The sequence below is a fragment of the Paraburkholderia sp. GAS32 genome, from assembly GCF_050434225.1.
GTDB classification, from domain to species: Bacteria; Pseudomonadota; Gammaproteobacteria; order Burkholderiales; family Burkholderiaceae; genus Paraburkholderia; species Paraburkholderia madseniana.
Window position 1 is genome coordinate 230,686 of sequence record NZ_JBNPVS010000007.1, and the last position, 56,749, is coordinate 287,434.

Sequence of the window (56,749 nt, forward strand, 5' to 3'; positions counted from 1 at the left end):
GCACGCCGTCGGCGATCTTGCTGGAATCGATCTTCAGCGAGCCGTCCTTGATGGCTGCCTTGATCGACTCGACGTGCGCCGTGTCGATATCGGCCGAGCCGGACGCCGCGAGGCTGCGCAGATGCTGCGACAGACCCGACAGGCTGACGCTGGCGTCGCCCGAACCGCTGCTGGTGGTGGTCTGCGAGGTCGTGCCCGCACTCTGCGCGTTGCTGTTCGCGCTCGTCGCGTCGCTTTGCTGCGAGCGCGACAGGGCGTCTTTCAACGACGGCAGATTCGAATTGGTTGTGGAATCGACTTTCACGATTGGCTTCCTGAACGATTTGATCTTGATAACGGCAACCGCTGATCAAAACTTTAGCGCAATCGCTCCAGGTTTTGCCTCGCCTTTCAAGGCGATCCGGCCCCACGACGGGTTCGACATCCACTGCGTCAGCCGTACCGGCCGTCGCATGTGAATCCACGCCGGCGGACGGGCTGCCGGACTTGCCGCCGGGCCGCGTCACAACTGAATCTCCACCGTCGAACCATCCTTGACGATGCCGGAGATGATCTGGCCGTTAGCCGTCTTCACCCGCACCTGCTGGCCCGGCGACGCGTTGTTCATCGCGCTGCCTTCGGCCGAAATCGCGAAACCGTTGCCCGCCGCGACAACCCGCACCGTTTGTCCGATCGACACCGCCGACGCGCTTTTCAGCATGTCGCGGCGCAGTGGCATGCCGCCGGCGATGCGCACGAGCGACACGGAGCCGACTGCCTGTGACGGGTCCGTGACGATCGCCTGCGGCAAACCGGTCAGGTCGCCGTCACGCGCGACGAGGTCGGCGGCGGTGAACACTTCGCCCGGCGCCATTGCGCGGGCGGCCAGATAGTAAGTGGCGCGCAGCGAAACGCGCGCTTGCAGATAAATGGTCCACGGCCGTTCGCCGGCGCAGCGCACCCCGACGGTCATGCGGCCCCACAGGCGCGCGCCGCTGGGCATGAAGGGTTCGAGCATCGTGCAGGCCGCGAGCCCGCGCGGAAATGCCGGCGCGACGGTGATTTCGACCTTGCCGGGCAAGCCTGCCGACTGCTGTTGCAGGAAGGCGAGCGCGGCACTTCGGATCGCCTCGGCGTCTTGCTGGCCTGCCTGCGGGACGGGTTGCGCCACCGCTGCGGGTCGCAGATTCTGTTGCGCGACAGCCGGCGCCACCTGGCGCATCGACGGCGTGCTGGCGATGGTGGCAGGCGGTGGCGGCATCGGCGCGGGTGTCGGCGCGGCCACCGCCGTGGTCACGACGGGTTTGCCGTTCGCGCCCAGTTGCGGCGGCTCGCCGCGCGAAGCAAGACTGTCGAAGCCACCGGCTGCCGGCGCGCTGGCGGCTACGCCGTTAGGCGCATTGGCGACGACCGACTGCACGCCGGCGGCTTGCCGCCCGGCATTGAGCGACGGCGCCGGCGTCATCACGACCGGCACGATCTGACGCGAGGCCGGCGCCCCATTGACGCGCGCCATCCCGGCCGGCGGAGTCGTTGCGGCCGTAGCCACATTGGCGCTTCCCGGCGCGGGAATCGTCACGACTCCGTTTGCGTCGGGCTTAAAACTGGTACGGATCATCTGCGGCGCGGCAGGCGGCTCGCCCGCGCCCGGAATGACGATCGAGCCGCTCGCGTTGGCGGCGCGCGTGAATTGATCGGCGTCGCGCGCGACCGGCCCCGGCGTCAGCGACTGCGCGGTAGCGGCGGCGAGCGTCGCCGCGGACCCCGTGCGTTTCGCGGGCGCTGCCTGCATCTGCGCGGCCAGATCGCTGAGCGCGGCCGGATTCTTTTCTCCCGGGCCGGGAATCACGATCGGACCACCGGCGTCCTGAGCCTGCTGAGCCTGAGTCGTGGCCGGCAGCAGCACGATGCCGCCGGCGACCCATACCGCCAGATTCACGACGAGACGCGTCAGGAGACGGGATGCACCGCGCGAAACACGCCGCACGGCGCCAGCACCCACGCGATGCGCCGCCGCGCAGCTTGCGCGGTGCGTCGGGTCGAAGGTGGGCTGGTCCATCGTGTTTCTCCATCGAATGCATCGGTACGCTTTGCATTCTAGTGAGCGCCCCCATTGTGCAAACGTTGAATAGAAGCCCCCTTTCCCGGTTATTCGTCCGATTGCCACTTGCGTTCGGCCCATAAGATGCACTTCATGCAAAAAGGTCTTCCCGGCCGACGCAATCCTCACGCGAGGCACAAAACGGGAAGCCTCGGGAACGTTCTCCGGAGATTTCTATGCTGGACAAACTCGATGCCGAATTCGCCTTTGGCCGCCAGGCGCTCGATGTGCGCGCTTACCGGCAGGAACTGCTGTCGTCGAATATCGCCAACGCCGATACCCCCGGGTACAAGGCGCGCGACGTCGACTTCGCTTCGTCGCTGGCCGGCGCGCTGAAGAAGACCGGCAGCGGTGCGGGCACGGGCGCCTCGAACAACTCGACGCTCGCCATGACGCAGCCCGCAGGGGTGACGAGCGGCATGTCGATGGTGTCGACCGCGCCGGGTCACATGTCCGGCAAGACGACGCTGACGCCGACCGGTGGCACACCGGACGACTACGGCAATCTGCAGTACCGCATTCCGACGCAACCCGCGCTCGACGGCAACACGGTCGACATCGATACGGAACGCGTGCAGTTCGCGGACAACACGTTGCACTTCGAATCGGGCATGACGGTGCTGTCGGGCCAGATCAAGACGATGCTCGCGGCGATCCAGTCGGGATCGTAAATAGCCGGCACAACGATCGGCGCAATACCAGATACGCAGTACGCAGGAACAAATCGCTACGGGATTTAACAGGAAGCCGGCTCGACCCGGCAGGAGAGGTCAGGAAACATGCCATCCCTGATGAACATTTTTGGTGTTGCAGGCTCCGCGATGTCAGCGCAGTCGCAGCGGCTCAACGTGACGGCGTCGAATCTCGCCAACGCGGACAGCACGACCGGCCCGGACGGTCAGCCGTACAAGGCCAAGCAGGTCGTGTTCGCGGTCAGCCCGATCGGTGGCGCGCGCACGGGCTCCGGTCAGCAGATCGGCGGCGTGCAGGTCACCGGCGTGGTCGACGACCCGACGCCGATGAAGACCGCCTACGACCCCGGCAACCCGGCGGCCAACCCGGACGGTTACGTCACGCTGCCCAACGTCGACCCGGTGCAGGAAATGGTCAACATGATCTCGGCCTCGCGCTCTTACCAGGCCAACGTCGAGACCCTGAACACCGCCAAGACACTGATGTTGAAAACGCTCACGATCGGAACCTGAGGAGAATTCCTTGACCACCAACACCACCATCGGCAGCAATGGCACGAACGTGTCGCAAACGCTGCTCGATACGATGAACGGCACGAGCAGCACCAAGAGCGCGACCAGCTCCACCAGCTCGACCGGCAGCACGTCGGGCACCTCGGCGACCGATCTGCAGAATACTTTCCTGCAACTGCTCGTCGCGCAGTTGAAGAATCAGGATCCGACCAATCCGATGGACAGCTCGCAGATGACCTCGCAGCTGGCGCAGATCAACACGGTGTCGGGCATCAGCCAGTTGAACACGACGCTCACCTCGCTCGCCACGCAGATGTCGGCAGGCCAGCAGTCGCAAGCCGCGCTGCTGATCGGCTCGACCGTGCTCGCGCCGGGCAGCTCGGTGTCGGTTGCAAGCGGCAAGGCCGGCGCGTTCGGCGTGCAGCTCGCCAATTCGGTGAGCGATCTGCAGGTGGTGGTGAAGAACTCGGCGGGCACGATCGTCAACACGATCGACCTCGGCAAGCAGTCGGCGGGCACGATTCCGGTGGGCTGGACGCCGACGGATTCGGCCGGCAACACGCTGCCCGACGGCAGCTACACGATCAGCGCGGTCGGCACGATCAACGGTCAGCAGGCAACGGCCACGACGCTCACGGGCGCGACGGTGCAAAGCGTCGTCATGCAGAGCAGCGGTACGCCGGGCCTCGTGCTGTCGAACGGCACGACCGTGGGGCTGACCAGCGTCGCCGCCATCCTCTGATTCAGATTCTGTCAGTTACGACTTTCCAGATACGGAGACCGTCATGGGTTACCAACAAGGTTTGAGTGGTTTGTCCGCGTCGTCGAGCGACCTCGACGTGATCGGCAACAACATTGCCAACGCGAACACGGTTGGCTTCAAGAGCGGCGCGGCGCAATTCGCCGACATGTACGCCAATTCAGTGGCGACCGCGGTGGGCAATCAGGTCGGCATCGGCACCAAGCTCTCTGAAGTGCAGCAGCAGTTCTCGCAAGGCACGATCACCAGCACCAACCAGGCGCTCGACGTCGCGATCAACGGCAACGGCTTCTTCCAGTTGTCGAACAACGGCTCGCTGGTGTACTCGCGCAACGGCGTGTTCCAGCTCGACAAGAACGGCAACATCGTCAACGCGCAAGGCCTGCAACTGATGGGCTACGCCGCGAACGGCGCGGGGATCATCAACACCGCGCAGACTGTGCCGCTCAGCGTGCCGACCGCGAATATCGCGCCGCAAGCGACCACCAAGATCGTCGCCGGTTTGAACCTGAACGCGCAGGATCCGCTGATGCTCGGCACGCCGGCCGTGACGCCGACCCTTGTCGGGGGCAGCACGCTCACGACGCCCGGCGCGACCATCACGAACACCGCCTCGGGCACGAATAACGACAGCTACACCGTCAACTTCACGAGCCCGACGACCTACACGGTGACCGACACCACGCTCGGCACGACGACCGCCGCCGCTACGTACACGGCCGGCACGGCGGTCTCGCTCGGCAACGGCCAGACCATCACGTTCAACGGCGTGCCGGCAACTGGCGACAGCGTTGCGATCGCGCCGACCCCGGTCGCGTTCAACCAGAACAGCTCGTCGACGTATAACTACTCGACCAGCACGACGGTTTATGACTCGCTTGGCGGCTCGCAGACGGTCAACATGTACTTCGCGAAGACCTCGGCCGGCACGTGGAACGTGTACGCGGGCACCTCGACCGGTACCGCAAGCCTGGTTGGACACGCGAACTTCAACTCGTCGGGCACGCTGCTCGGCACGACCAACGCGGCCGGCGTTGCTACCACCACGCCGTTCGTCTTCAACTTCAGCGTTCCGACCACCGACGGTTCGTCGACGCCGCAGAACCTGACGCTGAATATCGGCGGCACGACGCAGTACGGCGGCAAGGACGGCGTGAACTCGCTGCAGCCCGACGGCTTCGCAGCCGGCACGCTGACGAGCTTCACGATCGGCGCCGACGGCACGCTGACCGGCAACTACTCGAACCAGCAAACCGCGGCGCTCGGCCAGGTCGTGCTCGCGAACTTCTCGAACCAGAACGGTCTCGTGAACCTCGGCAACAACGAGTTCCAGCAGACGTCCCAATCGGGCGTCGCGCAGATCTCAGCGCCTGGCTCGACCAACCACGGCGTGCTGCAAGGCGGCGCGGTGGAAAACTCGAACGTCGACCTGACGAGCGAACTGGTGAACCTGATCACCGCGCAACGCAACTATCAGGCGAACGCGCAGACGATCAAGACCCAGCAGACCGTCGACCAGACCCTGATCAACCTGTAAGCGACCGGGACTTCCCATCATGGATCGGCTGATCTACACCGCGATGTCGGGCAGCACGCAAGCGCTCGAACAGCAGGCTATCGTTGCCAACAATCTGGCGAACGCCTCGACCACCGGCTTTCGCGCGCAGCTTGCAACTTTCCGCGCCGTGCCGATGGCGTTCGGCGACGGCAGTTCGATCAACGACACCACCACGCGCACCTTCGTGCTGTCGTCGACGCCGGGTGCCGACTATACGCCGGGGCCGATCCAGCAGACGGGCAACCCGCTCGACGTGGCGATCCAGGGTCCGGGCTGGCTGGCGGTGCAAACCGCCGACGGCAACGAGGCCTATACGCGCGCCGGCAATCTGCACGTCGACGAGAACGGTCAACTGGTGAACGCCATGAACCAGACGGTGCTCGGCAACGGCGGCCCGGTATCGGTGCCGCCGGGTGCGGAAATCACCATCGGCAAGGACGGCACGGTGTCCGCGCTGACGCCGGGCGATCCGCCGACGGCGGTGGTGACGGTCGATCAGTTGAAGCTGGTGAATCCGGATCCGCAAACCATGACGCGCGGCGACGACGGCCTCTTTCGCACCGCCGACGGCAATGCCGCCGACGCCGATCCGGCCGTCACGCTGGCGCCGGCATCGCTTGAAGGCAGCAACGTGAATCCGGTCAGCGCGATGGTCGCGATGATCACCAACGCTCGCCAGTTCCAGATGCAGACCAAGCTGCTGGAAAACGCGGACAAGAACGACCAGTCCGCCAACCAGATGCTCAGCTTTAGCTAACGGGATGGGCCCGGAGTAAGCGCTAAAGCGCTAACTCCGAACGACAGCTTTGCATGGGACCGGACTAAGCGCTAAAGCGCTAACTCCGGTCGACATAGGAGAAGAATAGTGAATCGCTCGCTCTACATCGCCGCCACCGGCATGAATGCGCAACAGTCGCAGATGGACGTGATTTCGAACAACCTCGCGAACGTCAGCACCAACGGCTTCAAGGGCTCGCGCGCGGTGTTCGAGGATCTGCTGTATCAGACCATCCGTCAGCCGGGTGCAAACTCGACGCAAAACACCGAACTGCCGTCCGGCATCCAGCTCGGCACAGGTGTGCAACAGGTCGCGACCGAACGTCTCTACACGCAGGGCAACCTGCAGCAGACCGGCAACTCGAAAGACGTCGCCATCAACGGTCAGGGCTTTTTCCAGGTGCAGATGCCCGATGGCACCACCGCCTACACGCGTGACGGTTCGTTCCAGACCAACGCGCAGGGTCAGCTCGTCACGTCGAGCGGCTACCAGGTGATTCCGGCGATCACGATTCCGAACAACGCAACCTCGCTGACCATCGGCAGCGACGGCGTGGTGTCGATCACCGTCGCCGGCTCGACCAACAGCCAGCAGCTCGGCTCGATGCAGGTCGCTACCTTCATCAACCCGGCCGGTCTGGATGCAAAGGGTGAAAACCTGTTCTCGGAAACGGCTTCGTCGGGTGCGCCGAACGTCGCGCAACCGGGCCTGAACGGCGCCGGCACGCTGAATCAGGGTTACGTGGAAGCATCGAACGTGAACGTGGTGCAGGAACTGGTGAACATGATCCAGACGCAGCGCGCTTACGAAATCAACAGCAAGGCCGTGACGACCTCCGACCAGATGCTGCAGACCCTCAGCCAGATGCAGGTTTAAGGCGTAAGGGACTGGGGAATTAACAGGCGGTAATAATCAAGATGTCGCACTTCACTCGTAACCCGGTTCATTCGCGCACCGCTCAGGCGCTCGTGCAGCTCACACTGCTCGCGGTGCTGGGTGGCTGCGGCCTCGTGCCGAAGCAGCCGATCGTCCAGCAACCGATGACGGCACAGCCGCCGATGCCGCCGCAGGCGCAATCGCCGGGCTCGATCTACAACCCGGGTTACGCGGGCCGGCCGCTGTTCGAAGATCAGCGGCCGCGCAATGTGGGCGACATCCTGACGATCGTGATTCAGGAAAACGTCAACGCAACGAAGTCGTCGGGCGCAGGGGTCAACCGTAACGGCAACACCAACTTCGACGTGCCGACCGCCGGTTTTCTCGGCGGCCTGTTCGGCAAGACCAACCTGAGCGCGAACGGCGCCAACAAGTTTTCGGCAACCGGCGGTGCGAATGCGTCGAATACGTTCAGCGGCACGATCACGGTGACGGTGACCGGCGTGCTGCCGAACGGCAACCTGATGGTCAGCGGCGAGAAGCAGATGCTGATCAACCAGGGCAACGAATTCGTGCGCTTTTCCGGTGTGGTGAATCCCAACACGATCTCCAACCTGAACGCCGTGTACTCGACCCAGGTGGCCGACGCGAAAATCGAATACTCCGCGAAGGGCTATATCGACGAATCCGAGAACATGGGCTTCCTGCAGCGCTTCTTCCTCAACGTGTCGCCGTGGTGATCATGTGTACCGCCTTCTCCCGCTCCCGCTGCGCCGCATTCGCCGCACCTCTCGCGCGATTGGCTCGCGTGGGCCGTGCACTGGCCTTCATCGCGCTTGCTTGCGCCGCGCTGCCGGCCGCTACGCCCGCTTATGCCGAACGTCTGAAAGACCTCGTGCAGATCCAGGGCGTGCGTGACAACCCGCTGATCGGCTACGGCCTCGTCGTCGGTCTCGACGGCACGGGCGACCAGACCACGCAGACGCCGTTCACCACGCAGACACTCGCCAACATGCTGGCGAACCTCGGCATCTCGATCAACAACCAGGCGGCGGGCTCGACCAACCAGCAATCGTCGCTGTCGAACATCCAGTTGAAGAACGTCGCCGCGGTGATGGTGACGGCGGTGTTGCCGCCGTTCGCGCGTCCCGGCGAAGCGATCGACGTGACGGTGTCGTCGCTCGGCAATTCGAAGAGCCTGCGCGGCGGCACGCTGCTGCTTACGCCGCTCAAGGGCGCGGACGGCCAGGTGTATGCGCTTGGCCAGGGCAATGTGGCGGTCGGCGGCGCCGGCGCGAGCGCGAACGGCAGCAAGGTGCAGGTGAATACACTCAATGCGGGCCGCATCGCCGGCGGCGCGATCGTCGAACGCGCGGTGCCGACCTCGGTATCGCAAGCGGGCACGATGCAGCTCGACCTGAACGACATGGACTACGACACCACGCAGCGCGTGGTGGCCGCGGTGAACAACGCGTTCGGCAGCGGCACGGCCACGGCGCTCGACGGCCGCACGATTCAACTGCGCGCGCCCTCCGATCCGGAGCAGCAGGTCGCCTTCATGGCGCAATTGCAGAACCTCGACGTCAAGCCGGCGCAAGCGGCCGCGAAGGTAATCCTGAACGCGCGTACCGGCTCGATCGTGATGAACCAGATGGTCACGCTGCAAAGCTGCGCGGTGGCGCACGGCAATCTGTCCGTGGTGATCAATACGCAGCCGGTGGTGAGTCAGCCAGGCGCGTTCTCGAACGGCCAGACGGTGACCGCGCAACAATCGCAGATTCAGATGAAGCAGGACAACGGCGCACTGAAGCTGGTGACCGCCGGCGCGAACCTTGCCGAAGTGGTGAAGGCGCTCAACGCACTGGGTGCGACGCCCGCGGATCTGATGTCGATCCTGCAGGCCATGAAAGCGGCGGGCGCTTTGCGCGCCGACCTGGAAATCATCTAAGGAAGACAACAGATGAATTCGGATACGACCAATTCCGCCAATGCGGCGAACGACCTGACCCAGCGCTTCGCGCTCGACGTGCAGGGCTTCGGCAAGTTGAGCGCACAGGCCAAGGCCTCGCCGCAAGCCGGCATGAAGATGGCGGCGCAACAGTTCGACGCGGTGTTCACGCAGATGATGCTGAAGAGCATGCGCGATGCGACGCCACAGGATGGTCCGTTCGATTCGCACGACAGCGCCACCTTCACGTCGATGATGGATCAGCAGTTGTCGCAACAACTGTCGCAGAAGGGCATTGGTGTCGCCGACGCGATGCTCAAGCAGATGATGCGCAATCAGGGCATGCAGGTGGGCGGCGCGAGCGGCGCAGGCGGCGGCCTCGCCGGCATGGCCAATGCGCTCGGTGGCGGCAGCGGCGGCGACGAAGGCCAGACCGCGGCGCTGAATGCGCTCGCGAAGGCTTACGGCAACGCGCAGGCCAACGGCCAACTGGCGATGGGCAAGGGCTACTCGGCCAACAGCGCGCTGACTCCGCCGATCAAAGGCGACGGCAGCTCGCCGAAGGTCGACGCCTTCGTCGACAAGCTCGCCGAGCCGGCGCAAGCCGCCAGCGCGGCAACCGGCATTCCGGCGCGCTTCATCATCGGCCAGGCCGCGCTCGAATCGGGTTGGGGCAAGAGCGAGATCAGGAAGTCGGACGGTTCGACCAGCCACAACGTGTTCGGCATCAAGGCGACCAAGGACTGGACCGGCAAGACCGTCTCGACGGTCACGACCGAATATGTGAACGGTAAGCCGCAGCGCACCGTCGAAAAATTCCGCGCGTACGACTCGTACCAGGAAGCGATGACCGACTACGCGAGCATGCTCAAGGGCAACCCGCGTTATGCGCAGGTGATCAACTCCTCGCATGACGTGAATGGCTTTGCCAACGGCATGCAGCGCGCGGGTTACGCGACCGATCCGCATTACGCGAAAAAGCTGATGTCCATCATGCAGAAAATGGGCTGACCTGCCGTTAATGCAGGTGCACAGTCGCACTCGACTGCGCAGCCGATCGGTTTATGCAGTCTGATTTTCTCGAATAAAGTATGCACGCGACGGGGCCAGGTGCATAACAAGACGGACGAGGCCGGCCGCCTACAGGCGGCCGGTCCACCCGCATAACCGGCGTGATTGTTGCCGGGATTCGATGCACGCGGATTCCACTGCTGGAATATCGGCGTTTAACGTTTGCGGCAAATATTTCATTACACGCCCCTAAATTTTGGCTGAATGCTGCCGCTAATTAGTTAGACCCGATACCGGAAAGCGTTTAATGTCCGGTTGAATGCGCGTGCTGCGGCTTCGATGAAGGCCGCGCGAAAGCCCCGGCAGGAGCCCTGGCACGCGCCCGCAAGAACATGCATACCGGCAAGCCTATGGATACTACCCAGTCGCACGGCCAGACCGACGCACCCGGCCAGTCGCACGCCACGCTAGACGAAAGCGCACCCGATTTCGGCCGTCGCAATCCGCTGGAGATTGGCGTTCAGTTACGCAACCTCGTCAATCGCGGCGATTTCCTCACCGTTGAATATGCGGGCGGTCAGCTCGTGACGCGCCTGCTCGATGTCGACGTGCGCGGGCGCACCTTCACGTTCGATTGGGGCGCACTCTCCGAACAGAACAAAGGCTTATTGGGCGCGCCGCGCTGTCAGTTCCACGCGTCGCCTGACGGCGTGCGCGTCGAGTTCGCCACCGGCACCCCGCGCGAAACCCGTTACGAAGGACTGCCCGCATTCGAGTCCGACTTCCCCGAAGTGCTGTACCACGTGCAGCGCCGCGAGTATTTTCGCGTCGATGCGCCGATTCTCGATCCGTATATGTGCAGCGGCCGTTTGCCCGAAGGCGATACGTTCCGCTTCGAAGTGCACGATCTGTCGCTCGGCGGCGTCGGCATGCGCACCTCGGATGAACGCGTGGCCGAATTGCCGATGGGCACGCGGCTGCAGGATTGCGAACTGTCGCTCGGCTCGCTTGGCCGCCTTTCGCTCGATCTGCAACTGGTGTCGCACCGTTCCACCGCATTGCCGAACGGCACGCAGCGCTATCAACTCGGCTTCCGTTTTCTGACGCTGCCGGGCAGCGCCGAAAACACGCTGCAGCGTCTGATTACGCAACTCGAAATGAAGCGCCGCTCGCTGGTGCGCTGAACGGCGAAAGAGCCTTGCTGCACGCGCCTCGCAAACGTTGAAACAAACGTCGAACAAGCATCGGAATGGCCCTCAATTTTTCCTCGTGGGGGCCGTTAAACAGGATGTTCAAGTAACGCGGCGGCAAGTGGTCGGTGTCGCCCTTCAGGATGACGCATGTCGAGCAACCTCATCAATCTCGGACTCAGTGGACTGAACGCAGCCCAGTGGGGACTCACGACGACCGGCCAGAACATCAGCAATGCGTCGACGCCGGGCTACACGATCGAAACGCCGGTCTACGCCGAAACCGGTGGCCAGTACACGGGTTCCGGCTTTTTGCCGCAGGGCGTCTCGACCGTCACCGTGACACGCCAGTACAGCCAGTATCTGACCACTGAGTTGAACAATGCGCAGAGCTCGGGCGGATCGCTGTCGACGTACAACACGATGATCTCGCAGTTGAACAATCTTGTCGGTAGCCCGACAGCCGGCATTGCAAGCGCGATCACCAGCTACTTCACCGGTTTGCAGAACGTCTCGAACAACGCCTCCAGCCTGTCCACCCGCCAGGGCGCGATAAGCGGCGCGCAGACGCTCGTGAATCAGATCAATGCCGCGGGTCAGCAATACGACGCGATGCGCCAGAGCGTCAACACGCAGCTCAGCAACACCGTTTCGCAAATCAATAGCTACACGCAGCAGATCGCCCAATTGAACGGGCAGATCTCCCAGGCCAGCACGCAAGGTCAGCCGCCGAACCAGCTGATGGATCAGCGCGATCAAGCCGTGTCGAACCTGTCGCAACTGATCGGCGTGAACGTCGTGAACAGCAACGGCAGCTATAGCGTGTTCATGGGCAACGGCCAGCCGCTCGTATCGTCCACCAATAGCTACAACCTGGGTACGGCGCCTTCGACAGGCGACACCAGCGAACTGTCGGTGCAGTATCTCGGCCAGGCAGGTGCAAACCCGGCCGCTGCGCCGCAAAACCTGCCCGACAGCAAGATCACGGGTGGCACGCTTGGCGGCCTGCTGGCGTTCCGCAGCCAGACGCTCGATCCGTCCGAAGCGCAACTCGGCGCGATTGCGGTGAGCTTTTCCGCGCAGGTCAACGCGCAGAACGGCCTCGGCATCACGCTCGCTGGCGCCCAGGGCGGCGCGCTGTTTTCGGTGGGCGGCCCGACCGTCTACGCGAATACGAAGAACACCGGCAACGCGTCGCTGAACGTCTCGTTCGCGAATCCTGCGCAGCCGACCACCGGCGACTACACGCTGGCTTATACCGGCACCAGCTACACGCTGACCGACAATTCGACCGGCAGCGTGGTGGGCTCGGCGACCACGCTGGCCCTGCCGATCAACGGCCTGAATTTCTCGACCACCGGCACGATGAACGCCGGCGATTCGTTTACGGTAGAACCGACCCGCGGCGCGCTGAACAGCTTCAACACCGCGACCACGGACCCATCGGCGATTGCCGCCGCGGCACCGGTACTCGGGGCGGCAACGGCGAGCAATACCGGCACCGGTACGATCTCGCAAGGCTCGGTGACGGCCGGTTACACGATGCCGAATGCGACCACCACGCTGTCTTACAACGGCGCGGGTCTCTCAGGCTTCCCGGCCGGTTCGACGGTGACAGTAGCGGGCTCGCCCCCCACCTCTTACCCGATCGCCACTGCGGCGACCGTGGTGCCGTATTCGTCGGCTACGGGGGCAGCGCTGACGATCACCAACCCGACCGCCGGCCAGATGAACAACGTCTCGGTGACGATCAGCGGCGCACCGGCTGCCGGCGACACGTTCACCATCGGCCCGAACACCGGCGCGAGCAACGACGGCCGCAATGCACTGGCGCTGTCGAACCTCTCCGCGGCGAAGGTATTGGCGGGCGGCACGGTCACGCTGACGGGCGCGTATGCGAACTACGTCAACCAGATCGGCAACCAGACCAATCAGATTCAGACCTCGAGCACGGCGCAGACCGCGCTGGTGACGCAGATCACCACCGCGCAGCAGTCGGTCTCGGGCGTGAACATCAACGAAGAAGCAGCCAACCTGCTTCAGTATCAGCAGCTCTATCAGGCGAACAGCAAGGTCATCCAGACTGCGCAGACCCTGTTCCAGACGATACTCGGCATCTTCCAGTGAGGCGTTGAACATGCGCATCTCCAGTACGCAGTACTTCAATATGAACGTGGCGACGATGAGCGATCAGCAAGCTCAGTTGTCGCAGTTGTATCAAGAGATCTCGAGCGGCGTGAGCCTCTCCACGCCGTCGGACAATCCGCTCGGCGCGGCGCAGGCGGTGCTGCTGAGTTCGACGGCGACGAGCCTGTCGCAGTACACGACCAACCAGGGCGCTGCACTCTCTTCGCTGCAACAGGAAGATTCGACGCTCGGCAGTGTCAATACCGTGCTGCAGAGCATTCACACGCTGGTGCTGAGCGCCGGCGACGGTTCGCTGAACAACGGCGACCGCGGTTCGATCGCGACGCAATTGCAGAGCTTGCGCAGCCAGTTGATGACGCTCGCCAATGCGACCGACCCGCAGGGCAATGCCTTGTTCGGTGGTTATCAAACCACTGCGACGCCGTACACCACCAACGCGGCCGGTGTCGTGAGCTATTCGGGCGATACCGGTACGCCTTCCATGCAGATCACGTCCTCGCACACGATTCAGACCGGCGACAACGGTCTCGCGATCTTCGGGAGCGTGGCAGCGATCGGCACCAGCTCGGTGCCGGCCGCGACGGCCGGCAACACGGGCACGGGCGTGATCAGCACCGTGAGCCTGACGAACCCGACCAATCCGGCCAATGCGGATACGTACGCGATCAACTTCACGTCGGCGACCACCTACACGGTGACCCAGACCCCGCCGAGCGGGGCGCCGACCACGAGCGCGCCGCAACCGTTTACGGCCGGCTCGGCGATCACGCTTGGCGGCCAGACGGTGAACATCACTGGCGCACCGAACGCGGGCGACAGCTTTTCCGTAACGCCGGCCACGCAAGGCAGCATGGATGTGTTCGCCAATCTGAGCCAGTTGATCACCACGTTGCAATCGCCGCTGTCCGGCGGCGCCTCGACGGCCAGCTACCAGAGCGCACTGACCACCAGCATGACCCAGCTCGAAAACACGATGAACAACGTCGTGACCGCGCAGGCGGCGGTGGGTGGCCGCGAGCAGCAAGTGCAGGCGTTGCAGACCGTCACCCAGACCAACACGTTGCAGACGTCGAGCAACCTCGCGGATCTGACGCAGACGGACATGGCCAAGACGATCGGCCAGTACACGATGACGCAAAACGCGCTGCAAGCGGCGCAGCAGGCGTTCGTGAAGATCCAGAGCGTTTCGCTGTTCCAGTACCTGAATTAAGCGAGCAGTCTGAAACGAGGAAGGGCGGAAGCCGGTGTGAGCCGGTTCCGCCCTTCTTTGTTTTGGGTGGGGCCGCGCTACTTCAACCCCGCCGCTACACGCCCCATCTGATCGAGGCCGACGTCGAACAGGCGCATGAAGAACGGAATCATGTTCGGGATCATCAGTTGCAGGAGCAGCATGCCGATCAGCATGGTCAGCGGAAAGCCGATCTGGAATACACCGATTTGCGGCGCGGCGCGGTTCAGGATGCCGAGCGAAATATTGGTGATCAGGAGCGCGACGACCACCGGCAGCGACAGCAACAGGCCAGCCGAAAACACCGTGCTGCCGAAATTCGCCAGCGTGCGCCAGCCGGGCGCGCCCAGAATGTTCGCCGACACCGGCACGGACTGGAACGTGGTCAAGAGCGCGCTGATCATCTGCAAATGGCCGTCGATCACCAGAAACACCAGCATTGCGATGATGTTCATGTAGCTCGACAGCACCTGGCTCGAACTGCTTGCCTGTGCGTCGAAGAATGTCGCGAAACCGAGACCCATGCCGAGGCCGACGAAATCGCCAGTGGCGCTGATTGCCTGGAACACGATCTGCATTGTCATGCCGAGCGCGATGCCGATCAGGAACTGGTTGACGATAATCCACACGCCTTCGGCGGAAAACACCGTGACCTGCGGCAGCGCGCCGAGCGTGGGCGCGACGATGATCGTGATGAAAGCCGCGAGGCCGATCTTCACGCGCGTCGGCAGCGAGCGGTTGCCGAGCACCGGCGCGGTCGCCACCAGCGCGAGAATCCGCACGAACGGCCACAGGAACGCTGTGAGCCAGACGTTCAGTTGGGCGTAGGTGACGGAAAACATGGCGGTGGGGAAGGGGGCAAGCGCCGAGCTGAAGCCGGGGCCGCGCTCAGTTGACTAGCGACGGGATATTGGTGAGCGTCTGGCGCAGATAGTCGAGCATGGTCGTCAACATCCACGGACCGGCGATCACCATCGTGATGGCGATCGCGAGCAGCTTCGGAATGAACGACAGCGTGGTTTCGTTGATCTGCGTCGCGGCCTGGAACAGGCTCACCACCAGACCGACCACCAGCGCGACCAGCAACAACGGCGCGGCAAGCAGCAGGCCGACATACATGGCCTGGTGCGCGAGCGTCATGACGGATTCCTGATTCATGGCGTAGTACCGGAAGCGTGAAGGATTGAGTGACGCAACTGAGTGAACCGGTTAAATGAGCCGGTTAAACAAAGCTCTGCGCGAGCGAGCCGAGCAGCAGTTGCCAACCGTCGACCAGCACGAACAGCATCAGCTTGAACGGCAGCGAGATCGTGGCGGGCGACACCATCATCATCCCCATCGACATCAGCACGCTCGCCACCACCATGTCGATGATGAGGAACGGGATGAAAATCGTAAAGCCGATCTGGAAGCCCGTTTTCAGTTCGCTCGTCACGAACGACGGCACCAGCAGCGACAGCGGCACGTCTTCCGGACCTTGCATCGGCGCGGCGTGCGAGATGCGGGCGAACAGTGCGAGATCGCTTTCGCGGGTCTGGCGCAGCATAAAGGTCTTGAACGGCGCGAGGCCGCGGCTCACCGCCGTCTCCATCGGCATCGAGCCTTCGGAGAACGGTTTGTAGCCCTCGTTATAGGCTTTGTCGAGCACTGGCGACATCACGAACAGCGTGAGGAACAGCGCGAGACCGACCAGCACCTGGTTCGGCGGCGTGGTGGTCGTGCCGAGCGCCTGACGCAGCAGCGACAACACGATGATGATGCGCGTGAAGCTCGTCATCATCAGCACCATCGCCGGCAGGAACGACAGCATCGTGAGCAGCAGCATCGTCTGCACGCTCAGCGAATACGTCGTACCGCCGTTCGGACCCGGGCTCGTATTGAAGGCCGGCAAGCCGGCGGTTTGCGCGAACGACAGCGTCGGCAGCGCGAGCATCAGCGCCGGCAACACGACTGGCGCGACGCGGTGCAGGACGGGAATGACTTTCGAGGCGGCGCAGGACATGCGCGCGGCATGCGTTTGATGTGCTGATTGCACGGGGTGCACTGAAAGAAGACTGAACTGCATTACCGATCCCCGCTGCCTTGCCCATTGAAACGTTTGCCCACTTCGCCTTTTAAAGCATCGCGAAAGCGTTGGCCGAAGGTGCCGGGCAACGCGGCGCCTTTACTCGATGTATCCGATGCGCCGGGTGTGGCCAATTGCGTGCCTGCGACCGGATCGATTGCGGCCGAACCGGCGGGCATCGTGTGCAGCAGACGCACATTGCCGGGCGCCGTGCCAAGCACGAGCCACGTATCGCCGATCTCCACCACCGCAACTCGTTCCTTGCCGCCGAGCGAGGCGCCGCCGATCGTCTTCACGAGGCCGCCGCGATTGGCCGGCTGCAAGCCGAAGCGGCGCGCGAGCCATGCACAGGCGAACACCAGACCGATCACCACCAGCAGGCCGACGATGGTTTGCAACACCGCGCCGACGCCGAGCGCCGGAACGGCCGTGCCCGCACCCACACCCGACGCGATTTTCGCGGCGTTGTTGACCGCGTTCATGTCGGCCGCGTGCGCGGCCGATGGGGCGAGTGCCGCCACCGAGGTCACTGCGAACATCAGCGCCGGGGTGGCCGTTGCCGTCGTTGCCATTGCTGCGAGCACAGCGCGATTGAGAACATTGCGCGACGCATGCTGCATGGCGCGACCGGCGACGCATTTCATCGATTCAGTTTCCGGATACGTTCGGACGGCGTGATGATGTCGGTCAGACGGATACCGAACTTGTCGTTCACGACCACCACTTCGCCCTGGGCGATCAGGCAGCCGTTGACCAGCACGTCCATCGGTTCGCCCGCCATGCCGTCCAGTTCCACGACCGAGCCCTGTGCGAGTTGCAGCAGGTTGCGGATCGCGATCTTGGTGCGGCCGAGTTCGACGGTCATCTGGACAGGAATGTCCAGGATCATGTCGATGTCGTTGCGCGTCGAAGTCGGTTCGACCTTCGAGAGCGGCTGGAACACGCCGGCCGTGGTCGCGCTGACTTCCGTGTTGTCGTTCTGCTCGGCCAGCGCGCTGGCCCAGTCGGCCATGGCCGCTTCGTCTTCGGCGCTGGTTGCGTCGGCGGCCAGTTGCGGCTCGCCAGCGGCCAGTTCGGCCTCAGTCTTTGCGTTCAGGTCACTCATATCCACCATCCTTCATCGTGTCGGCTGCGCTGATCATTTTCTGGACCCGCAACGCGTACTGACCATTGAAAATTCCGTAGCCGCACTCCATCACCGGCACGCCATCGACTTTCGCCGTGATGTGTTCGGGGATGTTGATCGGCAGAACATCGCCCTTGCGCATGTTCAGGATCTGTTCGAACGTGACCGGTACCTGGGCCAGGTCGGCGGTCAGTTCCACTTCTGCTGCCTGCACCTGTTGCGACAGCACGCGGACCCAGCGGCGGTCGACTTCGAGCGCCTCGCCCTGGATCGGCGACGAGAGAATGTCGCGGATCGGCTCGATCATCGAATACGGCATGCAGATGTGCAGCGTGCCGCCCGTCGTGCCGAACTCGATCGAGAACTGCGTGACGATGACGATTTCGTTCGGCGTCGCCACGTTGGCGAACTGCGTATGCATTTCCGAGCGCACGAATTCGAACTGCAGCGGCCGCACGCTTTTCCACGACGCCGCGTAGTGCTCGAACGTGAGGTTGAGCAGCTTCATGATGATGCGCTGCTCGGTTGCCGTGAAATCGCGGCCTTCGACGCGGGTATGGAAACGCCCGTCGCCGCCGAACAGGTTGTCGACCACGAAGAACACCAGGTTCGGGTCGAACACGAACAGCGACGTGCCGCGCAACGGCTTCACGTGGACCAGGTTCAGGTTGGTCGGGATCGGCAGGTTGCGGGTGAACTCGCTGTACTTCTGCACCTTCACCGGGCCGACGGAAATTTCCGCCGAGCGCCGCATGAAGTTGAAGATACCGACGCGCAACAGACGCGCGAAGCGGTCGTTGATGATTTCGAGGCCGGGCATCCGGCCGCGGACGATGCGTTCCTGCGTCGCGATGTTGTACGGGCGTACACCCGCACGATCGGTCTGCTCGGCTTCCGAGTCGGACTCGCCGGTGACGCCCTTGAGGAGGGCATCGACCTCCTCCTGGGACATGAACTCTTCGTGGCCCATTCCTTATTCCTCGTGCGTCCCGAAGCGGTTGATGATGGCGGCGCTTAATAACGCCACTGAGAACGTCACGGAGAACGTCACTGCACGACGAATTCGGTGAACAGCACGTCCTGGACGTGGATCGGCGCGGCGCCCTTATCGGTCGGCTGTTCGATCAGCGTCTGGAGTTCGGTGGCGAGCGCGCGTTTGCCTTCGAGCGGCGCGAGTTCTTCCGGATGTTTGTTCGACAGTGCGAGGAGGATGCGGCTGCGCACTTCCGGCATATGGTCGGAGAGTTCCTGCTGGGTTTTCGGGTCGTTGAGCTTGAGCGTCAGGCCGATTCGCAGGAAGTGTTGCTGGCCGTCGTCCGATTGCAGGTTGACTGTCATCGATTCGAGCGGGAAGAAGAGCGGCACGGGGAGCGGCGCCGGTGCGCTGGCGGTTGGTGCTGACGCGGGGGCCGGGCTGCGCTTGGACATGAAGAACCACACACCAGCGCCGGCAGCGCCTGCGGCGATGATCGCGATGAGGACGATCAGGATGATGCGCTTCAAGGGGCCCGGGGAAGCGGGCGCGGCTTGCTGGTTTGCGGTCGTGGTTGCCATGAGGTTTGCTTTGCTTGCCTTTAGTGCTGGTGATGGTGATTGTTGTTTATTTGCCTGCGGCGCGATGGGTCGAAAAGAAGGGTTATTGAGGGCTATCTCTTGTTTTTGCCTTTCAGGCGGGGATTGCCTGACGGCGCTGGTTTTAGGTTTTTTTGCCTTCGGTGGGGGAGGGGTTGCCTGCGCGGCGCTTTTTGTCAGTGTTCTTAGGGCTTTGGCCTTTCCTTGATTTGTTAGTGGTGTATTAGCGTTGCCCCTGTGCGGGGCGGAACCACTACACACCTACTTTTCTTTGCATGCCGCAAAGAAAAGTAGGCAAAAGAAAGCGGCTCAAACCGCCAATGCTAAGTGGGAACCGTGGTCTGCTGCGGGTAGTGGTGCATCTGGAATCTGTGTTCGTGCACCTGCATAGGCTTGTGACAAGGGCGTCATACTTCCGGCGGCGCTGCGCGCGCCGAAGAGCAGTTCATAAAACCACCCGCTACGTTTCAACTCCCATGTTTCACTCGGAACCACGGTTTGCCATTGCATATCACTATCAATAGGCACAGCTACGAGTGTTGCGACACACGGCCTTCATTGGAAGTGAGGGCTGCATGACTGCAGAGGCGCTTCGCCGAGGCGAAGCCGACTGCTCCCACAGACCTGAACCGAAGCCCTTGGTTTCCCTGGCAGACCCGTCCGCGACGCACGTAGTGCGGAGTGGGAGCGGATGAGTCCTTTGTCACTAACGCGGAGTGTGCGAGAACACGGATTCCAGATGTACCACTAGCGCTTGCAAACTACGGTGCCCACTTAGCAGTAGCGGTTTGAGCTGCTTTCTTTTGCCTACTTTTCTTTGCAGCCGGCAAAGAAAAGTAGGTGCCGCCCCGCACAGGGGCAACGCTAATAGACCACTAACAATTCAAGGAAAGGCCAAAGCCCTAAGAACACTGACAAGCAAGCGCCGCGCAGGCAATCCCCCGCCCGACCGGGCAAAAAACCCAGATTAAGCAAACGTATCAACCAACCCAACAGTCCGCCGAACGGCAACATTAGCAACGCTAGAATCAGAATCCGAACCAGCGCCGCCGGCAAAACCCCCAGCACCACCGCGCGCCCCAGAGCGCCCCGAATCTGCACTTTGCTGCTGCCCGCCCTGCCGGGCAAACCCATCGCTAACACTAGCGCTCCCAAGCCCAATACCGTTGGACTCCATCGCCTCGCGAAGCTTCGGCAACGCCGCCTCGACAGCCTCCCGCACCTGCTGGTGCTGCGAAACAAACAACGCATGTGCATGGTTATCGGCAACCTGCAACACAACCTGTAGCGGCCCCAGATCCTTCGGATTCAAAGTCAGCTCGGCACTCTGCGAATGCGCATTCGACAAAAACACCACCTTCTGACTCAACGCGTCTTCCCAATCCGTCGTGCCCACCTGCGGTGACAACGTATTCGCCACTTCGGCAGCACCGGTATTACCCGTCGTCTGCACGGCCGCCGTCGTACTCGCGGCGCTCGCCGCAGCCTGGCCAGCCGCCAGCGCAGCAGTCGCGGCATCCGCTGCACTCTTGAAGGACGCGAGATCGTCAGCCTGCGCACCACCGGCCGTCGCAGTCGCCGTCGCGCTCAGCGCGTCAGCCGCTGCCTTCGCTGCCGCCGATGGATCCGCCACGGTCGTGGCAGCAGCCGTCAACGCGGTCTTGCCTGCGCTCGATCCCTTGCCGTCGCCGAACAAACCGGCTGCCAGTGTCTTGCCGTCCGCCGTTCCGCTGAGTCCGTTACTCGTGCCAGCACCCAAACCGTTCGCCGCCGTTGCGGCATTCGCTGCCGCGCCGCTCGCCAGTGCCTGTGGCGGAACCACGCCCTGGCCGCTCGCCAGCGCGGCCAGCGCCGCCTGCAAGGCGTCCTGCGCCGACTTCGAATCGGTCGCGCCAGTCTTTTTGCCCGTGGTGGTGCCCGTCGTCGTGTCCGTGCCCGTGCCGGGCAGCGTGGTCGCAGCGTCAGTCAGCGCCGTGGCGGGATCAGCGGTCGTCGGGTCGGTGGCGCTATTCGCATTGGCCTGCGCTTGAGCCTGCGCCTGTGCAGCGGCAGCCGCTGCTGCGGTGGCAGCATCGGTCTGCATAGTCGTGTTGCCGGACTTCGCGGGCGTCGCGCCGGTCTTGTCGGTCGAGGCTTGCTGCGTATTGGCAGCGGAAGCCGACGACGAAGCCGACGATGAGCCGGACGAGGAAGCGCTCGTCGAATTGCTGTTGTCCGTGTTGCTGCTCGCGGCATCCTGGCTCTTCGTCGAAGGATCGGGCGGCGGCGGCGCGTCATGCACGCTGGACGAAGCTGCCGAGGACGACGAAGCGGACGCAGACGAAGAGGACGACGGAGCCGGCGGCTTGCTCGCGCTCTGCGCGGCCGCGTTGTTTTGCAGATCGATGCTCTGCTGCAGGGTTTGCGAGAACGGCTTGGCGTTCGCCGCAGCGGCCATCGCCGCGCTGGTGGACGTGCTGCTGGCCGAGCCGAGCAGTGAGCCGATCTGTGAAAGAAGCGACATAGGGAATCCTGTCAATCCGTCAAACGGGGTGTTCGGTCAATCGAAGCGGTGCCCGGGCGCATCAGACGCCCTCGACACGCATCCTCAGAATGCGGGCGGCGTGTTCGTCTGAATCTCGCTGATCGCGCCGCGCCATGGTTTTCGCTTCGGCGGCAACGCCGCGCGCCTGCAGCACTTCATACGAGCCGAGCTTCTGCTTCTGGCGTTGCCAGTCGGGCTTGGCCGCCTCGACGCGCGCGTTGGCCGTCACCAGCAGGTTGCGCTGCTGTTCGATGGCGGCATCGAGCGTGTCGATGAATGCCTGGAAATTGCGCATGTTGCCGGCGGGCATGCCAGTCTGGGCGGTCGCAGTGAAACGCGCGTGATATTCGTCGCGGTACTGCACCAGCGAGTCGAGCTGCGACTGCACGTCGTTGCGCTCGCGCTGCGCGCGGCCCAGACGTTGTGCGGCGGCGTCGACGTCGTCCTGGGCGAGGCCAATGAGGGTCTTGATCGGAAAGTGTTTCGCCATCGTCAGCCTCCTTGGGCAAACAGAGCGTCCAGCATCTCGAGACTCGGTTCAAAGTTCGCGCATTCGCGAAAACCTTGCTGCAAAAACGCTTCCATCCGGGGATACAGCGCAATCGCGCGGTCGAGCAGCGCGTCGCGCCCGCTCGAATAGGCGCCGACGTTGATCAGATCGCGGTTGCGCTGATAGCGCGACAGCATCTGCTTGAACATACGCGTCTTCGCGAGATGGTTATCGTCGATCAGCGCGGTCATTGCCCGGCTAATCGAGGCTTCGATGTCGATCGCCGGATAGTGGCCGGCCTCGGCGAGCGAGCGCGACAGCACGATGTGGCCGTCGAGAATCGCGCGCGCGGAGTCGGCGATCGGGTCCTGCTGGTCGTCGCCTTCGGTCAGCACGGTGTAGAAGGCGGTGATCGAACCGCCGCCCGCCGGGCCGTTGCCGGTCCGTTCGACGAGCGCCGGCAGCTTGGCGAACACCGAAGGCGGATACCCTTTGGTGGCAGGCGGCTCGCCAACGGCAAGCGCGATTTCGCGCTGCGCCATCGCGTAACGGGTCAGCGAATCCATCAACAGCAGCACGTGCTTGCCCTGGTCGCGGAAATATTCGGCGAGCGAGGTCGAATACGATGCGGCCTGCATCCGCAAGAGCGGTGAGACGTCGGCCGGCGCGGCGATGACGACCGAGCGCGCGAGGCCTTCCTCGCCAAGAATCTGTTCGATGAATTCCTTCACTTCGCGGCCGCGTTCGCCGATCAGACCGATCACGATCACTTCGGCACTGGTGTAGCGCGCCATCGTGCCGAGCAGCACCGACTTACCGACGCCCGAACCGGCAAACAGGCCCATGCGCTGGCCGCGGCCCACGGTCAGGAGCGCGTTGATCGCGCGCACGCCGACGTCGAGTACCTTGTGAATCGGCTCGCGGTTCAGCGGATTGATGACCGGCGAGGACAGCGGCGCATCGGCATGCGCGCCGAGCGGGCCGAGGCCGTCGAGCGGGCGGCCGGACGCGTCCAGCACGCGGCCGAGCAATTCCCAGCCGACCGGCAGGCGCTTCGCGCCCGCCATCGGATCGGCGATCGGCGCGCTTTCGAGCGGGTACACGCGTGCGCCAGGCAAGAGGCCGATCACTTCGGTGGTCGGCATCAGAAACAGTTTGTCGCCGGAGAAACCGACGACTTCGGCTTCGGCCATCGCCAGTGAGCTGCCGAAGGGCAGTTCGATCATCACTTCGGCGCCCACCGACAGGCGCAGGCCGACCGCTTCGAGCACCAGACCGGCGGCGCGGGTCAAACGTCCGCAGGCACGCATCGGCTTGGCGATTGCGTTGCGGGCGCGCAGCGCGTCGAGCCGGCCGCGCCAGGCTTGCATGTGCGGATTGCTGTCGAGTGCGGGATCGTACGGGGCAGGGGCGGGAGGGGGGGAAGCGGGACTCGAAGAAACGGCAGATTCACGGCTCGCAGCGGCGGATTCTCGGCTCGCCGCCGCTCCCTTCGCCTGGTGCCGGGCGCCCGGATGCCCGGCGCCCGGATGCCCGTGAGCGGGATCGCGCAGCGCGGCGTCGATGGCTGCGACGGCGGCCGCAGCGGGTGTCACCGCGGCCGGCACATCCGCCAGCGCCTCGGCGCCGAACGACGCCAGCGCCAGCTCGCGTTCGAGCGGCGTCAGATCGCTGGCGCGGATCTCTTCGAGTGTCGGCTTCACCATGTGCTCACCTTGCCGAGTGCGGCGGCGACGCGCTCCCAGCGCGTGTCGATACCGGCGTCGACTTCACCGGTGCCGGCTTGCGCGCGGCAGCCGCCGCGCTCGACCGACGGATCGGTACGCACGGTCCAACCGCGCGTTTGCAGTTCTTCCATCAGATAGGCTTCGACGACCGGCAGGTCGGCGGGGCTGACGATCAGCGCCGGCGCGCCGACCAGCGCCGGTTCGGTGGCCAGCACCTCGCGGGCGGCGGCAATCAGCGCGGTCGGATCGTGCTGCACATGCTGGCGCACCACCTGTTGGGCGATGTCCAGCGCCAATGCGACCAGCGTCTCGGAGATCGCGCCTTGCGTGCCGTCGAGTGCTGCCTTGAAGGTTTCGGCCAGCGCGGCGAGGCGCGCCGCTTCTTCACGTGCTTCGCTCTGGCCTTGCTCGAAACCCTGTGCGTGGCCTTGCTCATAACCGGCCTGATAACCGAGCGCCTGCCCGGCCACGTGACCCGTCGCGATGCCCTGTGCATGCGCGGCGTCGCGCAGACGTTCGAGTTCGGCTTCGAACGCGCCGTCGTCGACTTCGGGTTCGGGCGGCGCCGGCGGCACCGGATCGAACGAGGCCATCTCCCAGCGCTGGTAGGCCGAGAGGCGCTCCTTCGCTGTGGAGTTCTGATCAGACATATGCATCTTCCGCCTTGCCGCCTAGAACGATCTGGCCGCTTTCCGCCAGATTGCGCACGATCTGCAGGATGCGGCGTTGCTGCGTCTCGACTTCGGAGACGCGGACCGGGCCGCGCGCATCGAGGTCTTCGGCGAGCAGTTCGGCAGCACGCTGCGACATGTTCGACAGGAACTTCTGGCGCAGCGCGGGCGGCGCGCCCTTCAGCGAGATGATCAACGCCTCGGACTCGACTTCCTTCAGCAACAGCTGGATCGCGCGGTCTTCCAGATCGAGCAGGTTCTCGAACACAAACATCTGATCAATGATCTTCTGCGCGAGTTCCGCGTCGTATTGGCGAACGTTCTCGATGACGCCTTCTTCATGGTTGCTCGACATGAAGTTGAGAATTTCGGCCGCCGTGCGGATGCCGCCCATCGGGCTGCGCTTCAGGTTGTCGCTGCCGGACAGGAGGCCCGTCAGCACATCGTCGAGTTCGCGCAGCGCGGCCGGCTGGATGCCGTCGAGCGTGGCGATCCGCAGCAGTACGTCGTTACGCAGCCGCTCGGTGAAGCAGGCGACGATTTCCGAAGCCTGATCGCGGTCCAGGTGAACGAGGATGGTCGCGATGATCTGCGGGTGCTCGTTCTTGATGAGTTCGGCCACCGCCGCGGAGTCCATCCACTTGAGGCCTTCGATACCGCTGGTATCGCTGCCCTGCAGAATCCGGTCGATGATCGCGCCGGCCTTGTCGTCGCCGAGCGCCTTGGTCAATACCGAGCGGATGTAGTCGCTCGAATCGAGCGAAAGCGCCGTGTGCTTCTCGGCCTCGCGCACGAACTCCTGCAGGACCTCGTCGATCTGCTCGCGCGTGATGTTCTTCAGCGCGGCCATTGCCACGCCGATCTTCTGGACCTCACGCGGCCCGAGGAATTTGAACACCTGCGCGGCTTCTTCCTCGCCGATCGACATCAGCAGGAGCGCGCTCTTCATTACGCCTTCAGCGCTCATCGGACACCCAGTTTTTCACGACGGTTGCGACGATCTTCGGATCCTGGCGGGCGATGTTGCGCGCGAATTCCAGATTCCGTTCGTATTTGTGTTTCGAGTTTTCCAGCGCGAGCAATTCGTTGTCGCTTTCCAGTTCGGCGACGGTTGGCGCACCCGCCCGCTCGGCGGCGGGGATGCCGTCCAGCAGCACAGGCTCGTCCGGCGATGGCAGCGCGGCGGCGACGACCGGCTCCGGCGGCGGGAAAGCGCGGCGCAGCGCGGGCTTCACCATCACGAAGTACAGGAACAGGGCGACTGCGCCGATCCCGAGGTAGGTCGCGATCTGCTTGGCAAGCGCGATCATGTCCGGCGTGCGCCACCACGGCAGGTCGGCGTCCGGGTCGATGTCGGCGGTGAACGGGCTGTTGACCACGTTGACCGAGTCGCCGCGCGCCTGATCGAAGCCCATCGCGTCCTTCACCAACTGGTTGACCTGCGCGAGCTTGTCGGCGGTGACCGGTTGCATCGTCGCGTGGCCCTTGGCGTCGACCACCCGCAGATAGTTGACCACCACCGCCACCGACAGGCGCTTGATGCCGCCCATCGGTTGTTCCAGATGCTGCACGGTCTTGTTGAGTTCGTAGTTGGTGGTCGAATCCTTGCGGTCGCTGACCGGCGTCGTGGTCACGCCGCTCGCGCCGTTGCCCGCCGTGATCGGTGCGGAGGCCGGTTGCGGCGGCTGGTTCGACAGCGCGCCCGGCACGCCCGAGGCCCCGGCTTGCGACATTTCGGTGGCGGTGCTCGTTTGCTGACTGCGGATCGCCGACTGTTGCGGGTTGCCGTTCGGGCCGTAGTTTTCCGAGGTCTGCTCGGTGTGCGAGAAGTCGATATCGGCGCTGACCTGCGAGTGTGCGTTGCCGGAACCGAACAGCGGCGACAGGATCGCGTCGATGCGTTGCTGGGTGTTGCGCTCGATCTGCTGGCGGTACTTGAGTTGTGAGGCGTCCAGACCGCTGCCGGTGGACGGCTGCGTCAACAGGTTGCCGTCCTGGTCGAGGATGGTCACGCCCTTCACCGGCATATCCGGCACCGCCGAGGACACCATATGGGTGATCGCCAGCACCTGGCCTTCGTCGAGTGCGCGGCCCGGGTAGAGGTTGACCAGCACGGAAGCCGACGGCGCTTCCTTGTCGCGCACGAACACGGAAGGCTTCGGAATGGCCAGATGCACGCGCGCCGACTTCACCGACGAAATCGACTCGATTGTGCGCTCCAGTTCACCTTCCAGCGCGCGCTGGTAATTGATCTGCTCGGCGAACTGGCTGATGCCGAACTTCTGGTTGTCCATCAGTTCGAAGCCGACCGAGCCGCTCTTGGGCAGACCTTGCGAAGCCAGACGCAGACGCATTTCATGCACCTGCTCGGCCGGCACGAGGATCGCACCACCGGCGTCGGAGAACTTATAGGGAATGTTGGCCGCCTGCAGCGCGGTGATGATGGCGCCGCCGTCGCGGTCCGACAGGTTGCTGTAGAGCACCTTGTAGTCCGGTGCGCGCGACCACAGGAACAGACCCGCGACGATGGCGACCAGCAGCGCGACCGCGAAAATCAGCGGGGCGCGCGGGTTGCCGCGCATTTGCGCGAGACCTGATAGACGCTGGCCGAAGTTGCCGCCCAGGTTGCTCCCAAGGCCGCCGAGGTCCGCGGCACCGCCGGCCTGGCCGGTGCCGGCAGCACCGGCGCCCGGCTGTGCGCCGGCGAGGCCCATGCGGGCGTCTGGGTTGATCAAAGAGTTGGCTGACGAATCCATGCGTCGGGTATCTCCGGGATGCCTTTGCGTTCTGCCGCTTGAGCGCGCCGAGGGTCGGCAGGCGTGCGGACAGAGACTTTCACCATTGAAATTATCCGCAGCGCGGCTCAACCCGATTGCTTGAATAGAGCCGGGTTTCCCCCCTAGTTTCGGGGCTTTCCCTGATGACCCACTGCTATGCTTTCGTTCAGATCGGTACGGTTTCCGGCATGCCGGTCGTCATTCCCTGGAGAGAACATGACTTTGCCCGTGAACGCGCTCTCGTCGGCGCTGCAACAGATGCAGTCGATGGCGGCGCAAGCGGCCGGCGGCAACACACCGGTGGCCGGCCAGTCCGGTGCGGCGACGGCCGGCGGTTTCGCCTCGGCGCTGAAGGCCTCGCTGGACAAGATCAGCGGCGATCAGACCAAAGCGGCCGGCGAAGCGCAGGCGTTCGAACTCGGCGCGTCGAATGTCTCGCTGAACGACGTGATGGTCGACGGGCAGAAGGCCAACATCGGCTTCCAGTTCGGCCTGCAGGTGCGCAACAAGCTGGTGACGGCCTATAACGACATCATGCAGATGCAGGTGTAAGTGCGCATCGGGCGACAGGGCTGTTCCGCCCGCCCGAACGCGTGCGCCCAGATGCAACGCTGTGTGGCTTCACGACAGGACTGTCCGCCCGATGCGCCCTCGAGGCGCTTCGTGGCAGGCGGCCTTGCCACGCTCAGCGCGGTATCGCCCCTATCGGCCCCTTAATCCTCCTTACAACGGCCTAAAGCTTTCCCGCTGCCTATCCGATAACCAGATACAGGCAGAAATCCGGGTGCGGCAACGTGCACGGATGGGGTGCCGCGACCAACCGCAGTAGAAGAAAGGAGGAGCGCCGATGTTTTCCCCAGGACACTCTGGAGCCAATGCGTACGCGCGCGTCGGCGTCGAGACAGGGGTGATGGGCGCGAGTCCGCATCGCCTGATCGTGATGTTGTATCAGGGCGCCCGGCAGGCGATTGCGCAAGCGCGCATGCATGTGCAGCAAGGCAATGTGTCGGCGCGTGGTGAGGCGATCGGCAAGGCGATTCAGATCGTCGAAAGCGGGCTGCAACTGTCGCTGAACCTTGAGGTGGGCGGTGAGATTGCAGAGCGGTTGGACGCGCTATATAGCTATATGTCGCGGCGGCTGCTCGAAGCCAATATAAAACAGAGCGAGGCGATGCTGGTCGAAGTCGACGGCCTGCTGGCGACGCTCGAAGAGGCATGGATCGGGATTGCCCCGGAGATCGCGCGGATGGCAGCCCAGCCGGCCGCGGAAAGCATGAGATGACATCGAACGCAGAATATTTCGCCCGCTACGAGGCGATTGCAGCGATTTCCCGCCGCATGCTGACGGCTGCCCGGCGAGCCCTGTGGAACGATCTGGTCCACTTGCAGGAGGACTATCGGAAGCTGGTGGACGCGTTGAAAGACGCGGAATCCGGCGTCAGACTGGACGATGCGGAGCGCCTGCGCAAATACGCGCTGATCCGTCAGATCCTGGCTGACGACGCTGCGATCCGCGATCTGGCGAATCCGCGCATGGCCAATCTGTCGGCGCTGTTCGCCGGACGGCCGACTCGTGTGCTCAAGGAACTGTACGGGGCGCGCTGAGTTTGCCCGCGAGCAAGGCGCTGCTTGAGTCCGCCTGACTGGATCTGAGCGCGTTGCTGTCAATGTGACCAAGGAATCGGTATGAACGGAATCGACGCGGTCGTCACTTCGCTGCTCGCGAACCGGGTCGACAGTCTGCTCAATCTCACGCCGGGTAGTGCGACCGCCTCGCAGACTGGCGCGGCGGGGGTCGATACCGAGGTTCTCAATACCACCCCTGTTGCGCCCCCCGCCACGCCGCCGGCTTCCGCGCAAACCGCGCTGTCCGCCGTCGCGCTCACGCTCAATGCGATCGTGAACTCTGGCGGCGAGGCAACCCCGGCGGTGCTCGGCCAGATGCCGATCTGGCCGGCCGCGCCGGCGCTCGACGTCGAAGCCGGCGGCTTTGCGCTGTTCGATACGGCCGCCACGCCTGCTGCTTCATCCGCGAATCCGAATACCGCCGCTACCACCGGTACGACGGCCACCGCCAATGTGGCGGCGGCTCAAGTGCCGGTCGCGGCACTTGCGGCCGCGCTCGAACAGACGGTCGGCGAAAGCGGCCTGTTCTACGAATCCCATCTCGCGCAATGGCTGGCCGGCCAGCGCCCGCCCGCCGCACTGGCCGGCGAGGCGCAAAACAAGCTGGTGGCCGCCGCCGCGCAAATGCCGCTCGACTGGGCGAGCGACGCCGATCCGGCTTCTCCCGCTAATGCGACAGGCCGGCCAGGCATGGGTGCGGCGTCCAACGGTCCGGCCAACGGCGCGCCGGATGGCAACGCGGCAGCCCGCGCGATGCCGTCGATCCAGACCGCGCAGGCCGCGCGCTTCGTGGCCGGCGAGGTGCTGGCGAGTTCTCTGTCCGACCTGAACGGCCAGCCGGCGCACTCGAGCGTGCACAGCGCCGCGGCGCAACTGGCCGACGACGGGTCGTCGCAAAACTCGCAATCGATGGCAGCCGCGGTTCATCCCGCGACGGTTCCTTTGGTGCGTCAGCAACTCGATCTGCTCGCCACCGGGCAGTTTCGCTGGACCGGTGAAGCATGGCCGGGCGCCAAACTCGACTGGACCATCGAGCAGGAAGGCGACGAATGGGATCGCAGCGGCGGCGGCACGGCGAGTGAGGACGGCCAGCCGTGGCGTACGCGGCTGACGCTGTCGCTGCCCACGCTCGGTACCGTCGATGCGGACCTGACGCTGACCGGCATGCGGCTGGTCGCGCGCGTCCAAGCGAGTCCGGCCGGTGCGGCCCGATTGGCGGCGCAGGGTGAGAACTTTCGGCAGCGGCTCGCGGCAGCGGGCATCGAACTGAACGGACTGACGATTCGCGAGATCGGCGGCGGCATGCCGGCTAGCGCGGCGGGGGCTGCGGGCGCGGCGGCGGCCGGGCAGGCAGCGGCCTCGGCTTATGCGCGTTCGGCGTCGGCTGCTGCGGCGGCCGCGGCGGCCGATAAAGCGCCGGCGGCGCGCCGCACAGCGCGTGTCGCCCGCCCGGGAGCTGCGCCGCCCGACGATTTCGATTGGGATATGTGATGAGCCGCAAACATCGCCGCAGCGCGGCCGCACTCGTCTACGACGCACAAGGCAGCGATCCCGCACCACGCGTGATCGCCAAAGGCTACGGCATGCTGGCCGAGATGATTGTGCAGCGCGCCAAGGAAGCCGGGCTGTACGTGCACGAAGCGCCGGAAATGGTCTCGTTGCTGATGCAGGTCGACCTCGACACGCGGATTCCGCCGCAGCTTTATCAGGCGGTGGCCGAGTTGCTCGCTTGGCTGCATCGGCTGGAAAGCGGCGCGGAGCATGAGCCCGAAAGCGGCGTGGCCGCCGCGCAGGACGTCACGGATGTGGTCGCCACGGACATTGCGGACGTTTCCGGTGGGGCGCCGAGGCGCTGAGTGCCTCGTCAAAACCTCATCATCAGCTTGAGCAGCGCATTCACCCGCTTGCCGTACGGCGGCGAGATCCATCCGCGCGCGTTCAGGCGCGCCTGTGTCAGCACCGGCTTCATCTTCGAGAAGGTGACGAAGCCTTCGTAGCCGTGATACGCGCCCATCCCGCTCGCACCGACGCCGCCGAACGGCAGGCTTTCGCACGCCAGATGCATCAGCGTTTCGTTGATCGCCATGCCGCCCGCGATGGTGTCGCGCGTGACGCGGTCGATGGTCGCACTGTCGTCGGCATAGAGATACAGCGCGAGCGGGCGGGGACGCGTGTTGATCCACGAGATTGCGTCGTCGAGCGTGTCGTAGGGGACGATCGGCAGTAGCGGGCCGAAGATTTCCTCCTGCATCAGCGCGCTTTCATCCGGCGCATTCGTGACCGCGATCAGCGGGAAGCGGCGGCTTGCCTCGTCGGGTGTGCTGTCGGTGAGCGTGTGCAGTTGCGCGCCGGCGGCCTGCGCTTCGTCGGCGAGACGTTGCAGCCGAACGAAGTGCCGCTCCGAGATGATCGATGTGTAGTCGAGGTTGCGCGCAAAGTCGGGGTACATCGTCGCCATCCGCGCGCGTGCCCGTTCGATGAATGCCTGCTCCTTGCCGCGCGGCACCAGCACGTAGTCCGGCGCGACGCAGGTCTGGCCCGCGTTGAGCGTCTTGCCGGCGACGAGGTTATCCACCGCGTTGTCGAAGCGCGCATGCTGACCGATGATGGCCGGCGACTTGCCGCCCAGTTCGAGCGTGACCGGCGTCAGATGTTCGGCGGCGGCGCGCATCACTTCATGGCCGACCTTGGTCGAGCCGGTGAACAGCAGATGGTCGAACGGTTGCGCGCTGAACGCGGCGGCCAATCCCGCATCGCCGTTCACTACGGCGACGTGGTCGCGCGCGAAGGTCTGGCCGATCAACTGCTCGAATAGCGCCGAGGTGCGCGGCGTCAGCTCCGACATCTTGATGATGGCGCGGTTGCCGGCCGTCAGCGCACTGATCAGCGGGCCGACTGCGAGCAGCACCGGATAATTCCACGGCACGATGATGCCGACCACGCCGAGCGGCTGCGGCACCACTTTCGCGCGCGCCGGCATCAGCCATTTGTTGGTGCTGCGGCGTTGCGCTTTCATCCAGCGTTTGCCGTGTCTGAGCGCGGCGTCGATCTCACCCTTGATCAGCAGGAATTCGGCGAGCAGCACTTCCTGTTTCGCGCGATTGCCGAAGTCGGCGTTCATCGCGTCGGCGAGTGCGTCGCGGTTGTCGAGCATGACTTTGCGCAGCGCTTTCAGATGGCCGGCACGCGCTTCCCATGACGGATACGGCGCGCGCAAATACGCGTGGCGTTGATCGCGCAGCAGCGCTTCGAGCGCGACGACTTCTGGCAAATCGTTCTTCATGTGTGTCCACTCCCTGATGGATGACGTGCGCGTTGAGTCGCGCTTATTGGTGTGTTGTGCTGTTAAATGCCCGCTCGATGATCGCGGCGTGGTCGAACGTCGCCGGTAGCGTGCCGTACACCCGGCCGCTCTCGCCGCAGCCGTCGGCGAGACGCGTCGCGATGAAGGCATCGGCGACTTCCGGCGGCGCGTGCTTCACCAGCAAGGTGGCTTGTGCGATCAGCACGATCTGCTGCGCGATCCGTCGTGCGGAGGCTTCGCGATGTTCGGCGGGTCCGTTAAGCGTGGCGGCGAGCTTGCCGAGCGCGGCGCTCAAAGCCGGGTGCCCTTGTGCATCCGCTTGCCAGGCGGCGAATAGGGCCTGCGCGGCTTCGGGCTCGCGCTCCATGGCACGCAGCACGTCGAGGCACATCACGTTACCCGAGCCTTCCCAGATCGAATTGACGGGCGCTTCACGATAGAAGCGCGCCATCGGACCGGTTTCGACATAACCATTGCCGCCCCAGACTTCCATCGCCTCGCCGGTGAATTCGAGGGTGCGCTTGCAGACCCAGAACTTCGCTGCCGGGGTGACGATCCGGCGCCACGCGCGCTCGGCGGGCGCAGCCGACGATGCATCGGCCGACGCTTCGAACGCGCGCGCGAGTCGCATGAACAGCACCGTCGCGGCTTCCGATTCCAGCGCCAGGTCGGCGAGCACATTGCGCATCAGCGGCTGATCAGCCAGTTGCCGGCCGAAGGCGCTGCGGTTCCGCGCATGATGGATCGCCTGCACCAGCGCCGCACGCATCAAGGCCGCGCTGCCGATCACGCAATCGAGCCGCGTGTAGTTCGCCATTTCGATGATGGTCGGCACGCCGCGGCCTTCGTCGCCGATCATGATGCCGAACGCGTCGAAGAATTCGACCTCGCTGCTGGCGTTCGAGCGGTTGCCGAGCTTGTCTTTCAGGCGCTGGATCTGCACGGCGTTCTTGCTGCCGTCCGGTGCGAAACGCGGCACGTAGAAGCACGACAGGCCTTCGTGATCGTCGGTGTGGGCCAGCACCAGATGCGCGTCACATTGCGGCGCGGAGAAAAACCATTTGTGACCGACAAGGCGATATTCCGCACCACGGCCACTGCCGCGCGTGGCGTAGGCACGCGTCTGGTTGCTGCGCACGTCCGAGCCGCCTTGTTTTTCGGTCATACCCATACCGATCATCGCCGAGGTTTTTTGCGTGAGCGGGAGGTCGCGTGGATCGTGTTCGCGGGCGTAGAGCTTGTCGCGCAGCGTCTCGAACAACGCGGGTTCGCGTTGCAGCACCGGGATGCTCGCGAAGGTCATCGTCAGCGGGCAAAGGGAGCCGGATTCGAGTTGCGCGTGCAGGAAGTAGCCGGCGCAACGCGCGACCATCGCGCCGCGTTGCGGATCCGAAAACGGCAACGCGTGCAGGCCTTCGCGGCGCAACAGCCCCAGCAGCATATGCCACGAAGGATGAAACTCGAGCGCGTCGATGCGTTCGCCGCGCGGGCTGTGCGTGATCAATTCGGGCGTATGGCGGTTCGCCAGTTCGGCGAGCGCGAGTGTCTCCGGCGTCGTGAGCGCCGCACCGTGCCGCAGCAGCGCCTCGCGATGCCACGCGGCCCCTTCGCGTTCGAGCGCGGCGGACAACGCCACGTCGCTCGAAAACAGGTTGTAATCCGCTAGCGGAGGCGCCTGATTTGTCACGTCGTGAGTGTGGCCGATGCTGTGCCGTTCCATCTGCTGTCTCCGTTCACCGGATGCGCGCCGTCGCTGATCGACGGTGTGCTGTTTTATCGTGGCGTGTCGTGCCGCACGCTCTGAGGACGGCGCGCGGGGCGCCGTGTTTGAATGCGCTGCGCGGCGGCCTGACGGGCGCACGCGCGTCTTTCATCATAGGGTCGCGGGAGGGCTTTCGTTTAGAGGGATCGCTCTGACACGAACCCGCCGTCGCAACCGAACGCTCCCTACAATGCCGATAAAACGCACGTAGACAAGTGTGTACTAGACAGGGTCCGCGAGCAACGCGGGCCCAATTGGAGGAGCGGATGCAATACGACTACATCATCGTCGGTGCGGGCTCAGGCGGCTGTTCGCTCGCGAGCCGTCTGGCGGATAGCTGCCCGGACGCCACGATTGCCCTGATCGAAGCCGGTCCGCATACGGACCGCAATCTGTTCGTGAACATGCCGGTGGGCGTGGCGGCCGTCGTGCCGCACAAACTCAAGACCAACTACGGCTATCTGACGACGCCCCAGCCGGGGCTCGCCGGACGCCAGGGCTATCAGCCGCGCGGGCGGGGCTTCGGCGGATCGAGCGCGATCAACGCGATGATCTATACGCGCGGCCATCCGCTCGATTACGACGAATGGGCGCAGCTTGGCTGCGAAGGCTGGTCGTGGGCCGACGTGCTGCCGTATTTCCGCCGCGCTGAAGGCAACGAACGCGGCGCCGATGCATGGCACGGCGCGAACGGCCCGCTGACGGTGTCCGATCTGCGCTATCGCAATCCGTTTTCGAAGCGTTTCGTGCAGGCCGCGACCGAAGCCGGTTACAAACCGAACAGCGACTTCAACGGCGCGGACCAGGAAGGCATCGGCTTCTATCAGGTGACGCAGCGCGACGGACGGCGCTGCAGTGTCGCGCGCGCTTATATCTACGACCGCGAGCGCCCCAATCTCCATACGATCGCCGATGCGACGGTGCTGCGCGTGACCTTCGACGGCAAGCGCGCGAGCGGCGTCGAGATCGTGCGCGGCGGCCGTACCGAAACGCTGGAAGCGCGTGCCGAAGTGGTGCTGGCAGCGGGCGCGTTCAATTCGCCGCAACTGCTGATGTGCTCGGGCATCGGGCCGGCCGCGCATCTTCAGTCGCTCGGCATCGCCGTGCTGCACGATGCCCCCGAGGTCGGCCAGAACCTGATCGACCACGTCGACTTCACGATCAACAAACGGGTGTCGTCGATTGAGCCGACCGGCTTTTCGATTCGCGGCATTGCGCGGATGCTGCCGCAGTTCGTGACCTTCATGCGGCATGGGAAGGGCATGCTGTCGAGCAATGTCGCCGAAGCGGGCGGTTTTCTGCGGAGCCGGCCGACGCTCGATCGCCCGGACCTGCAACTGCATTTCTGCGCGGCGATTGTAGACGACCACAACCGCCATATGCATTGGGGCCACGGTTATTCGCTGCACGTGTGCGTGCTGCGGCCACATAGCCGCGGCACGGTGACGCTTGCGAGCGCCGACGCGCGTACCGCACCGGTGATCGATCCGCGTTTTTTCAGCGACTCGCGCGATCTCGACCTGCTGGTGGAAGGCGCGCAGATGGCGCGGCGCATTCTCGACGCGCCGTCGCTGGCGCTGCATGGCGGCAAGGAGCTGTACACCCATGCCGGCCAAACCGAGGAGGAATTGCGCCGGACCATCGCCGAGCATGCCGACACGATCTATCACCCGGTTGCAACCTGCCGGATGGGCGGCGATGCGCAATCGGTGGTCGATCCGCAGTTGCGGGTGCGCGGCGTGACGGGGTTGCGGATCGTCGATGCTTCCGTGATGCCGAAGCTGATCGGCGGCAACACGAATTCGCCGACGGTGATGATCGGCGAGCGCGCGGCCGAACTGATCGCGGCGACCCGGTTCGAGGGGCAAACGGTGCCGGCGATGAAGTCGACGGGCGTCACCGGCGTGGTGGCTTGAGAGAGCAGCAATATTCTTAATCTTGGTCGCAAATATAAGAATATTTAGGCGAACGTCGGTTAATTCGTCATAAATTGTGCCGTTTCGTTTATGAGATTTCCCCAAACCTATAATCGCGCCGCGAAAAAGAGCGCGTCAGGTGACGCGTTCGGGAAATCAAGGAAGCGAAGCGATGAGTATCAATGTGATTCAGCTGATTCAGTCCGCGTTGACGGACGGTGTCGTGCGACAGATGGCGGCCCGCTTCGGGCTGCCGCCGGACGCGACCCAGAAGGTGCTTGCAACAACCGGGCCGGCGCTGGTCGCCGGTCTGATGCAGAAGGGCGCAACGCTCGACGGCGCGCGTTCGCTGTTCGCAACGATCCTCTCGCCTGAGGTGAACGGCCACATCGCCGAGCAGTTGCCGCAACTGCTCGGCAGCACCACCGGGGTGAGCCAGTTGGAAGGTGTGGGGCGGCAGTTGCTCGAGCGCGCATTCGATCGCCGCGTCGATACGCTCAGCGACGAGGTCGCCACTCAAACCGGCGTCCCGGCGCATGCGACGCACGCCATGACGGGTATCGTCGGCGCAACGCTGCTGGGCCTGCTGAAGCGGCATTTTCTCGAAGGTCAGGGTAACGTCGGCCAGTTGCCGACGCTGCTGGGCCATCAGTTGCCGGCCATTGCGCCGTATCTGAACGACCGTCTGATGGCCGGGCTTGGCCTGACTGGACTCGGCGCGTTCACCGGGAATATTTTGTCGCAGCTTAAGGCGGTCTCGGCGCACATCGACCATCCGACGCCTGCCGCCAAGCCGGTGGCCGAAGCCATGTCGAGCATCCGCGTGCCAACCGACGCGGTGGTGCGCGAAGAGCGCCGTTCGCGCAAGTGGCTGTGGTGGCTGCTCGCGGCGATTGCTGCGGTGCTGGCTTTCCTGTTCCTGCGCGGTTGCCATAGCGAGCAACGAGACGAACAAAGCAGCGAGCGCAGTAGCGCCGGAGCCGCGGCAACGGCGCAGCCGGCGTCCGCATCGGCTGAGGCCTCGGCCGCCGCGGCTGCAACGCCTGCCGCTGTAGCTGCAAGCGCCGCCAGCGAAGCGCAGCAACCTGCCGCCGCGCCCGCGCCGACCAAAGACAGTCAGCTCAGCTTCACCGTCGACGCCGCCGGCAAACCGACGCTTACGGCCACGGTTGGCAGCGAAGCCGAAAAGACCCATCTGATCGACGCGCTGACAAAGCATTTCGGCGCTGACCGTTTCGTCGCGAACGTCACGGTCGATCAGGACACCAAGCAGGCCGACTGGCTCGTTCATCTGGACGGCCTGCTGCCGCTGATGGCATTGCCGCGCGCCGAGGTGAAAGTGGATGGCGCGCACGTCGAACTGAGCGGCAGCGCGGCAAACGCGAAGCTCGGCTGGCTCGATAAACTCAAATCGCTGTTCGGCGCCTCGTATCAGATCGGTTCGTTCAACGTCGAACAGGCGGTCGCGAACGCAACCGAAAACTTCCGCGGCGCGATCAAGGGCCTCCTCGCGCCGGACAGCTCGTGCGTAACAGCAGACGTGGTCAAGGTGTTGAACCTGCAGGTGATCAACTTCGCAAGCGCCGGTGCTCGCGTGCCGGCCTCGGCGCTGGAAGATCTGAACCAGTCGGCGCAAGTGTTGAATGCCTGCGCGCGTAACGGCAAGACGGCCAAGCTCGAAGTGGCCGGCTATTCGGACAATGTCGGCGGTGCGCAAGCCAATCTGCAACTGTCGAAGAAGCGCGCCGAAGCGGTTCGCGCGTATCTCGTGAAGACGGGTGTGCCGGCGGATTCGCTGGTCGCGCAAGGTTATGGCGATGCGCGTCCGGTCGCGAGCAACGACACGGCAAGCGGCCGTTTCGCCAACCGCCGCATCGAGTTTGTCGCGCAGCAGTAATGACGGTGCTGACTGAGCCTTGAAGATAAGTCTCTGAGATGCGCCCGTCGCGATAGGCTTCCGAGGTGGTGCTTGGAGATAAGTCTTCGAGGTCAGCCGTGTCTTGAAGACATGCCGCCCGGTTCGCGCCGGGGGCATGTTGTCATTCGGCTGGCCGCGTATGCGGCGGTGTCTTAGCGGGCGCCGTGATGCCGGTCATACCGATGCCCGGCCCCACCATGAAATCGTCGCCGGCCTGGCCTGGCAGCGTCTCGCGCGCTACCTCCAGCCATGCGCGCGCCGCGTGTGACAGATAGCCGTTGCGGCGCCAGCCAATCGCCACTTCCCATGGAATCTCCGGTTCCACTACGGGGCGGCAGGTGAACTGCGCCGCGTCGAGCCGTCGGCAATACGGCGCAGGCAACAGCGCGATACCGACCCCGGCCAGCACTAACGCCGCCATGAAATCCCAGTGCCCGCTGCGCCCGACGATGGTCGGCGCAAAGCCGGCGGTCCGGCACGCGTTCAGCACGACGTCGTTGAGCGCGAGGCTCTCGCCATAGAACACGAACTGCTCGTTGGCGAGCTCGGCGAGCGGAACTTCGTGCAGATCGTCCCAGCGCGAGCCGGTGCGCGCGACCAGCCACAGCAATTGCCGGGTCATCGGCAACACCTCGATGTTCTCCGGGTCGACCGGTTGTAACACGCCACCTAACTCCAGTTCGCCGTGGATCAGCGCGGTCTCGATCGCGCGTGAACCCTGCTCGAACAGCTTCAGCTCAATTTTCGGATAGCGCTGGCGGAAGGCGGCGATGGCCGGCGTGAACAGCGAGCCGCCCATTGGCGGAATGCCGATGGTCAACTCGCCGCGGCCGAGCGTATCGAGGTCATTCAACTCGGCCTGCAACTGCGCGTGCGCGGCCAGCACGTCCTGACCGCGCTGATAGACGATCCGGCCGGCGTCGGTCAGCACCATTTGGCGCCCATCGCGTAGCAGCAACGGCGAGCCGATTTCGTCCTCCAGCGACTTGACCATCTTGCTGATGGTCGGCTGCGTGACGAACATCTGCTCGGCGGCGACGGTGAAGCTCTGTTGACGGACCACTTCGACGAAATACCGCAGCGCTCGTAGTTCCACGATCTCAGGCTCCAGAATTCCAATTTGGAATGATCCGAGCGATTGTAAGTCATCGTATTTATGTTGCGGGGTAAGCTGATGGCGACGCTTCGTGTCGGCGCCGTTTGCGCGCAGTGCGTTGGCCGGTGCGGTCGCGCACGTCGCTTTTCCAGGATGGACCTGACGGGAAGCGGGCTACCATCGACGGTTCTCTATCGTTCGGCCCGCAGCGCCTGTTTCAATCCATGAAGCCCATCTCGATCATCATTCCCTGCTACAACGGCGCGGCGACGCTCGCCCGTGCGCTCAAAAGTTGCCTGATTCAGCCGGAAGCCGCGCAGATTGTCGTGGTGGACGACGGCTCGACAGATGCGTCCACCGACCTGGTCGCACACTACGGGCGACTCGACCCACGCGTGTGCTTGCTGCAGATGCCGTACAACGGCGGCCCGGCTCGGGCGCGCAACTGGGGCGCGATGCATGCAGCTTACGGTCTGCTCGCCTTCCTCGACGCCGACGACGAATACCTGCCCGGCGCGCTAGCCGCCGCGAGCGCGTTTCTCACGCAGAACCCGAACGAAGTGTCCGTGCGGCTCGACGTCGACTACACGGATTTTCCGGCCGAGCTCACCAACCATCCCGACTTCGGCAAGCACGCCGCAACGCTCAGCAACACGGTGCCGAGCAGCCTGATCATCCGCCGCGCAGCGTATGCCGCGCTCGGCGGCTTTCCGATGGACAACGCGTTTCGTCGCATCGGTGGCGAAGATGGCGCGTTTTCGTGGGCCTTGCGTGACATTTTCGGCAACCGGCGCCTGGATGACGCGAAACGCGTGCGCATGCACTATCACGCGGGCATTCACGCCGAACGCTATTTCCGCATCGTTCTTGGTTTGCAGACACCGGATCCTGCCGACGTGGCCGACGCGTTCCGCTTTTCGAGGCAGTTTCTCGAATCCGCGCGCGCGGGCATCGAGCAGTTGCGCACGGCAAGCGTCGCTGCCGGGGCGGCCGCCTCTGCTCCCCCGAATCACGCTGCGTAGATTCCAAACACCGACGTGGCTCGAGCGCAGGGCCAAGGCGCGCCGCACCCGGCCGCCACCGCCTGCCGCCAAAGACCCTGGCGCTACAAAAAGCTCCAACTCCGCCAGTCCAGCCTCACCCCGAAGCCATCTCGATTTGCTACAATCGCCGTTCGTCTTCGAGGAGCGTTGCGACGGGTACCGCGAATCAGCATATTCGCCGGCCGCCCGCCAGGCTCGGAGGCTTCAATCGGAGGGCCAGGATGCGCATTGCGCTCCCATCCACCGCATCGAACCGCGCTCACGTCAAATTTCTAGTCAATTCTTTAGAAAGGAGGGCGTGATGAACGCCGCAGTTCTCGATTCAAAGCAAGATTTTCTCGTCGCCGATATGTCGCTTGCAGCCTGGGGCCGCAAGGAACTGAATATCGCTGAAACCGAAATGCCCGGCCTCATGCAGACGCGCGAGGAATACAAGAGCTCGCAGCCGCTGAAGGGTGCGCGCGTCGCGGGTTCGCTGCACATGACGATTCAAACCGGCGTGCTGATCGAAACCTTGACGGCACTCGGCGCGGACGTGCGCTGGGCATCGTGCAATATCTTCTCGACGCAGGATCATGCAGCCGCCGCGATTGCGCAAGGCGGCGTGCCGGTGTTCGCATTCAAGGGCGAATCGCTCGACGAATACTGGGAATTCTCACACCGCATTTTCGAATGGCCGAATGGCGAATTCGCCAACATGATCCTCGACGACGGCGGCGACGCCACGTTGCTGCTGATCCTCGGCTCGAAGGCTGAGAAAGACCGTTCGGTGATCTCGAAGCCGGAAAACGAAGAAGAAGTCGCGCTGTACAAGTCGATCGCCAAGCATCTCGACGCCGATCCGGTGTGGTACTCCACGCGTCTCGCGCACATCCAGGGCGTGACCGAAGAAACCACGACCGGCGTGCACCGTCTGTACCAGATGGAAAAGGAAGGGCGCCTGCCGTTCCCGGCCATCAACGTGAACGATTCGGTCACGAAGTCGAAATTCGACAACCTGTATGGCTGCCGCGAATCGCTGGTCGACGGTATCAAGCGCGCAACCGACGTGATGATCGCGGGCAAGATCGCGGTCGTGGCGGGTTACGGCGACGTGGGCAAGGGTTGCGCGCAATCGCTGCGCGGTCTGGGCGCGACGGTGTGGGTCACGGAAATCGATCCGATCTGCGCGTTGCAGGCAGCGATGGAAGGCTATCGCGTCGTGACGATGGAATACGCGGCGGACAAGGCCGACATCTTCGTGACGGCGACCGGCAACTTCCACGTGATCGGCCACGATCATATGGCTGCCATGCGCAACAACGCGATTGTCTGCAACATCGGTCACTTCGACTCGGAAATCGACGTTGCATCGACGCGCAAGTACCAGTGGGAAAACATCAAGCCGCAAGTCGACCACATCATTTTCCCGGACGGCAAGCGCGTCATCCTGCTGGCTGAAGGGCGTCTGGTGAATCTGGGTTGCGCAACGGGCCATCCGTCGTTCGTGATGTCGGCATCGTTCACGAATCAGACGATCGCGCAGATCGAGTTGTTCGTGCACGGCGACAAGTACGAAAACAAGGTCTATGTGTTGCCGAAGCACCTTGATGAAAAGGTCGCGCGTCTGCATCTGGGGCGTATCGGTGCGGAACTGACGGTGCTGTCGGACTATCAGGCGAGCTATATCAGCGTCGACAAGAACGGTCCGTTCAAGCCGAATCACTACCGCTACTAAGCAACCGCTTCCAAGCATCATTAAGCACGCGGGCGGTTTCAAAGCATGACAGTTTGACGACAAGGCGGCGCGCAAGGCGCCGCTTTGTTCACCATGCCCGCCTCGTCCCGCGCTTTTTCCCGTGATCGGACACCCTGCCAAAGGAGCTCTACATGACCGTGCTGCTGACCTGGCTGATCAACGCGCTTGCGCTCCTGATCATCACCTACCTCGTACCGTCGATTCATATCCGGAGTTTCGGCACCGCCCTGATCGTCGCGGTGGTGCTCGGATTGATCAATACGATCCTGCGTCCGGTGCTGATCCTGTTGACGCTGCCCGTCACGATCGTCACGCTCGGACTCTTCATTCTGGTGGTCAATGCGCTGTGCTTCTGGCTGTGCGCGTCGCTGCTGAAGGGATTTGAAGTGTCGGGTTTCTGGTCGGCGTTCTTCGGCTCGATTCTGTACAGCATCGTTTCGTGGCTGCTGTCCGCGCTTATTTTCGGCAACCGCAGTATCGGTTGATCTACTGAATCATGAACCCGATCGAACTTTCATTCGAATTCTTCCCGCCGAAAACGCAGGAAGGCGTCGACAAGCTGCGCGCCACCCGCGCGCAACTCGCCGCGCTCAAGCCCAAGTTCGTGTCCGTCACGTTCGGCGCCGGCGGCTCGACGCAACAGGGCACGCTCGACACCGTCGTCGAGATGGCGAAGGAGGGGCTCGAAGCGGCGCCCCACGTCTCGTGCATCGGCTCCTCGAAAGAGAGCCTGCGCGCGATCCTCAACGAGTACCGCGCGCATGGCATCCGCCATATCGTCGCGCTGCGCGGCGATCTGCCGTCCGGCATGGGCGCAGTGGGTGAGCTGCGTTACGCGTCGGAACTGGTGAGCTTTATCCGCGCCGAATTCGGCGACTGGTTCTGGATCGAGGTGGCCGGCTATCCGGAGTACCACCCGCAGTCGCGCTCGCCGCGTCACGATCTGGAAAACTTCGCCCACAAGGTGAAGGCCGGCGCCAATTCGGCGATCACGCAGTACTTCTTCAACGCCGACGCGTACTTCCGTTTCGTCGACGACGCGAGGAAGCTCGGCGTCGACGTGCCGATCGTGCCGGGCATCATGCCGATCACGAACTTCTCGCAACTGATGCGTTTCTCGGAGATGTGCGGTGCGGAAGTGCCGCGTTGGATCGCGCGCCGTCTGGAAAGCTTCGGCGACGACCGCGAGTCGATTCGCGCGTTTGGGCTGGACGTGGTGACGGACCTGTGCGGGCGTCTCATCGAGGCGAAGGTGCCGGGCCTGCACTTCTACACGCTCAATGGCGCTGCGGCGACCAAGGCGATCTGCGAACGGCTGGGCGCTTAACGCTTCGGATCCGTCGTACATGGCCGCGCGGCTTACTTGCCGCGCGGTTTTTTTATGGTTGAAATCTGACGCTGCCGCGCCTCGCGTCTGAAATGTGCCCGCGCATTCTGTGCCTTACGTTGCACCGGCGTGCAATGCAGCGCCAACGGCGCGGGCAATCCGAACTCCGCGTCAGGCATCGCATACTGCTGCGATGCAACAAACATGCCCATTTGGGCATTTCTTGCGAAGCGTAAGCCCTCATTGAACCCGATTTTTGAGCTGTCTATGATCAAAGCGCAGCTGACGTGGCTGCAGTGCGGAGAACATGATGACAGTATCCCGATTGCTGTTTGCAGTTCGCCATACCTGCCTTCCAGCCTTGAGCATGTGCGCGGCCCTGGCTGCCGGCCTTTCGCCCGTCGCTGTTCAGGCGGCCGCCTTGCCCGATAAAACCCTCGTGTTCTGCTCCGAGGGCAGTCCAGCGGGCTTCGACACCGCCCAGTTCACCACCAGCGTGGAATTCACCGCCGGCTCGTACACGGTCTATAACCGGCTGATCGAGTTCGCGCACGGCAGTACCGATATCGAGCCTGGCCTTGCCGAGAAATGGGACGTGTCGCAGGACGGCCTGACCTACACTTTCCATCTGCGGCACGGCGTGAAGTTCCAGACCACCTCGTTCTTCAAGCCCACTCGCGAATTCAACGCTGACGACGTCGTCTTTACTTATCAGCGGATGCTCGATCCGGAACAGCCGTTCCGTAAAGCCTACACAGTGCCGTTTCCGTATTTCACCGACCTTGGCCTCGCGAAGAACATCACCAAGGTCGAGAAGCTCGATCCGTATACGGTGCGTTTCACGCTGAAGGAAGTCGATGCGCCGTTTTTGCAGCAGATCGCAATGCCGTTTGCGTCGATTTTGTCGGCTGAATACGCCGATCAGTTACTGAAAGCAGGTAAAGCGTCCGATATCAATCTATATCCGGTCGGTACCGGTCCATTCATTTTCCGCAGCTATACGAAGGACGATTCAATTCGGTTTGACGGCAATCCCGATTACTGGAAACCGGGCGTCGTCAAAGTCAGCAAGCTGATATTCGCGATTACCGTCGACCCGGCCGTGCGGCTGCAAAAATTGAAGCGCGGCGAGTGCCAGGTCATGTCGTATCCGCGTCCCGGCGATATTCCAGCGGTTAAAGCCGATGCATCGCTCGCCATTCCGAGTCAGGTCGGTTTCAATCTCGGCTATATCGCGTACAACAACACCAAGAAGCCGCTCGACAATCTGATGGTGCGCCGCGCGCTCGATATGTCGATCAACAAGAAAGCGATTATCGAATCGGTGTATCAGGGCGCCGGCCAGGCGGCGACCAATCCGATGCCGCCGACGCAATGGGGCTACGACAAGAATCTGAAGGACGCCCCGTACGACGTCGACAAAGCGAAAGCGCTCCTCAAGGAGGCGGGCTACCCCGACGGCTTCGATCTGACGCTGTGGGCCATGCCGGTTCAGCGGCCTTACAACCCGAACGCGCGTCTGATGGCGGAAATGCTGCAGGCGGATTGGGCGAAGATCGGCGTCAAGGTGAAGATCGCTACTTACGAATGGGGTGAATATATTCGCCGCGGTCATTCGGGCGAGCATGAGGCAATGCTGATCGGCTGGACCGGCGACTATGGCGACCCGGATAACTGGTTGGGCGTATTGCTCGGCTGCGACGCGGTGAACGGCAGTAATTTTTCCAAATGGTGCTACAAGCCTTACGACGATCTGATCCGGAAGGGTCGCAGCACGACCGATCTTGCCGAGCGCACCAAGGCTTATACGGAAGCCCAGGAAATCTTCAAAGACCAGGTGCCGTTCACGCCAATCGCCCATTCCACGGTGTATCAGCCCATCAGCAAGAACGTCACGGGCTTCAAGATCGACCCGTTCGGCCCGACGCAATTCATGAACGTCGGCCTGAAATAAGAGCAGGCGGGCGGTTTTCCGGCCGAGCCCGCCTCGCCTCGCAACAGCCGTACGCTCCAGCCAGCGCCGGCGTACGGCCGCCCACATGCCCTAACTGTTTCCGATCGTCAACAGGGGTATTTTCCTCCGCTTGTTGCTGTGAGCCAAGCTCAAGTAAGATCGCGCTACGCCGGCGGGAGCCGGCCCCGAACCTGGAGGAAACATGAAGCAAAACAACCTGTTGCGCGCCGCGCGTGTTACGACGCTCGTCGCTGCTGCAGCGGCATCGATGCTGGGCGCTACGAGCGCGCATGCCGAGATTCCGAACAAAACACTCGTTTACTGCTCAGAAGGCAGCCCTGCGGGTTTCGATCCGGCCCAGTACACCACGGGTGTCGACTTCACGGCCAACACGTTCACCGTTTATAACCGCCTCGTCGAGTTCGAACGCGGCGGCACGAAAGTCGAGCCTGGCCTGGCAGAAAAGTGGGATGTCTCGGCGGACGGCAAAACCTACACGTTCCATCTGCGCCACGGCGTGAAGTTCCAGACCACGTCGTTCTTCAAGCCGACGCGCGAATTCAACGCGGACGACGTCGTGTTCACGTTCCAGCGCATGCTGGACACGAACCAGCCGTTCCGTAAGGCGTACCCGGTCCAGTTCCCGTACTTCACGGACATGGGCCTCGACAAGCTGATCGCCAGCGTCGAAAAGGTCGACCCGTACACGGTCAAGTTCACGCTGAAGGAAGTCAACGCGCCGTTCATCCAGAATCTGGCAATGGAATACGCGTCGATCCTCTCGGGTGAATACGCCGACCAGCTGCTGAAGGCCGGCAAGGCTGCCGACATCAACCAGAACCCGGTCGGCACGGGCCCGTTCATTTTCCGCAGCTATACGAAGGATGCGACGATCCGTTTCGACGGCAATCCGGACTACTGGAAGCCGAACGAGGTGAAGATCTCGAAGCTGATCTTCTCGATCACGCCGGACGCCGGCGTTCGCGTGCAGAAGATCAAGCGCGACGAATGCCAGGTGATGAGCTATCCGCGTCCGGCCGACATCGCGCCGCTGAAGGCTGAAGCGAACATCGCGATGCCGTCGCAACCGGGCTTCAACCTGGGCTACCTCGCATACAACGTGTCGCACAAGCCGGTCGACAAGCTCGAAGTGCGTCAGGCGCTCGACATGGCGATCAACAAGAAGGCGATCATCGAGTCGGTGTATCAAGGCGCAGGCCAGGCCGCGACGAACCCGATGCCGCCGACCCAATGGTCGTACGACAAGAACCTGAAGAGCGCCGCGTACGATACGGACAAGGCCAAGGCACTGCTGGCGAAGGCCGGTTATCCGAACGGCTTCGACATCACGCTGTGGGCGATGCCGGTGCAACGCGCGTACAACCCGAACGCCCGTCTGATGGCGGAAATGATCCAGGCCGACTGGGCCAAGATCGGCGTGAAGGCGAAGATCGTCACGTATGAATGGGGCGAGTACATCAAACGCGCGCACGCAGGTGAAGACGACACGATGCTGATCGGCTGGACCGGCGACAACGGCGATCCGGACAACTGGCTCGGCACGCTGCTCGGCTGCGAAGCGGTGAACGGCAACAACTTCTCGAAGTGGTGCTACAAGCCGTTCGAGGATCTGGTCCAGAAGGGTCGCGAGTCGTCCGATCAGGGCGCGCGCACGACGGCGTACACGCAGGCGCAGCAGATTTTCGCGCAGCAACTGCCGTTCTCGCCGATCGCTCACTCGACCGTGTACCAGCCTGTCAGCAAGAAGGTGGTCGACATGCGTATCGAGCCGCTCGGTTATGCGCGCTTCGACGGCGTCAGCGTCAAGTAACAGTTATACAGTCAAGCTTACGCAGTAGCTTTTCGCACGGTTAGAAAACTGGTCGAAATGGTCCGGCGGCCGGGGTCACAAGCCCTCGTCGCCGGTTGCGTTTTTTCTTCATCAAGACCATAGGGACGAACCATGTTCCGCTTTGTTTTGCGCCGCATCGGCATGGTGATACCGACGTTCATCGGCATCACGATCCTCGCGTTTGCGCTGATTCACCTGATACCGGGCGACCCCATCGAAGTGATGATGGGCGAGCGCGGCGTCGATCCCGCCATGCATGCCGCCGCGATGCATCGCCTCGGGCTCGACGAGTCCTTGCCGATTCAATACGTTCACTACATCGGTCGCGCCATGCACGGCGACCTCGGCACCTCGATCATCACCAATACCAGCGTGATGGGCGAATTCCTCGCACGTTTTCCCGCTACCGTCGAACTGTCGATCTGCGCGATGCTGTTCGCGTTGATCGTCGGCTTGCCCTCGGGCGTGTTCGCGGCGCTCAGGCGCGGCACGGTGGTCGATCACGGCGTGATGGGCACGGCGCTCACCGGCTACTCGATGCCGATCTTCTGGTGGGGCTTGATCCTCATCATGTTTTTTTCCGTCGACCTTGGCTGGACGCCGGTGTCGGGCCGCATCGCGGTGGAATACGACATTCCGCACGTGACTGGCTTCATGCTGATCGACGCGTTGATGTCCACCGACGAAGGCGCGTTCAAATCCGCGGTCAGTCATCTGATTTTGCCGGCCATTGTGCTCGGCACGATTCCGCTGGCGGTCGTCGCGCGGATGACACGTTCGTCGATGCTCGAAGTGCTGCGCGAAGACTACATTCGTACTGCGCGTGCGAAGGGTTTGTCGCCTGGTCGCGTGATCGTCGTGCATGCATTGCGTAATGCGCTGATTCCGGTCGTGACCGTGATCGGCCTGCAGGTCGGCACCTTGCTCGCAGGCGCCGTGCTGACGGAGACGCTGTTTTCGTGGCCGGGTATCGGCAAGTGGCTGATCGACGCGATCGGCCGGCGCGACTATCCGGTGGTGCAGGGCGGTATCCTGATGATCGCTACGCTGGTGATCGTTGTGAACCTCGTCGTCGATCTGTTGTACGGCGTGCTGAATCCGCGCATTCGCCATACGAGGTAACCTGACCATGGCAGACATTCAAAATACAGTCCCCACAGCGGTGACGCCGCCCAGCGGCCGCGCCATCGCCGCCCGCGAATTCTGGGCGAATTTCTCGCGTAACCGTGGTGCGGTCACCGCCGGCGTCATCGTGCTGGTGTTGATCTTCATCGCAATCTTCGCACCCTTGATCGCGCCGCATAGCCCGATCGAGCAGTATCGCGACTCCGTGAAAATCCCGCCCGCCTGGCTCGACGGCGGTAACTGGAAGTTCGTTCTCGGCACCGACGAAGCAGGCCGCGACATCCTCTCGCGTCTGATGTATGGCGCGCGGCTGTCGTTCTGGATCGGCTTTGTCTCGGTGGTGCTCGCGCTGATTCCGGGCATCGTGCTCGGCTTGATCGCGGCGTTCTTCGAGAAATGGGCCGATACGCCGATCATGCGCATCATGGACGTGCTGCTCGCATTGCCCTCGCTACTGCTGGCAGTCGCGGTGGTCGCGATCATCGGTCCGGGTCTCGTCAACACGATGCTGGCCATCGCGATCGTCGCGCTGCCGGGCTATGTGCGTCTGACGCGTGCGTCGGCACAAGGCGAATTGCAGAAGGAATATGTGACGGCTTCGCGGGTTGCAGGCGCGGGCACGCTGCGTTTGATGTTCTCGCAGGTGCTGCCGAACTGCACCGCACCGTTGATCGTGCAGGCTACGCTGGGCTTTTCGTCGGCGATTCTCGATGCCGCCGCGCTCGGCTTCCTCGGTCTCGGCGTGCAACCGCCGTCGGCGGAGTGGGGCGCGATGCTGGCCTCGGCGCGTGACTATATCGACAGCGCCTGGTGGATCGTCACGATGCCGGGTCTTTCCATCCTGATCTCAGTGCTCGCGATCAATCTGCTCGGCGACGGGCTGCGCGACGCACTCGATCCCAAACTGAAACGGATGGCATGACATGAGTAATCTATTGACCATCCGCAACCTCGCGGTGGATTTCAACGGCCTGCCCGCAGTCGATCGGATCAACCTCGATGTCGCGCAGGGCGAAGTGGTCGGCGTAGTCGGCGAATCGGGCTCGGGCAAGAGCGTGACGATGATGGCGCTGATGGGCCTGATCGACGCGCCGGGCAAAGTCACCGCCGACGAAATCACCTTCAACGGCAAGAATCTGCTGAAGGCGTCGGCGAAGGAACGCCGCAAGATCATCGGCAAAGACATCGCGATGGTGTTCCAGGACGCGCTCACCAGTCTGAATCCGAGCTACACGGTCGGCTATCAGATCAAGGAAGTGCTGAAGCTGCACGAAGGCCTGCGCGGTAGCGCGTTGGACAAACGCGCGCTGGAGTTGCTCGACCAGGTCGGCATTCCTGACGCGAAGAGCCGCATCACGTCGTTCCCGCATCAGATGTCGGGCGGCATGAACCAGCGCGTGATGATCGCGATGGCGATTGCCTGCAATCCGAAACTGCTGATCGCCGACGAACCGACCACCGCGCTCGACGTGACGATCCAGGCGCAGATCATGGAACTGCTGATCAAGCTGCAGAAGGAACGCGGCATGGCGCTCGTGCTGATCTCGCACGATCTGGCGGTGGTGTCCGAGGTCGCGCAGCGTGTCGCGGTCATGTACGCTGGCGAAGTGATCGAAACGAACCGCGTGCCGGACATCTTCGCCGCGCCGCATCATCCGTACACGGAAGCGTTGCTGGCGGCGATTCCCGAACACAATGTCGGCGCGGTGCGGCTCGCCGCACTGCCGGGCATGGTGCCGGGGCGTGATGATCGTCCGAAAGGGTGTCTGTTCGCACCGCGCTGCAAGTATGTGGTCGACGACTGCATGAAGGCGCGACCGGCATTGACACCGATGCAAGGTCACGCCGAAGTGGCGCGCGTGCGCTGCATCAAACCCCTGAACCTGAGCGGCGACGCCAACATTCACACCCATGGAGGCGCACGATGAACGCAGTACTCGAACCGCGGCGCCAGTCGGACCATGCGGGCGATCACGTCCTGGTTGCCGACAAGCTTGCGCGTTACTACACGGTGAAGCGCAGCATGTTCAGCCAGGGCACGGTCAAGGCTTTGAACGGCGTGTCGTTTGCGCTCGACCGCGGCAAGACCCTGGCGGTGGTGGGCGAATCCGGTTGCGGAAAATCCACCCTCGCGCGTCAACTGACCATGATCGAAAAGCCCAGCGCGGGCCGTCTGTTGATCGACGGTGAAGACGTGGCGGGCGCCGATCACGCGAAGATCGCGGCGCTGCGGCGGCGCGTGCAGATGGTGTTTCAGAATCCGTTTGCCTCCCTGAATCCGCGCAAGACAGTCGAGCAGACGCTCAGCGAGCCGCTCGCGATCAACACGCAACTGAGCACGACCGAACGCGCCGAACGGATCGCGCAGATGATGCGTACGGTCGGCCTGCGTCCGGAGCATGCCAAGCGTTATCCGCATATGTTCTCAGGCGGTCAGCGGCAACGCGTGGCCATCGCTCGCGCTATGATCCTCGATCCGCAGATCGTGGTCGCCGATGAGCCGGTGTCCGCGCTCGACGTGTCGATCCAGGCGCAGATTCTCAATCTGTTCATGGATCTGCAGGAGCAGTTCAAGACCAGCTACGTGTTCATCTCGCACAATCTGTCGGTGGTGGAGCACATCGCCGACGATGTGATGGTCATGTATTTCGGTGGCGTGGCGGAGCTTGGCGACAAGAAGCGGATTTTCTCGAATCCGCGTCATCCGTACACGCGTGCGCTGATGTCGGCCACGCCTTCGATCTTCGAAGCGGATCGCACCATCAAGATCAAGCTGCAAGGTGAAATGCCGTCGCCGCTGAATCCGCCATCGGGCTGCACGTTCCATCAGCGCTGCCCGTACGCGATCGACCGTTGCCGCAGCGAAGAACCGAAGTTGCGTGAAGTGGATGGCCGTCAGGTGTCGTGTCACCGCGCCGAGGAGGTGGGGGACATGGATGCCTGATGCAGTGGCGGCGCGTCGTCTTGCGCGCCGCTCGCGCGATGGTGGCCGCCACGCTGCTTTCGCGCGGCGCTGGGGAGCGTTTGCACTGACCGGTGCCACGCTCCTCGGCGTATGTTCTGCTTTTCACCTGAGCGCAGGGCCGATCGGCCTCGCGCATGCCGCTGGGGCGGCTGCCAATACGCCCGCCCAGGCAGGACGGCCGGCGATGCCGGTGCCAAGTCTGCCGGCGCCGCCACGCGCCACCTTGCCGGGCTTCAATCCTCCGCCCGCTACGCCCGGCACCACGGCGAGCGGCCCGGTGCGCGCGCAGCCTGCGCGCATGCCGTTCTATGTCGCGACACGCGGCACCACGACCATTTACGTGCTCGGCACGTTGCATGTCGGCGACCCCGCCGACTATCCGCCCGGGCAACCGTTCCGCGCGCCGATCCTGGGCGCCCTGGCGGCTTCGCCGACGCTGGCGCTCGAACTCTCACCCGACGAACTGCTGGTCTCGCAAGACGACGTGTCGAAGTACGGCGTATGCCGCCGCGACTGTCTGCCGGGTCTGCTGCCCGAACCTTTATGGCGCAAGCTGGCCTTGCGCCTGCGCGGCAATCCCGCGGCGCAGGATGAAATCAAGAAGATGCGGCCGTGGCTCGCGTCTCTCGTCGTCGAAACCTACGATTCGTTGAGTGCAGGCTTGCAGACCGAGTACGGCACGGAAGCGCAATTGCAGAACGTCTATATCAGGACGCGCGGCAAGATCGTCGGTCTCGAGACCTTGCCGCAGCAAATGCGTGCGTTCACCGGACTCACGCTTGCGCAGCAACGCGAAATGCTCGCGCAGGACCTGGTGCAGACGCCCGCGGAAAACGTCGACGATGTGAAGACGTTGCACCGGCTGTGGCGAGTGGGCGATGCCGATGCGATTGCGGCGTGGCAGGCCGCGAAGTCCGAAAAGCTGGCGCGCGACAAGCGGATCTCCGATTCGATCGACAACCGGATCGTGTACGAACGCAACCGGCGCTTCGTATCGCGGATGCTGCTGATCGCCGGGCCGAACAAGCCGGTGTTCGTGGCGATCGGCGCGTTGCATCTGGGTGGCCGCAAGGGCGTGCTGCAGCTTTTGCGGCAGCACGGGTTCGTGGTGGATGCGGGGTGAGAGTCGTCCCAGCCTTACGCTGCGAAATCTGCGGCGTGGCTGATCACAGTCCTAACCGGGGTAGGCCGTTCGGCCAGATCAGGAACCGGTAATTTCACAGCCAGTCCGACGCTGACGTGTGTCGCAAACTGCTCGCGGCTCATGCGGACATAGCTACGCGTGCGTGCTATGATGTATGTACAGACGTCAATACAGGTGCTGTGTGCGGTTTGAATGGGACGAACTCAAGAATCAAATCAACATTCGTAAGCATGGCATCGATTTCCGAGATGCGGTCGACGTGTTCGATCATCCCGTGCTGACGGCGATAGACCAGCGGGAAGACTACGGTGAAGAACGCTGGATCGCGCTAGGCTGGATGGCCGCGATCGTAGGCGTAGTGGTGTACGTCGAACGCAGCGCCGATGTGATCCGTATCATTTCGGCCCGCAAGGCGACGAAGCACGAGGTCAAACGCTACAAGTACAGCGTCTGGAATTGACTGGCACGGTGGGTAGCGTGGGAATGGCTGAAAAGGAGCAGAGGCGAAATTATGGGTAAAACATCAGGAACCGACTGGAAGCGACTTGCAAAAGCAGGCGACGCGCAAATCGACACGAGCGACGTGCCCGAATTGGGCGACGATTTTTTTGACCGTGCCGAGTTGCACGTTCCGCCGAAACAGGCTGTGACCATGCGCCTGGACGCGGATGTACTGAGCTGGTTCAAAGAACAGGGGGCGGGCTATCAAACGCGCATCAACAAGTTGTTGCGCGCCTACATGCTGGCGCAGCAGCGTCGCCGTCCTTAAGGCGCGGCGCCGCGGCGTTCTGTCTGCGTACGAAGGTGCGTACGAAAGGATTGAGAAGGCGCTGCGCAGCAACGCCTGAAATCTGCGCAGCGTAGGTTTTATAGACTGCCGTCGCGTAGTTCTTCCGATACGCGTTCGACCACGGGCGCCCAATCGCCCAACCTGGTCTGCCGGAACAACTTCATCGCCGGATACCACGGCGAATCGCTGCGCTCTTCGAGCCAGCGCCAGTCCGAGTTGGCGGGCAGCAGCACCCACACCGGCTTGCCCAGTGCGGCAGCCAGGTGCGCCACGCCGGTGTCCACGGCGATCACAAGATTGAGATTCATGATGAGCGCGGCGGTGTCGTCGAAGCTCTTCAGATCTGCGGTGAAATCGTGGGCGCGGAAAGCTTCAGGTGCATCAGCCAACTGATCGTGCGCTGGCCCCTTTTGCAGCGCGTACCACGCGATGTCATTCAGCTCGCTTAGCTGGCTCAGGTTGGCCAATGCCATCGAGCGATAACGATCGTTGCCGAACGTCGGGCTGCCGGACCACACCAGGCCCACTTTGCGTTTTGCTGTGCCGGCTGCGTCCACCCGCTTGCGCCATGCCTTGATCTTTGCCTTGTCGGCAAAAATGTACGGCACATCCGCGGGAATGGTCGACAGTTCGGTGCCGACGCACGACGGCACGCTCATCAACGGCACCCAGAAGTCGTACGGGCCTTCAGGCGTGCCACTGAACGCGCGATGCACGCCCGGGATGCGCTCGACCAGCGGCAGAAGCGGCTCGCGCACACAGAGATCGACCGTGGCGCCGAGTTGCTCGAGCACGCGCGCATAGCGCAGAAACTGGAAGTGGTCGCCGAAACCCTGTTCGCCGACCAGCAACAGACGGCGCCCGTCGAGCGGCTCGCCATGCCACTCCGCAACACCCGGCACGGCGATCGCCTCGTAGTCGCTCTTGCGCCAGCGTTGCGCAAATTCCGCCCAACCCTGCTTGTAATCTCCGCGCTTGAGCAACAGCCACGCGAGGCCCTGATGCGCGTCCGCGTAGTTGGGATCGAGCGCCAGTGCATGACGGTAGAAGCCTTCTTCTTCATCCAGGCGGCCCTGCGCGCCGAGAGATCCGCCGAGGCAAACCAGATTGGTCAGGTTCGGCTTGAGTGCGACTGCACGCCGATACTGCGATTCGGCACCGGCGTAGTCACCGAGCTTGCCGATCAGGCTGCCCAGATTGATGTGGGCCTCGGCATAATCGCCACGCAGTGCCAGTGCCCGTTCGAAACTGGCGATGGCGGCGGCGTGGTCACCTTGCGCGTTGTACGCATTGCCAGCACTGAAATGCGCTTCCGCCGAGTGCGGATCGAACGCCAGCGCGTGCTGATAGCAGGCCAGCGCCTCGTCGTAGCGGCCGAGCTTGTTCAGCGCCGTGCCGAGGTTCAGATGTGCGTCGACTAGCGACGGATTCGCCGTCAACGCTAGCCGGTATTGTTCGATCGCTACTTCGAGCGAGCCTTGCGCTTGCAGCGCAACGCCGAAGTTGTTGCGCGCGTCGGCGAAATCCGGCTGCAACTGCAGCGCCTGGTCATAGCAGATCATCGCTTCTTCGCGATGGCCGAGCGCAGCGGCGACGAGACCACGGTTGCTCCAGCAGGCGGCGTCGGTGCGATCGAGTTTGAGCGCTTCGCTCATCAACTCGGCGGCGAAACCATGGTCGCCGCGCTGATGTTGCAGTACGCCGAAGTAATGCAGCACTTTGGCATGCGTTGGGTCGAGTGCGAGCGCTTCGCGGTAAAGAGGCTCGGCCGCATCGAGGCGGCCGGCCTGATGTGCTTCGAGCGCGGCCTCAATGAGAGAGGTGAGGTAAGCGGAGGGCGGCGCGTCGGTGGGCGCGGTGTCGGGGTGGGCTTGATGTTCCATGAGGGACCTGCTGGAAAGCGCTGACGGCGCGCGTTGCCAGCGCATGTGGATGGAAGAGCATCCACCAGCTTAAGTTCAGGCCCCTTCCCTGGCGATCGGACGCCTCCGAATTCGGCGGCGTCCATTTGCCGCGGACTCACGCGCATGCATCGACCACAGCGAAAGTCCTATGCGATATCGGAGGCTGTCACGCGGCTCGGCAAACGGCCCTACAGGAACATCAGGAAATTCAACAGGAAGATGTTCACAACCAGCAGGGTCAGCGCGGTCGGCACCTGCACCTTAATTACCGCATTCTTATCCGGCAATTCCAGCAGCGCGGCCGGCACCATGTTGAAGTTTGCGGCCATCGGTGTCATCAGCGTGCCGCAGTAGCCCGAGAACATGCCGATCGCGACCATCACCGCCGCGTTGCCGTGAAACACGCCGACCAGGATCGGCACACCGACGCCGCCTGTCATCACCGGGAACGCGGCGAAGCCGTTACCCATCACCATCGTGAAGAGCGCCATGCCGATGCAGTACACGGCCACCGCGATAAAGCGGTAGTCGAGGCTGATGTAGGCCGTGGTCACGTGAGCGACCGCCTTGCCGACGCCGGCGTCCGAGAACACGAGACCGAGCATGCCGAGCATCTGCGGCAGCACCGCGGCCCATGACAATGCGTCGACCAGGCGGCGCGCCTCTTTCATCGACTGGCCGACGGTATCGCGTGTCATCACGCAGGCAATCGCAAGTGCAATCACGCAGCCGATGCCGAAACCGATCAGCGTGACGTTGGCCTTCTCGAACAACGGCATGCCGCCAAAGATCAGATGGCTGGCCGACAGCGTAATGATCACGGTGACGACGGGAATCGTCAGCGCGGGTACAAACAGCTTGTTACCCAGACGCGCGGCGCTTGCCTTGCGCGCTTCGAGCGACAGCACCTTCGGCTTGGCTGCGGTCACGCCGCCGAATCCTGCGGCCAACGCCATCACGATCACCAGCACGCCGACCACCGACGGCGGCAGCTTGTCGCCGATCAGGAAGATCAGCGCGTAAAGAATCCAGAAACCGCCGGCGGTGAAACGGCGCGGGTGTTCTTTATCCGTGACGATCATGCCGCCGATCACGAGCAGCACGACGCCGAGCAGCCAGAACAGATAGGTAATCGTGAAGGTCATGCTTTGTCTCCTGCGGCGGATTGCGTCGGCGCGACGGAGGCGGTGTTCGCGGCGGCATTGCCGCGCAGTTCGCGTTCGAGTCTGCGGTCGAGCAGATAGAGGCGGAAGCCGTGAATGATGAACGCGCAGATCGCGGTCGGAATGCCCCAGACGGCCACGTGAATCGGCTCGACGATGATGCCGGCTTCTTTCAGGAAGGTCGTCATCAGCACGATTGCGCCGAACGCGACGAAGATGTCTTCACCGAAGAACAGGCCGACGTTGTCGGTCGCCGCGGAGAAGGCGCGCAATTTGAAACGCACGGCGTCGCTGATCTTGCCGAAGCGCGTTTCAGTCGCGCCTTCAGCCATCGGCGCGATCAGCGGACGCACCATCTGCGGATGGCCACCGAGACCGGTCAGGCCGA

The 56,749-nt window shown here is 63.5% G+C and carries 54 protein-coding genes and 1 riboswitch (2 of these 55 running past the window's edge); of the genes, 33 read left to right on the forward strand and 21 right to left on the reverse strand.

The features are described 5' to 3' along the window. Window positions 1–304, reverse strand: partial view of a flagellar biosynthesis anti-sigma factor FlgM gene (gene flgM, locus P3T25_RS11690; protein ID WP_168435649.1) — the 5' portion only. The gene continues 53 nt to the left of window position 1, outside the view; the window shows 304 of its 357 coding nt (coding positions 1–304); it begins with the start codon at window positions 302–304; its stop codon lies off the left edge, out of view. 198 nt (window positions 305–502) lie between these two features. Then, the gene (flgA, locus tag P3T25_RS11695; RefSeq protein WP_429358145.1) at window positions 503–2,038 is read right to left on the reverse strand and encodes a flagellar basal body P-ring formation chaperone FlgA; all 1,536 of its coding nucleotides are present in this window, start codon (window positions 2,036–2,038) and stop codon (window positions 503–505) included. 218 nt (window positions 2,039–2,256) lie between these two features. On the opposite strand from flgA, the gene flgB reads away from it, so the two are divergent. From flgB to flgL, 12 genes are all read left to right on the forward strand, one after another. After that, window positions 2,257–2,751 (forward strand): flagellar basal body rod protein FlgB, encoded by a 495-nt coding sequence (gene flgB, locus P3T25_RS11700; protein WP_429358146.1) that lies wholly within the window; start codon window positions 2,257–2,259, stop codon window positions 2,749–2,751. Between the two features lie 108 nt (window positions 2,752–2,859). After that, complete coding sequence (gene flgC / locus P3T25_RS11705; RefSeq protein WP_054038463.1) at window positions 2,860–3,285, forward strand: flagellar basal body rod protein FlgC; 426 nt, start codon at window positions 2,860–2,862, stop codon at window positions 3,283–3,285. A gap of 10 nt (window positions 3,286–3,295) precedes the next feature. Further along, window positions 3,296–4,027: a flagellar hook assembly protein FlgD gene (gene flgD / locus P3T25_RS11710; RefSeq protein ID WP_175054003.1), complete on the forward strand. Its 732-nt coding sequence runs from the start codon at window positions 3,296–3,298 to the stop codon at window positions 4,025–4,027. A 43-nt stretch (window positions 4,028–4,070) separates the two neighbouring features. Then, window positions 4,071–5,582 (forward strand): flagellar hook protein FlgE, encoded by a 1,512-nt coding sequence (locus P3T25_RS11715; RefSeq protein WP_171927632.1) that lies wholly within the window; start codon window positions 4,071–4,073, stop codon window positions 5,580–5,582. A gap of 19 nt (window positions 5,583–5,601) precedes the next feature. Beyond that, window positions 5,602–6,360 carry a flagellar basal-body rod protein FlgF gene (flgF, locus tag P3T25_RS11720; protein WP_429358147.1) on the forward strand — a complete coding sequence of 253 codons (759 nt, stop codon included), beginning with the start codon at window positions 5,602–5,604 and terminating at the stop codon, window positions 6,358–6,360. A 108-nt stretch (window positions 6,361–6,468) separates the two neighbouring features. After that, window positions 6,469–7,257 (forward strand): flagellar basal-body rod protein FlgG, encoded by a 789-nt coding sequence (gene flgG, locus P3T25_RS11725; protein WP_168435648.1) that lies wholly within the window; start codon window positions 6,469–6,471, stop codon window positions 7,255–7,257. A 41-nt stretch (window positions 7,258–7,298) separates the two neighbouring features. Then, complete coding sequence (gene flgH, locus P3T25_RS11730) at window positions 7,299–7,997, forward strand: flagellar basal body L-ring protein FlgH (protein WP_154559850.1); 699 nt, start codon at window positions 7,299–7,301, stop codon at window positions 7,995–7,997. Between the two features lie 2 nt (window positions 7,998–7,999). Next, the gene (locus tag P3T25_RS11735; protein ID WP_429358148.1) at window positions 8,000–9,205 is read left to right on the forward strand and encodes a flagellar basal body P-ring protein FlgI; all 1,206 of its coding nucleotides are present in this window, start codon (window positions 8,000–8,002) and stop codon (window positions 9,203–9,205) included. 12 nt (window positions 9,206–9,217) lie between these two features. Then, window positions 9,218–10,216: a flagellar assembly peptidoglycan hydrolase FlgJ gene (gene flgJ / locus P3T25_RS11740; RefSeq protein WP_171927629.1), complete on the forward strand. Its 999-nt coding sequence runs from the start codon at window positions 9,218–9,220 to the stop codon at window positions 10,214–10,216. A 410-nt stretch (window positions 10,217–10,626) separates the two neighbouring features. After that, window positions 10,627–11,400, forward strand: a complete 774-nt coding sequence (locus P3T25_RS11745; RefSeq protein WP_171927628.1) for a flagellar brake protein — start codon at window positions 10,627–10,629, stop codon at window positions 11,398–11,400. 156 nt (window positions 11,401–11,556) lie between these two features. Continuing rightward, complete coding sequence (flgK, locus tag P3T25_RS11750; protein WP_429358149.1) at window positions 11,557–13,533, forward strand: flagellar hook-associated protein FlgK; 1,977 nt, start codon at window positions 11,557–11,559, stop codon at window positions 13,531–13,533. Window positions 13,534–13,543: 10 nt separating this feature from the next. Next, the gene (gene flgL, locus P3T25_RS11755; protein ID WP_154559845.1) at window positions 13,544–14,764 is read left to right on the forward strand and encodes a flagellar hook-associated protein FlgL; all 1,221 of its coding nucleotides are present in this window, start codon (window positions 13,544–13,546) and stop codon (window positions 14,762–14,764) included. 77 nt (window positions 14,765–14,841) lie between these two features. Here flgL and fliR read toward each other — a convergent pair whose 3' ends face one another. The 7 genes from fliR to fliL all read right to left on the reverse strand — a co-directional run bounded on the left by fliR (window position 14,842) and on the right by fliL (window position 19,527). Beyond that, window positions 14,842–15,624: a flagellar biosynthetic protein FliR gene (gene fliR / locus P3T25_RS11760; protein ID WP_154559844.1), complete on the reverse strand. Its 783-nt coding sequence runs from the start codon at window positions 15,622–15,624 to the stop codon at window positions 14,842–14,844. Between the two features lie 46 nt (window positions 15,625–15,670). Beyond that, window positions 15,671–15,940, reverse strand: a complete 270-nt coding sequence (gene fliQ / locus P3T25_RS11765) for a flagellar biosynthesis protein FliQ (protein ID WP_028198519.1) — start codon at window positions 15,938–15,940, stop codon at window positions 15,671–15,673. 64 nt (window positions 15,941–16,004) lie between these two features. Beyond that, window positions 16,005–16,847 (reverse strand): flagellar type III secretion system pore protein FliP, encoded by an 843-nt coding sequence (fliP, locus tag P3T25_RS11770; protein ID WP_429358150.1) that lies wholly within the window; start codon window positions 16,845–16,847, stop codon window positions 16,005–16,007. Beyond that, window positions 16,847–17,491, reverse strand: coding sequence for a flagellar biosynthetic protein FliO (gene fliO, locus P3T25_RS11775; RefSeq protein WP_429358151.1), 645 nt, complete (start codon window positions 17,489–17,491; stop codon window positions 16,847–16,849). The genes fliP and fliO overlap by 1 nt, the downstream gene beginning before the upstream one ends. Continuing rightward, complete coding sequence (fliN, locus tag P3T25_RS11780; RefSeq protein ID WP_093640882.1) at window positions 17,488–17,952, reverse strand: flagellar motor switch protein FliN; 465 nt, start codon at window positions 17,950–17,952, stop codon at window positions 17,488–17,490. The genes fliO and fliN overlap by 4 nt, the downstream gene beginning before the upstream one ends. Then, on the reverse strand, window positions 17,945–18,943 hold the full coding sequence (gene fliM / locus P3T25_RS11785; protein ID WP_154559841.1) for a flagellar motor switch protein FliM: 999 nt from the start codon (window positions 18,941–18,943) through the stop codon (window positions 17,945–17,947). The genes fliN and fliM overlap by 8 nt, the downstream gene beginning before the upstream one ends. Window positions 18,944–19,020: 77 nt before the next feature. Beyond that, a complete protein-coding gene (gene fliL / locus P3T25_RS11790) occupies window positions 19,021–19,527 on the reverse strand; it encodes a flagellar basal body-associated protein FliL (RefSeq protein ID WP_429358152.1) in 507 nt (168 codons plus the stop codon). Between fliL and P3T25_RS11795 the strand changes: the two genes are divergently transcribed. Then, window positions 19,526–19,753 carry a hypothetical protein gene (locus tag P3T25_RS11795; RefSeq protein ID WP_429358153.1) on the forward strand — a complete coding sequence of 76 codons (228 nt, stop codon included), beginning with the start codon at window positions 19,526–19,528 and terminating at the stop codon, window positions 19,751–19,753. The two genes, fliL and P3T25_RS11795, sit on opposite strands and share 2 nt — an antisense overlap. Window positions 19,754–20,512: 759 nt before the next feature. On the opposite strand, the gene P3T25_RS11800 is transcribed toward P3T25_RS11795, so the two are convergent. From P3T25_RS11800 to fliF, 6 genes are all read right to left on the reverse strand, one after another. Next, window positions 20,513–22,048 (reverse strand): flagellar hook-length control protein FliK, encoded by a 1,536-nt coding sequence (locus tag P3T25_RS11800; RefSeq protein ID WP_429358154.1) that lies wholly within the window; start codon window positions 22,046–22,048, stop codon window positions 20,513–20,515. Between the two features lie 61 nt (window positions 22,049–22,109). Continuing rightward, complete coding sequence (fliJ, locus tag P3T25_RS11805) at window positions 22,110–22,559, reverse strand: flagellar export protein FliJ (protein WP_154559838.1); 450 nt, start codon at window positions 22,557–22,559, stop codon at window positions 22,110–22,112. Between the two features lie 2 nt (window positions 22,560–22,561). Then, window positions 22,562–24,265 (reverse strand): flagellar protein export ATPase FliI, encoded by a 1,704-nt coding sequence (fliI, locus tag P3T25_RS11810; protein ID WP_429358155.1) that lies wholly within the window; start codon window positions 24,263–24,265, stop codon window positions 22,562–22,564. Then, window positions 24,259–24,942, reverse strand: coding sequence for a flagellar assembly protein FliH (fliH, locus tag P3T25_RS11815; RefSeq protein ID WP_171927622.1), 684 nt, complete (start codon window positions 24,940–24,942; stop codon window positions 24,259–24,261). The genes fliI and fliH overlap by 7 nt, the downstream gene beginning before the upstream one ends. Continuing rightward, window positions 24,929–25,924 (reverse strand): flagellar motor switch protein FliG, encoded by a 996-nt coding sequence (fliG, locus tag P3T25_RS11820; RefSeq protein ID WP_054040817.1) that lies wholly within the window; start codon window positions 25,922–25,924, stop codon window positions 24,929–24,931. Before fliG ends, fliH begins: the two co-directional genes overlap by 14 nt. Then, the gene (gene fliF / locus P3T25_RS11825) at window positions 25,914–27,713 is read right to left on the reverse strand and encodes a flagellar basal-body MS-ring/collar protein FliF (protein ID WP_171927621.1); all 1,800 of its coding nucleotides are present in this window, start codon (window positions 27,711–27,713) and stop codon (window positions 25,914–25,916) included. The genes fliG and fliF overlap by 11 nt, the downstream gene beginning before the upstream one ends. A gap of 237 nt (window positions 27,714–27,950) precedes the next feature. On the opposite strand from fliF, the gene fliE reads away from it, so the two are divergent. From fliE to P3T25_RS11850, 5 genes are all read left to right on the forward strand, one after another. Further along, the gene (gene fliE, locus P3T25_RS11830) at window positions 27,951–28,286 is read left to right on the forward strand and encodes a flagellar hook-basal body complex protein FliE (RefSeq protein WP_171927620.1); all 336 of its coding nucleotides are present in this window, start codon (window positions 27,951–27,953) and stop codon (window positions 28,284–28,286) included. 295 nt (window positions 28,287–28,581) lie between these two features. Then, on the forward strand, window positions 28,582–29,016 hold the full coding sequence (fliS, locus tag P3T25_RS11835) for a flagellar export chaperone FliS (protein WP_093640913.1): 435 nt from the start codon (window positions 28,582–28,584) through the stop codon (window positions 29,014–29,016). Next, window positions 29,013–29,339, forward strand: a complete 327-nt coding sequence (locus tag P3T25_RS11840) for a flagellar protein FliT (protein WP_429358156.1) — start codon at window positions 29,013–29,015, stop codon at window positions 29,337–29,339. The genes fliS and P3T25_RS11840 overlap by 4 nt, the downstream gene beginning before the upstream one ends. Before the next feature lie 81 nt (window positions 29,340–29,420). Continuing rightward, window positions 29,421–30,851 carry a flagellar hook-length control protein FliK gene (locus tag P3T25_RS11845; RefSeq protein ID WP_429358157.1) on the forward strand — a complete coding sequence of 477 codons (1,431 nt, stop codon included), beginning with the start codon at window positions 29,421–29,423 and terminating at the stop codon, window positions 30,849–30,851. Further along, complete coding sequence (locus tag P3T25_RS11850; RefSeq protein WP_097390661.1) at window positions 30,851–31,216, forward strand: EscU/YscU/HrcU family type III secretion system export apparatus switch protein; 366 nt, start codon at window positions 30,851–30,853, stop codon at window positions 31,214–31,216. The genes P3T25_RS11845 and P3T25_RS11850 overlap by 1 nt, the downstream gene beginning before the upstream one ends. A gap of 8 nt (window positions 31,217–31,224) precedes the next feature. On the opposite strand, the gene P3T25_RS11855 is transcribed toward P3T25_RS11850, so the two are convergent. Further along, the gene (locus P3T25_RS11855) at window positions 31,225–32,643 is read right to left on the reverse strand and encodes a coniferyl aldehyde dehydrogenase (protein WP_429358158.1); all 1,419 of its coding nucleotides are present in this window, start codon (window positions 32,641–32,643) and stop codon (window positions 31,225–31,227) included. Between the two features lie 43 nt (window positions 32,644–32,686). Continuing rightward, a complete protein-coding gene (locus tag P3T25_RS11860; protein ID WP_429358159.1) occupies window positions 32,687–34,384 on the reverse strand; it encodes an isovaleryl-CoA dehydrogenase in 1,698 nt (565 codons plus the stop codon). A 308-nt stretch (window positions 34,385–34,692) separates the two neighbouring features. On the opposite strand from P3T25_RS11860, the gene P3T25_RS11865 reads away from it, so the two are divergent. Together P3T25_RS11865 and P3T25_RS11870 are read left to right on the forward strand one after the other, a co-directional pair. Then, a complete protein-coding gene (locus P3T25_RS11865) occupies window positions 34,693–36,342 on the forward strand; it encodes a GMC family oxidoreductase (RefSeq protein WP_429358160.1) in 1,650 nt (549 codons plus the stop codon). Between the two features lie 172 nt (window positions 36,343–36,514). Next, window positions 36,515–38,239: an OmpA family protein gene (locus P3T25_RS11870; protein ID WP_429358161.1), complete on the forward strand. Its 1,725-nt coding sequence runs from the start codon at window positions 36,515–36,517 to the stop codon at window positions 38,237–38,239. A gap of 142 nt (window positions 38,240–38,381) precedes the next feature. On the opposite strand, the gene P3T25_RS11875 is transcribed toward P3T25_RS11870, so the two are convergent. Then, window positions 38,382–39,356, reverse strand: coding sequence for a LysR family transcriptional regulator (locus tag P3T25_RS11875; RefSeq protein WP_171927613.1), 975 nt, complete (start codon window positions 39,354–39,356; stop codon window positions 38,382–38,384). 224 nt (window positions 39,357–39,580) lie between these two features. Here P3T25_RS11875 and P3T25_RS11880 point away from each other — a divergent pair, with 224 nt between their 5' ends. The 13 genes from P3T25_RS11880 (at window position 39,581) to P3T25_RS11940 (ending at window position 53,273) form a co-directional block, all read left to right on the forward strand. Then, the gene (locus tag P3T25_RS11880; protein WP_171927612.1) at window positions 39,581–40,378 is read left to right on the forward strand and encodes a glycosyltransferase family 2 protein; all 798 of its coding nucleotides are present in this window, start codon (window positions 39,581–39,583) and stop codon (window positions 40,376–40,378) included. 154 nt (window positions 40,379–40,532) lie between these two features. Then, window positions 40,533–40,667: riboswitch (S-adenosyl-L-homocysteine riboswitch) on the forward strand. A 33-nt stretch (window positions 40,668–40,700) separates the two neighbouring features. Beyond that, window positions 40,701–42,116, forward strand: a complete 1,416-nt coding sequence (ahcY, locus tag P3T25_RS11885; protein ID WP_154559824.1) for an adenosylhomocysteinase — start codon at window positions 40,701–40,703, stop codon at window positions 42,114–42,116. 152 nt (window positions 42,117–42,268) lie between these two features. Then, the gene (locus tag P3T25_RS11890; protein WP_028198543.1) at window positions 42,269–42,622 is read left to right on the forward strand and encodes a phage holin family protein; all 354 of its coding nucleotides are present in this window, start codon (window positions 42,269–42,271) and stop codon (window positions 42,620–42,622) included. 11 nt (window positions 42,623–42,633) lie between these two features. Next, window positions 42,634–43,464, forward strand: a complete 831-nt coding sequence (metF, locus tag P3T25_RS11895; RefSeq protein ID WP_171927611.1) for a methylenetetrahydrofolate reductase [NAD(P)H] — start codon at window positions 42,634–42,636, stop codon at window positions 43,462–43,464. Between the two features lie 310 nt (window positions 43,465–43,774). Continuing rightward, on the forward strand, window positions 43,775–45,418 hold the full coding sequence (locus P3T25_RS11900; RefSeq protein ID WP_429358162.1) for an ABC transporter substrate-binding protein: 1,644 nt from the start codon (window positions 43,775–43,777) through the stop codon (window positions 45,416–45,418). 202 nt (window positions 45,419–45,620) lie between these two features. Continuing rightward, window positions 45,621–47,249, forward strand: a complete 1,629-nt coding sequence (locus tag P3T25_RS11905) for an ABC transporter substrate-binding protein (protein ID WP_266258864.1) — start codon at window positions 45,621–45,623, stop codon at window positions 47,247–47,249. A 132-nt stretch (window positions 47,250–47,381) separates the two neighbouring features. Continuing rightward, window positions 47,382–48,392, forward strand: coding sequence for an ABC transporter permease subunit (locus P3T25_RS11910; protein WP_154559820.1), 1,011 nt, complete (start codon window positions 47,382–47,384; stop codon window positions 48,390–48,392). A 7-nt stretch (window positions 48,393–48,399) separates the two neighbouring features. Next, window positions 48,400–49,317, forward strand: a complete 918-nt coding sequence (locus tag P3T25_RS11915; protein ID WP_171927608.1) for an ABC transporter permease subunit — start codon at window positions 48,400–48,402, stop codon at window positions 49,315–49,317. Between the two features lies 1 nt (window position 49,318). Next, the gene (locus P3T25_RS11920; protein WP_154559818.1) at window positions 49,319–50,323 is read left to right on the forward strand and encodes an ABC transporter ATP-binding protein; all 1,005 of its coding nucleotides are present in this window, start codon (window positions 49,319–49,321) and stop codon (window positions 50,321–50,323) included. Further along, entirely contained in the window at window positions 50,320–51,339 is a 1,020-nt protein-coding gene (locus P3T25_RS11925; protein ID WP_154559817.1) for a peptide ABC transporter ATP-binding protein, read from the forward strand. The genes P3T25_RS11920 and P3T25_RS11925 overlap by 4 nt, the downstream gene beginning before the upstream one ends. Then, window positions 51,332–52,483: a TraB/GumN family protein gene (locus tag P3T25_RS11930; RefSeq protein ID WP_171927606.1), complete on the forward strand. Its 1,152-nt coding sequence runs from the start codon at window positions 51,332–51,334 to the stop codon at window positions 52,481–52,483. The genes P3T25_RS11925 and P3T25_RS11930 overlap by 8 nt, the downstream gene beginning before the upstream one ends. A 202-nt stretch (window positions 52,484–52,685) precedes the next feature. Continuing rightward, window positions 52,686–52,964 (forward strand): BrnT family toxin, encoded by a 279-nt coding sequence (locus P3T25_RS11935; RefSeq protein WP_168435646.1) that lies wholly within the window; start codon window positions 52,686–52,688, stop codon window positions 52,962–52,964. 51 nt (window positions 52,965–53,015) lie between these two features. Beyond that, the gene (locus P3T25_RS11940; protein ID WP_097390646.1) at window positions 53,016–53,273 is read left to right on the forward strand and encodes a BrnA antitoxin family protein; all 258 of its coding nucleotides are present in this window, start codon (window positions 53,016–53,018) and stop codon (window positions 53,271–53,273) included. Window positions 53,274–53,371: 98 nt separating this feature from the next. On the opposite strand, the gene P3T25_RS11945 is transcribed toward P3T25_RS11940, so the two are convergent. From P3T25_RS11945 to P3T25_RS11955, 3 genes are all read right to left on the reverse strand, one after another. Continuing rightward, on the reverse strand, window positions 53,372–55,177 hold the full coding sequence (locus P3T25_RS11945; protein WP_429358163.1) for a tetratricopeptide repeat protein: 1,806 nt from the start codon (window positions 55,175–55,177) through the stop codon (window positions 53,372–53,374). A 209-nt stretch (window positions 55,178–55,386) separates the two neighbouring features. Next, window positions 55,387–56,343 (reverse strand): DUF979 domain-containing protein, encoded by a 957-nt coding sequence (locus P3T25_RS11950; protein WP_429358164.1) that lies wholly within the window; start codon window positions 56,341–56,343, stop codon window positions 55,387–55,389. Next, a protein-coding gene (locus P3T25_RS11955; protein ID WP_154559812.1) for a DUF969 domain-containing protein crosses the window boundary here: on the reverse strand, window positions 56,340–56,749 show its 3' portion. 340 nt of this gene lie beyond the right edge of the window; only the last 410 of its 750 coding nucleotides appear in the window; the start codon falls outside the window, past its right edge; the stop codon is at window positions 56,340–56,342. Before P3T25_RS11955 ends, P3T25_RS11950 begins: the two co-directional genes overlap by 4 nt.

Bases quoted from the DNA above. Each gene is read 5' to 3' on its own strand.
- flgA (WP_429358145.1), bottom strand. From the start codon at position 2,038: ATGGACCAGCCCACCTTCGACCCGACGCACCGCGCAAGCTGCGCGGCG.
- flgB (WP_429358146.1), top strand. From the start codon at position 2,257: ATGCTGGACAAACTCGATGCCGAATTCGCCTTTGGCCGCCAGGCGCTC.
- flgC (WP_054038463.1), top strand. From the start codon at position 2,860: ATGCCATCCCTGATGAACATTTTTGGTGTTGCAGGCTCCGCGATGTCA.
- P3T25_RS11715 (WP_171927632.1), top strand. From the start codon at position 4,071: ATGGGTTACCAACAAGGTTTGAGTGGTTTGTCCGCGTCGTCGAGCGAC.
- flgF (WP_429358147.1), top strand. From the start codon at position 5,602: ATGGATCGGCTGATCTACACCGCGATGTCGGGCAGCACGCAAGCGCTC.
- flgH (WP_154559850.1), top strand. From the start codon at position 7,299: ATGTCGCACTTCACTCGTAACCCGGTTCATTCGCGCACCGCTCAGGCG.
- P3T25_RS11735 (WP_429358148.1), top strand. From the start codon at position 8,000: ATGTGTACCGCCTTCTCCCGCTCCCGCTGCGCCGCATTCGCCGCACCT.
- flgJ (WP_171927629.1), top strand. From the start codon at position 9,218: ATGAATTCGGATACGACCAATTCCGCCAATGCGGCGAACGACCTGACC.
- P3T25_RS11745 (WP_171927628.1), top strand. From the start codon at position 10,627: ATGGATACTACCCAGTCGCACGGCCAGACCGACGCACCCGGCCAGTCG.
- flgK (WP_429358149.1), top strand. From the start codon at position 11,557: ATGTCGAGCAACCTCATCAATCTCGGACTCAGTGGACTGAACGCAGCC.
- flgL (WP_154559845.1), top strand. From the start codon at position 13,544: ATGCGCATCTCCAGTACGCAGTACTTCAATATGAACGTGGCGACGATG.
- fliR (WP_154559844.1), bottom strand. From the start codon at position 15,624: ATGTTTTCCGTCACCTACGCCCAACTGAACGTCTGGCTCACAGCGTTC.
- fliQ (WP_028198519.1), bottom strand. From the start codon at position 15,940: ATGAATCAGGAATCCGTCATGACGCTCGCGCACCAGGCCATGTATGTC.
- fliP (WP_429358150.1), bottom strand. From the start codon at position 16,847: ATGCAGTTCAGTCTTCTTTCAGTGCACCCCGTGCAATCAGCACATCAA.
- fliO (WP_429358151.1), bottom strand. From the start codon at position 17,491: ATGAAATGCGTCGCCGGTCGCGCCATGCAGCATGCGTCGCGCAATGTT.
- fliN (WP_093640882.1), bottom strand. From the start codon at position 17,952: ATGAGTGACCTGAACGCAAAGACTGAGGCCGAACTGGCCGCTGGCGAG.
- fliM (WP_154559841.1), bottom strand. From the start codon at position 18,943: ATGGGCCACGAAGAGTTCATGTCCCAGGAGGAGGTCGATGCCCTCCTC.
- P3T25_RS11795 (WP_429358153.1), top strand. From the start codon at position 19,526: ATGAGGTTTGCTTTGCTTGCCTTTAGTGCTGGTGATGGTGATTGTTGT.
- fliL (WP_429358152.1), bottom strand. From the start codon at position 19,527: ATGGCAACCACGACCGCAAACCAGCAAGCCGCGCCCGCTTCCCCGGGC.
- P3T25_RS11800 (WP_429358154.1), bottom strand. From the start codon at position 22,048: ATGTCGCTTCTTTCACAGATCGGCTCACTGCTCGGCTCGGCCAGCAGC.
- fliJ (WP_154559838.1), bottom strand. From the start codon at position 22,559: ATGGCGAAACACTTTCCGATCAAGACCCTCATTGGCCTCGCCCAGGAC.
- fliI (WP_429358155.1), bottom strand. From the start codon at position 24,265: ATGGTGAAGCCGACACTCGAAGAGATCCGCGCCAGCGATCTGACGCCG.
- fliH (WP_171927622.1), bottom strand. From the start codon at position 24,942: ATGCATATGTCTGATCAGAACTCCACAGCGAAGGAGCGCCTCTCGGCC.
- fliG (WP_054040817.1), bottom strand. From the start codon at position 25,924: ATGAGCGCTGAAGGCGTAATGAAGAGCGCGCTCCTGCTGATGTCGATC.
- fliF (WP_171927621.1), bottom strand. From the start codon at position 27,713: ATGGATTCGTCAGCCAACTCTTTGATCAACCCAGACGCCCGCATGGGC.
- fliE (WP_171927620.1), top strand. From the start codon at position 27,951: ATGACTTTGCCCGTGAACGCGCTCTCGTCGGCGCTGCAACAGATGCAG.
- fliS (WP_093640913.1), top strand. From the start codon at position 28,582: ATGTTTTCCCCAGGACACTCTGGAGCCAATGCGTACGCGCGCGTCGGC.
- P3T25_RS11840 (WP_429358156.1), top strand. From the start codon at position 29,013: ATGACATCGAACGCAGAATATTTCGCCCGCTACGAGGCGATTGCAGCG.
- P3T25_RS11845 (WP_429358157.1), top strand. From the start codon at position 29,421: ATGAACGGAATCGACGCGGTCGTCACTTCGCTGCTCGCGAACCGGGTC.
- P3T25_RS11850 (WP_097390661.1), top strand. From the start codon at position 30,851: ATGAGCCGCAAACATCGCCGCAGCGCGGCCGCACTCGTCTACGACGCA.
- P3T25_RS11855 (WP_429358158.1), bottom strand. From the start codon at position 32,643: ATGAAGAACGATTTGCCAGAAGTCGTCGCGCTCGAAGCGCTGCTGCGC.
- P3T25_RS11860 (WP_429358159.1), bottom strand. From the start codon at position 34,384: ATGGAACGGCACAGCATCGGCCACACTCACGACGTGACAAATCAGGCG.
- P3T25_RS11865 (WP_429358160.1), top strand. From the start codon at position 34,693: ATGCAATACGACTACATCATCGTCGGTGCGGGCTCAGGCGGCTGTTCG.
- P3T25_RS11870 (WP_429358161.1), top strand. From the start codon at position 36,515: ATGAGTATCAATGTGATTCAGCTGATTCAGTCCGCGTTGACGGACGGT.
- P3T25_RS11880 (WP_171927612.1), top strand. From the start codon at position 39,581: ATGAAGCCCATCTCGATCATCATTCCCTGCTACAACGGCGCGGCGACG.
- ahcY (WP_154559824.1), top strand. From the start codon at position 40,701: ATGAACGCCGCAGTTCTCGATTCAAAGCAAGATTTTCTCGTCGCCGAT.
- P3T25_RS11890 (WP_028198543.1), top strand. From the start codon at position 42,269: ATGACCGTGCTGCTGACCTGGCTGATCAACGCGCTTGCGCTCCTGATC.
- metF (WP_171927611.1), top strand. From the start codon at position 42,634: ATGAACCCGATCGAACTTTCATTCGAATTCTTCCCGCCGAAAACGCAG.
- P3T25_RS11900 (WP_429358162.1), top strand. From the start codon at position 43,775: ATGACAGTATCCCGATTGCTGTTTGCAGTTCGCCATACCTGCCTTCCA.
- P3T25_RS11905 (WP_266258864.1), top strand. From the start codon at position 45,621: ATGAAGCAAAACAACCTGTTGCGCGCCGCGCGTGTTACGACGCTCGTC.
- P3T25_RS11910 (WP_154559820.1), top strand. From the start codon at position 47,382: ATGTTCCGCTTTGTTTTGCGCCGCATCGGCATGGTGATACCGACGTTC.
- P3T25_RS11915 (WP_171927608.1), top strand. From the start codon at position 48,400: ATGGCAGACATTCAAAATACAGTCCCCACAGCGGTGACGCCGCCCAGC.
- P3T25_RS11920 (WP_154559818.1), top strand. From the start codon at position 49,319: ATGAGTAATCTATTGACCATCCGCAACCTCGCGGTGGATTTCAACGGC.
- P3T25_RS11925 (WP_154559817.1), top strand. From the start codon at position 50,320: ATGAACGCAGTACTCGAACCGCGGCGCCAGTCGGACCATGCGGGCGAT.
- P3T25_RS11930 (WP_171927606.1), top strand. From the start codon at position 51,332: ATGCCTGATGCAGTGGCGGCGCGTCGTCTTGCGCGCCGCTCGCGCGAT.
- P3T25_RS11940 (WP_097390646.1), top strand. From the start codon at position 53,016: ATGGGTAAAACATCAGGAACCGACTGGAAGCGACTTGCAAAAGCAGGC.
- P3T25_RS11945 (WP_429358163.1), bottom strand. From the start codon at position 55,177: ATGGAACATCAAGCCCACCCCGACACCGCGCCCACCGACGCGCCGCCC.
- P3T25_RS11950 (WP_429358164.1), bottom strand. From the start codon at position 56,343: ATGACCTTCACGATTACCTATCTGTTCTGGCTGCTCGGCGTCGTGCTG.